Consider the following 56535-nt stretch of genomic DNA (forward strand, 5'->3'; position numbering starts at 1 on the left):
CGGCCCCGAGGTGCAGCGCCGCATCATGATCGGCACCTATGTGCTGTCGGCGGGCTTCTATGACGCCTATTACAACCGCGCACGTAAGGTCCGCGCCCTGATCAAATGCGACTTCGAGCAGGCATTTGCTGCTGGCATCGACGCCATTCTTGCCCCCGCGACGCCCTCTTCGGCCTTCGCCCTTGGCGAGATGAAGGATGCCGATCCGGTCAAGATGTATCTCAATGACGTGTTCACGGTCACCCTGAACCTTGCGGGCCTGCCCGGTGTCGCGGTACCCGTTGGCCTTGACAAACAAGGGCTTCCGTTGGGGCTGCAACTGATCGGGCGTCCGTGGGAAGAAGGCGAACTGCTGAACCACGCCCTTGTGCTTGAACGTGCGGCAGGCTTCAATGCCAAGCCGAACCAATGGTGGTAATGGAGTAAACACATGCGCGCGCCAGTTCTCGGACTTTCCCTGACCCTTTCGGTGCTGGCGCTGGCCGCCTGCCAACCCAGCGTGCCGAATTCGGCCGCTGGCGTCGGTGCGCCCGCAATCGCGGGCAACGAAAGCTATCGCGATTACATGGCGCAGCGCGAGGCGCAACTTCAGGGCGGCACAGCCGCCACCACCACCCCCGTCACCGGCGGGCAGCCGATGTCGGCGATGGGCGATGCGGCGGCCCCCGCCAGCAACGATCCCAATGCGCAGCTCGGGGCCGATACGCTTGCGGCGCTGAATGCGACAGCGGCGCAATCCAGCCCGCAGGAAGTCACCGATTACGCACCGGCCTCCTCGCCCTATTCCAGCACGGCCACAGCGGCAGAGCGGGCCGAGGACACGTTCCAGACGCCAGCACCGGCCCAGAAGACCTCGGGCGACACCTATAGCGCGGGCTCTGGTGCCAGCGGCCCCAATCTGGCCGCTTATGCGCTTTCGGTCAGCAACCAGCCGGGGCAAGCGACCTATCCGCGTGGCGGGATCAAATTCACCTCGACCACCAAAGCCTGCGCGAAATATGTCTCGCCCGATCAGGCCCAGATCGCCTTTCTGGCCAATGGCGGCCCCGAGAAAGATCCGGGCAATCTTGACCCCGATGGCGACGGTTTCGCCTGTGGTTGGGACCCCCGCCCCTTCCAGAACGCCCGCAACTGATGGCGGCGGCTTTCCCCTCGCCCAATCACGGGGAACGGCGCAATGGGGCAGAGCCTGACCATGTGGTTCTGCATTTCACCGCGATGCAGGACATGGCCTCGGCCCGCGACCGCCTGTGCGATCCGGCAGCCGAGGTTTCGGCGCATTGGCTGATCGGCAATGACGGCACGGCGGTGCAACTGGTCGATGAGGCGCGCCGCGCATGGCATGCCGGTGTCGGGCGGTGGGGCGCATGTAGCGACCTGAATTCACATTCCATCGGGATCGAGCTCGATAACCCGGGCGACAGGCCGTTTTCCAACCGGCAGATGGAGACGCTGGAAACGCTATTGCGGCGGATCCTCGACGATTGGCGGATCGCCCCGCAGAATGTGATCGCCCATTCCGACATGGCCCCGGCGCGTAAATTCGACCCCGGTCCGCGCTTCGACTGGGCGCGGCTTGCACGTCAGGGACTGGCTGTCCTGCCGCAGGCCCCGCTGCTACCACGGGCACCGGACAAGGCGCAGTTTCTGATCCTCGCGCAGCTTTTCGGCTATACCTCGCCGGATCACGAGCATGTTCTGTCGGCCTTCCGGCTGCGGTTCCGCCCCTTGCACACAGGCCCACTTGACCCGACCGACATGGCGCTGATCGCGGCACTTGCCCGTGATTACGGGCAAGACGGCGACCAATGGCGGGCATGTTAAGGGCCGCAGAAGCGGCCCTTTTTCGTTAGTCGCGCTGCGCTTCGAGGATCTGCAGGATCTCTTTCGCGGCCGTCGGGATATTGGTGCCCGGACCAAAAATAGCCTTCACACCGGCCTTTTTCAGGAAGTCATAATCCTGATGCGGGATCACGCCGCCGCAGATCACGATGATATCCTCTGCCCCTTTGGCTTTCAGCGCCTCGATCAACTGCGGCGCAAGGGTCTTGTGCCCTGCCGCCTGCGACGAGATGCCCACCACATGGACGTCGTTATCCACCGCATCCTGCGCCGCCTCGTCCGGCGTCTGGAACAGCGGCCCCACATCGACATCGAAACCGATATCGGCAAAGGCGGTCGCGATCACCTTGGCACCACGGTCATGGCCGTCCTGCCCCATCTTGACCACCAGCATACGCGGGCGACGGCCTTCCGCTTCGGCAAAGGCCTCGACATCGCGCTGGATCTGGGCAAAGCCCTCATCGCCCTCATAGGCCGAGCCATAGACCCCTGCCAAAGTCTTCACCTCGGCGCGGTGACGCCCGAATTCCTTCTCCATCGCCATCGAGATCTCCCCTACCGAGGCCCGCGCGCGCGCCGCTTCAACGGCAGCTTCCAGCAGGTTTCCGCCCTCTTTCGCGCGGCGGCCCAATTCGGCCAGCGCAGCCTGACAGGCGTCCTCATCACGCTCGGCCCGCATTTTCTCAAGCCGTGCGATTTGCGACAGGCGCACCTTGACGTTGTCGATATCGAGAATGTCGATCGGCTCTTCCTCGGCGAGGCGGTATTTATTGACCCCGACAATCACGTCTTCCCCACGGTCGATCAGCGCCTGACGACGGGCGGCGGTTTCCTCGATCCGCAGCTTGGGCATGCCGGAGGCCACGGCCTTGGTCATGCCGCCCATTTCCTCGACCTCTTCGATCAGCTTCCACGCTTCCTCGATCAGGTTCGCGGTCAGGCTTTCGACATAATAGCTGCCCGCCAGCGGGTCGACGACATTGGTGATGCCGGTTTCTTCCTGCAAGATCAGCTGGGTATTACGTGCAATTCGTGCCGAGAAATCGGTGGGCAGGGCAATCGCCTCGTCCAGCGCGTTGGTGTGCAGCGACTGCGTGCCGCCCAAAGCCGCCGCCATCGCCTCATAGGCGGTGCGGATGACGTTGTTATAGGGGTCTTGCTCCTGCAAGGACACGCCCGAGGTCTGGCAGTGGGTGCGCAGCATGCTGGATTTGGGGTTCTTCGGCTCGAATTCGGCCATGATCCGCGACCAGAGCGTGCGGGCGGCGCGCAGTTTGGCGGCCTCCATGAAGAAATTCATGCCGATAGCGAAGAAGAACGACAGACGCCCGGCGAATTTATCCACATCCATACCGGCGGCAATCGCGGTGCGCACATATTCGCGCCCGTCCGCCAGCGTGTAGGCCAGCTCCTGCACGAGATTCGCGCCCGCTTCCTGCATGTGATAGCCGGAGATCGAGATCGAGTTGAATTTCGGCATCTCGTTGGCGGTATATTCGATGATATCCGCGATGATCCGCATCGAGGGTTCGGGCGGATAGATATAGGTGTTCCGCACCATGAATTCTTTGAGAATATCGTTCTGGATGGTGCCCGACAGCACGGCGCGGTCATGGCCCTGCTCTTCCCCCACCACAATGAAATTCGCCAGAATCGGGATCACCGCACCATTCATGGTCATCGAGACGGAGACCTTATCCAGCGGGATGCCGTCAAAGAGGATCTTCATATCCTCGACCGAATCGATGGCAACGCCCGCCTTACCGACATCACCCACAACGCGGGGATGGTCGCTGTCATAGCCACGGTGGGTCGCAAGATCGAAGGCCACCGAAATCCCCTGCTGGCCCGCAGCCAGAGCGCGACGGTAAAACGCGTTCGATTCCTCGGCCGTCGAGAAGCCCGCATATTGGCGGATCGTCCACGGACGGCCCGCATACATTGTCGCCTTCGGACCACGGGTATAGGGCGCGATCCCCGGCATGGAGCCAAGATGGTCCAGCCCTGCCGTGTCTTCCGCCGTGTAAAGCGGCTTGACCTTGATCCCTTCCAATGTCTCCCAGGTCAGGCTGTCTAACGGCTTGCCACGCAGTTCTTTCGTGGCAAGCTCAGCCCATGCCGCTTGCTTGTCGGCCTCGGTGTTGCTGGTCATCGACCCATCCTTCCTCCGTGAGAGGGATGGCCGAATATCCTCCCGGCGCAGCCCCTCCCGTTTCCATGATTGCCAGATCCCGGTGCCCTTGGCGCAGCCGTTCCAGCTCGTTTTGATAGCGCGCAGTCATCTGACCACGTTGAGCAACGCTAAAAGGCATATAACCGCGACCAAGCTGCCCCTGCACGGCAGCGGCGGCGTTGAAACGCGCAACCGGCACCGTCTGGCCCGGATACAGCGCCGCGCGCGGTGCCAGACGCCGCAGCAGAACCTCGTGCCGACCGGCCATAGCCTCGTGGGTCCAGACATGCGGACGCTTCCCGAAGGCCTGTTCGACGGCCTCGATCACACAAGGCCAGCCACGACCGCTTTGCGCCAGCATCCGCAACCGCTGCGGGTTGACCATTTCGCCGCCCCGCGCCCGTTCAACCGCCAGCATCGATGCCCACCACGCGTCATAGCGCCGGATCCCCATCGCCACGCCCGTCAGATGCGGCCCCAGCACCATTGCGACCCGTTCCAACCTGCCCCGCGCGTCAGGGTAGAGAATTCCGTGCTGAAGACAATGTGGAATAGAACCGATCAGATTTTCTTCGCTGATAATCAGGGTGTGGAAGCCCTGATCTTCCAACAGATCGATTTCCATCCGGATACGTGTCGCAGAGCGTCGTGCCGAAAGGATATCCTGCGCCGAAACCAGATCGGCGCGTTTGATCAGCCCCGCAAACAACCCCGCACGCGTGCGCTCCGGCCCCCAGAAAGCGATACCCTGACGCGACAATATCTCGGAATTTGCCAGCATCCAGTTCTGAAACGATGTCGTGGCGGTGCGGTGCACCCCCAAATGTAGTATAACGTCCAAGAGAAAGCTCTTTCCGGAAAGCGCGTCTGGCATGATGCCATGACTCCACGCGAGGACCTGCCTCAGCGTCGAATATGCGCCGCGATCTCTGGAAAACTGCTTAACAGGAGGAATTGAATTGTATTTTACCCAAAACTCGGGGAGCGCAGGGGCGCGAGAACAAACTGTTCCATCAAAAGCAACAGTCCTCTCCCCCATCGGAGCTGCATTTTTATTTGCGATATCGGTCGGTTGCTGGGCGTCGGCAGGGCATACACAACCGCAGGGCGACCCCCCTGTTCCAGCGACTGAACCCGCCGAAGGCTTTGCGCCTTTGCCCGCAGATACAGCGAATTTGAATGATTTCGTCTGGAAAAAACGCCCGATCGTGGTTTTTGCCGAAAGCCCGGCCGATCCGTCCTTCGCGGACCAGATGGCCGCACTGGAAGAACGCTGGCCCGAGCTGGCCGCCCGCGACGTGGTGGTGATCACCGATACCGACCCCGCCACGCCAAGCGCCATCCGCCGCAAGCTGCGCCCATCGGGATTTTCGCTGGTGATCATTGCCAAGGACGGCACGGTGGCGCTGCGCAAACCGCTGCCCTGGAGCGGGCGTGAAATCATCCGCTCGATCGACAAGATGCCGCTGCGCCGCGAGGAACTCCGTCGCGGCGCAACCGTGCAGGGCAAAGCGCCCCGCACATTTGCCAAGTTATGATCGGCGCGGCCCGTCATGGGGTCATTCGAACTCCATGATGATGTCGTCCACCTTCAGCGACGCCCCGGCCTCGGCATTGATGGATTTCACAACGCCGCGACGCTCTGCCCGCAGGATGTTCTCCATCTTCATCGCCTCGACAGTGGCCAGCGCCTGCCCTTCCTGCACCTCGTCGCCTTCGGCCACGTTGATTTTCACCACCAGACCCGGCATCGGGCAGAGCAGGAATTTCGAGGTATCCGGCGGCAGCTTCTCGGGCATCAGCAGATGCAGCTCGTGTTGGCGCGGTGTTTGCACCAGCACTTTCAGATCCGCACCACGCAGGCGGATGCGATAGCCCATCGAGATCTTGCCGACCTTCAGCACCAGCGGCGCACCATCGATCAGCAGTTCCGCAAGCTGGTCGCCCGGCGTCCAGTCCGAGCTGACGCGATGCATCGTGCCATCGGAGAAGCTGACATCCGCGCCCGCCTTATCCGCCGAGATTTTCACCGGATAGGTCGTGCCCTGCAGGCTCACAACCCAGTCATCGCCCACCAGCCGCTCGTGATTGCCCAGCGTGCCGGAAATGCGCGTGCGCCGGATTTCGGCGACCCGCTCCATTGCCGCTACAGCCGCTGCCACACGCTTGAGCATCTCCGGCCCGAGCTCCACACCGTGGAACCCTTCGGGATATTCCTCGGCGATGAAAGCCGTTGTGATATTGCCCGAGGTAAAGCGCGCATGATCCATCACAGCCGCACAGAACGGCAGGTTATGGCCAATACCCTCGACCTCGAAACGGTCAAGCGCCACGCGCATTTCCTCGATGGCCGCGTCGCGGGTCTCTCCCCATGTGCAGAGCTTGGCGATCATCGGGTCATAGAACATGGAGATCTCGCCGCCCTCATAGACGCCGGTATCGTTGCGCACCACACCGCCGGAGGCGGTCGGGCCTTCGACCGGCGGACGATAGCGGGTCAGACGACCGATCGAGGGCAGGAAGTTGCGATAGGGGTCTTCGGCATAAAGACGGCTTTCCATCGCCCAGCCGTTGATCTTCACGTCGTCCTGGGTGATCGACAGCGGCTCGCCATTGGCGATACGGATCATCTGCTCGACCAGATCGATGCCGGTGATCATCTCGGTCACGGGATGCTCCACCTGAAGGCGGGTGTTCATCTCGAGGAAGTAGAAGTTCTTGTTGCCATCGACAATAAACTCCACCGTGCCAGCGCTGGTATAGCCCACCGCCTTGGCCAGAGCGACCGCCTGATCGCCCATCGCCTTACGGGTGGCCGCATCAAGGAAGGGCGAGGGGGCCTCTTCGATCACCTTCTGGTTCCGGCGCTGGATCGAGCATTCACGCTCGTTCAGCCAGACGCCATTGCCATGGGCGTCACACAGAACCTGAATTTCGATATGGCGCGGCTGCGTCACGAATTTCTCGATGAAGATGCGGTCATCCCCGAAGGAATTGGCCGCCTCGTTTTTCGACGACTGGAAACCCTCGCGCGCCTCGGTGGCGTTCCATGCAATCCGCATGCCTTTGCCGCCGCCGCCCGCAGAGGCCTTGATCATCACCGGATAGCCGATCTCTTCCGAGATCTTGACCGCCTCATCCGCATCCTCGATCAGCCCCATATAGCCGGGCACGGTGTTCACACCGGCCTCTTGGGCGATCTTTTTCGAGGTGATCTTGTCCCCCATCGCCTCGATGGCTTTGACGGGCGGTCCGATAAAGGCCACACCTGCCGCTTCCAGCGCCTCGGCAAATTTCGCGTTTTCCGACAGGAACCCATAGCCCGGATGCACCGCTTCGGCACCGGTTTTGGCAATCGCCTCCATGATCTTGTCGATCACGATATAGGATTGTTTGGCAGGCGGCGGCCCGATATGCACCGTCTCATCGGCCATCTGCACATGCAGCGCCTGCGCATCGGCATCGGAATAGACGGCCACCGTCTGGATACCCATCTCGCGTGCGGTCTTCATGACGCGGCACGCGATTTCCCCACGGTTGGCAATCAGGATCTTCTTGAACATCGGCTTTCCTCCACTTCCGGTGGAAGCAAGCCCGCGGGCCAGAAGGCTCTAGCCGCGGCTTGCCCTCCCCCCCAATATGTTCATGTTAACGTCCGGAAAAGAAAACGCCACCAAGGCAGAGCGCCCCGATGACGTTTCAATCGGCATACCTTCGGGCAGGCAAAAAGCGCCTGCCTTGCAGATCTTAGTAGCTACGCGAGCAGACACCTGCATCGTCGCACAGCGCGCCTGCGCCTGCGCCAATCGCAGCACCTGCAAGAACGTTGTTGTCAGTTGCGTCGGCAACCAGCGCGCCTGCGCCCGCGCCAACCAATGCGCGACCGCCATCGGTGCTGAGGAAGTTACCATTGCCAGAGTTCTGGCAGCCAGCAAGGGCCGTCGCACCGAGAATCGCGATGAGAAGTGCGGATTTACGCATGAGATTTCTACTCCGTGAGTATTAGTGTTCCTTTGTGAACCTAATACAGCCAGCGGGGAAGAAAAGCGGATTCTTGCACAAGAACGCATGTAACGCATTGCCTCGGCAAGCGTTTGCCGATCCTGCCCGTCCGCAACTGCGGAAGGCGTGAACATGGCGGGGATCATATCCCCGGAAAGATCCGGCCCGGTAGAGGCACTGCGCATAGCGACAGCCCGGAGCCGGCAAGTTCCAACAGGGAGTTCCCTCGCGGGAGAGATGCCGGAGCACCCGAAGGCGGGCCGACAGAAATCAACCTGCGCGCGAAACGCGCGGCTTGCAACCCCATTCGCGGGGAAAACAGCAAAGCCTTGCCGATTTCTGTCAAGCCGCATCCGCATCAGTCCCAGTCGTCCTCGTCTTCTTGGCCCCAATCGAACGCGTCGGGATCGGCAAATACCTCGGGGAACGACGCCTCGGCACGGCGACGGTCGATTTTCAGAAGGGCGTCGTAGGATTCGGGATCGAACGGGTCTTCGGCGGCAACCACCTCACGCCCGAACAGCCAGCTCAGGCGGCCGGCGTCCAGATTGCCCCGCTCAAAGGGCTCTTCGCCGAAATGGGTCCACAAAGCGGCCAGAAAGCCTTCATCCGCGCGGCGATCACCGGCGGCACGGTCCTTGAACCGTTCGCGGCGGATGATCTTGGTCGCGCCTTTCTTATTGGCGCGGCGGATGGTGAATTGGAAATCGGTGCTGGGCAAACGCCCGGGAAAACCGCGGTGTTTTAGCATGTGGCGCCTTTCTTCTCCGGAGCAATCCTCTCCGGTTTCGTGTTCGCAGCAGGGCAAGAGCGGGCTCGTGCCATGCTATGGGTCAGTGCCGGACGCAAATGCGCGGGCCTGTTCCTCATAAACACTATTGAAGGCGCTGTCCGTCCCAGTTTTCCGGCAAATGCCGAAAGCACCGGAAAAGGGGGGCAGGCAGGGGAAGGCCCCTGCCCGCCTGCAAGGTCAGAGCTTGCTGTGGTAGACCGGCTCCGTGGTGACGGGCTCTTGCATAACGGGCTGCGGCTCCGGCTTGGGGGCGCAGGCTGCCATGAAACCGACAAGACCGAGAGCGAGAATGAGTTTGGTCGACATGTTCTTCTCCTTTTCACGCCGAGGGAACGCATCCGCAACGGAGTGACGATGGCTGGGAAGGAGGCCGTGATATCAGACAGATAATCCTGTGCGATCAGTAGCCCCGAGCCGAAGCGGCCCGCGCAAAGCGTAGCAGATTCTATGCGCTTGCCCAGAGGCATCACAATCGCATCATCACTTTCCCGCCGATCAAGCATCAGAACATTTCTTCCACACAGTGAGGAGGCGAAATCGCATAGCCCGCGAAGAGCTGCGTTGCCTCGGGATCGCTATCACCAAAGGCAACAGGACGATCAGAAAGGGAGATGACGATCTGTTGGGGCTGGGGCCCGACAGACGACAGATGCGGCAGCGCAAACTGTTCGCAAAGCGCCTGCATATCCGTCAGAGCGACATCGGGATCTTCCCGCGCCAGATCCGGCGCGAGAAAGAAATGGCGAAGGGTCAGACCATCGGGGCCGCTGGCATCGGTCTGGCTTTGCAGCCATTCCACATGCGCCCCCGAAGGCACGGCGACAACCACGCCACGCGTGGCCCCGCCATCGGCCAGCGCGACAGGCCCGACACACAGCATCCCAAGACATACTGCAACAAGCCCGCCGCACCGGAACCGCATCATGCCCTCTTACAACGGAATATTGTCGTGTTTCTTCATGGGCATGCTGCGTTTTTTGGAACGTAGCGACGCGAAGGCACGGGCCACACGGCGGCGAGTAGACCGCGGCTGGATAACCTCGTCGATGAAGCCTTTCTCGGCGGCAACGAACGGATTGGCGAAACGGTCTTCGTAGTTCTTGACGCGATCGGCAATCTTCTCGGGCTCGCCCAGTTCCGAACGGTAAAGGATCTCGACCGCCCCTTTCGCTCCCATAACGGCGATCTCTGCCGTCGGCCAGGCGTAGTTGAAATCGCCCTTGAGGTGTTTCGAGCTCATCACGTCATAAGCCCCGCCATAGGCCTTACGGGTGATCACCGTCACTTTCGGCACGGTCGCTTCCCCATAAGCGAAAAGCAGCTTCGCGCCATGTTTGATCACGCCGTTATATTCCTGCGAGGTGCCCGGCAGGAAGCCCGGAACATCGACAAAGGTCAGGATCGGAATTTCGAAACAGTCACAGAAACGCACGAAACGCGCCGCCTTGCGCGAACTGTCGATGTCCAGACAGCCCGCCAGCACCATCGGCTGGTTCGCCACCACGCCCACGGTCTGACCTTCCAGACGGATGAAGCCGGTAATGATATTGCCCGCGTAATCCTTCTGGATCTCGTAGAAATCCCCCTCATCCGCGACCTTCAGGATCAGTTCCTTCATGTCATAGGGCATATTGGGGTTGGCAGGGATCAATGTGTCAAGGCTGTCCTCCACCCGCGCCACATCATCGAAGAAGGGCCGCACGGGCGCTTTCTCGCGGTTCGACAGCGGCAGGAAATCAACCAGACGGCGGACTTCGTAAAGCGCCTCGACATCATTCTCGAACGCCCCATCGGCCACCGAGGATTTCTTGGTATGGGTCAGCGCGCCGCCCAGTTCTTCGGCGGTCACCACCTCGTTGGTCACCGTCTTCACCACATCGGGGCCGGTCACGAACATATAAGAGCTGTCCTTCACCATGAAGATGAAGTCGGTCATGGCAGGGCTATAGACCGCGCCACCCGCACAGGGGCCCATGATCACGGAAATCTGCGGGATCACACCCGAGGCTTCGATATTGCGCTGGAACACATCGGCATAGCCCGCAAGCGAGGCGACCCCTTCCTGAATCCGCGCCCCGCCCGAGTCATTGAGCCCGATCACCGGCGCGCCATTCTGCATCGCCATATCCATGATCTTGCAGATCTTCTCGGCATGGGTTTCCGACAGCGAACCGCCAAAAACGGTAAAGTCCTGGCTGAAAACATAGACCATACGGCCATTGATCGTGCCCCAGCCGGTGACAACGCCATCGCCATAAGGCTTGTCCGACTGCATGTCGAAATCCACACAGCGGTGGGTTTTGAACATGTCGAATTCTTCGAAGGACCCTTCGTCGAGCAAGAGTTCGATCCGCTCCCGCGCGGTCAGCTTGCCCTTTTTGTGCTGTGCTGCAATCCGCCGCTCTCCTCCGCCCATACGGGCCTGTGCGCGACGATCTTCAAGCTCTTGCAGGATATCTCTCATGTGGCTCCCCTCATCCTCGTGGTCACCTTATGCAGCCCCATCACGAGTTGGAAGCAAAAATCAGAAAATTTGCAAAATCTTGACAAAAGGAATGTTGCGAATTGCAAATAATCCCATTTGACACTTTAAAACAACAAAAATCCTTGCAAACCACAGCCCCCTTGCCCGCGAAAACGCGTAGATGGTCCGTCGCCAGATCGGGCAAGACAATCCGCCCACGACCAAAGGCTTAGCTCTGACGTCACGTCTCTTACTGCAAAGTTTCAATCCAGCGGCGAGTCGCCCCTTGGGGCACCGGCGAAATCTGGTTGCCGCGCTTGAAGGCCTCGCGCTCAAGCGGGATCGCATAGGTCTTCAGCACCAGCGTCTGGGTCAGATAGGCGCGGGTAAACGCCTCCCGCCCGCCCAGACGTTCATATTGGCCCACATGCACCAGCTCATGGGCCAGAACCCAAGGCGCCTCCTTGCGCAGGGCAATCCCGTAGCCAAAGGTAATCGCGAAGGCCCCCTGCGGATGATAGACCTTGGCAAAGGCTTTATCCTCGGGCGGGCGGAACGCCTGCGGCCATGCCAGAACGCGCACCTTTTCAGGATGCGCCACACCGGCACGGCGGGCAAAGCCCATTTCAACGGGGGTCAGCGGGCGCCCCGCAGCCAGAATATGCGCCTCGATCGGGTCCAGTTCACGCATCGCCACCGGCAACAACTGCGCCACCTCGGCCTGCACCTGCGCCGAAGGGTGTGCCACCGCGGCCAGATCCCCTTCGGTCAGCGCAGCCGGTGCACATCCTGCAAGCCCGAACAGCGCAGCAAAACCAAGTGTCTGCAACAAAACCACAATACGCATAAGGCCTCCGACAAAGCTTCTCTCAAATAAGGTCAAAAATGCCGCAAAGGCAATTGACCAAATACAGTTTGCATATGTATCAGCGGGGTTTGCAAAGGAGAGTAGATCATGGCGACTCCAAAACTCTATGCGGGTATCAAGCTGCGGGAGACGCGCACAAGGCTCGGCCTGACGCAAAAGCTCTTTGCCGACCGGCTTGGCGTGTCGCTGCCCTATCTCAACCAGATGGAAAACAACCATCGCCCCGTGTCGGCGCAGGTGGTGCTGGCACTGGCCACGGAATTCGGACTGGATGTGACCGAGCTTTCGGCAGGCGATGCCGAACGGCTGGTCTCGGACATGCGCGAGGCGCTGGCCGATCCGATCTTCTCCGATGCCGCCACGCCGCTGGCCGATATCCGGCTGGCAGCCTCCAATGCCCCTGCCCTTGCGCGCTCTTTCCTCGAACTGCACAGCGCCTATCGCCGGACCCATGAACGGCTGGCCTCGCTGAATGCCGCGCTTGGTCATGATGCCAACACCACCGTGCAGAGCCCTTGGGAAGAGGTGCGCGATTTCTTCCATTACTGTGACAATTACATTGATGCGGTAGACCGCGCAGCCGAACATTTCGCCTGCCCCGATGGACCGCGCGTCGATGCCATTCCACGGGCGATTTCGGCGCTGGAGGCGCGCGGGATCACCGTGCAATTTGCCGATATCACCAGCGTGCGCGAGAAAGACGGGCGGGTGATCACCATCGCCACCCATGCGAAGAAATCCACGCAGGCTTTCCAGCTGATGCATCAGGTCGCGCTGATCACCCAGAACGAACTGCTCGAGGCAACGCTGGATCTGGCCCGCTTCCAGTCCAGCACCGCCCGCGCCATCGCCAAGATCGGTCTGGCCAACTATTTCGCGGGGGCCGCCGTGATGCCCTACAAGCAGTTTCTGGATGCGGCACAGGATAACCGCCATGATCTGGAGATACTGGCAGAGCTGTTCGGCGCCTCGATCGAGCAGGTCGCCCACCGGCTATCAACGCTGCAACGCCCCGGCGCCAAGGGTCTGCCCTTCTTCTTCATGCGGATCGATCAGGCGGGCACCATCACCAAACGCCACTCGGCCACGCGGCTGCAATTCGCCCGTTTCGGCGGCTCCTGCCCGCTATGGATCGCGCATCAGGCCTTTGAAACCCCCACCCGCTTCCTGCGCCAGCTGGCCGAGACCCCCGACGGGGCGCGCTATCTTTGCGTGGCCAAGGATGTTTCGAAACAGGGGGGCAGCTTCCATGCGCCGGTGCGCCGTTATGCGCTCTGTCTGGGCTGCGAGGTCAGCCATGCCAAGGATCTTGTCTATGCCGATGATATGGAGCTGGGCAACCCCCGCGCCTACGAGCCCATCGGCATCTCCTGCCGCATCTGCGAGCGCCGTAACTGCCACCAGAGATCGGTGCCGCCGCTGGAGCGCAAACTGACCGTCGACCTCGACCGTCGCGGCCTGCTGCCCTATGACATCGCCTGACCGGTCATGCGAAAGCCTCCGGCAGGACGCCGGAGGCCAACAAACCTCGCACTGACTAAAAACCGAACCCCTGATACGGTCCAAGAAACCTCAGGCGGCATTGACCTCTTCGGCCAGCGCCCGCGCGATCTGGTCTTTCAACTGGGCCCGTTTCTTACGCAGATCCACCTCGGCCAGAGCCTCCATCGGCTGCAACCCTTCCATCGCGCGCAGGACCTGCTCGTTGACCTCTTCATAATCGTCCATGAGACGCGCGGCATGGGGGTCGCTTGCCTTCAGCTCCCGCAGCTGCACCCGATAGGCAGGAAACTCGACATTCAGGGTATGAAGATGTTCAGACATGTGCGACCTCCGTTCTGTTGGTATCTGCCCCGATACTAACAGCCCGGAACATGCACCGCTTTGATAAGGATCAAAGCGGACCTATTTCGCCCGCACCCATCCGGCGGAACGCGCCTCTGCCTCCGTGCAGAACCAGCGCTCCCCCTTTGCGGTATCGATCTTGGTCGCGGCATAGGACGCCATGCCCGGCACATGGTACAAATGGCCGTTTTTCGAAATATTTCCCTTGATCTTACAACGGCCTTGCGGGTCGTTCACATGGGCGCGGTAATGCGCGGGTGTTTCCACCTGCCCCACCCAGATCCCGCGCTTGGCAATCATCGCGGATTTTTCCCGACTGACATAGGCCGTGGAATATTGCCGATAGGCAAGCGCATAACCCTGCGCCACCATCTGCGCCCCCAGATCCACACCATGCGCCTCGCATCGGGCAATCAGACGGCCATAGCGGTCGGCCTGCGTTCCGGTGCAGGCCACCCGCCCTGTGGCCAGCTTGCGCATCTGGGTCGTCGCGTCCTGCCCACACGGCCAGCTTTGGCCGTTGTCACGCAGACAGGTCTGCTTGCTTTCAGGCGCGTCGATTCCATAAATCCGGATCTTGCGGCCTGCGACGTCCAGCGTGTCGCCATCGACCACCCGTGCCTTGCCATACAGGGTCTCGGCATGCGCGGGCGCAGTCACCCCCAGCACAAGACACGCAAAAATCAGAACAGACCATAAACGAAACATGCCCCACATATCGCGGGGCATGGCTGATTTGTCCAGAGATATGGTGGTTACCACCGCTCATTACCGGCGAATTAACGCTGAGACGTTTCCCAGTCAGGGTGGAACCACGGCGCGACATTCTCGGCAGGCAGACGGCGGCCAAGGATATGATCGGCAATCTTCTCCCCCACCATGATCGAGGGCCCGTTGAGGTTCCCATTGGTCACCCGCGGGAAGATCGAGCTATCGGCCACGCGCAGCCCCTCGACCCCGATCACGCGGCCATCGGGGTCAACCACCGCATGGATGTCATCGGCACGCCCCATCCGCGCGGTGCCGCAGGGATGATAGGCGCTTTCCGCATGTTCGCGCACGAAATCATCCAGCGCCGCATCCGAGGTCACATCCGAACCGGGCTGGATCTCGCGCGCCACATGACGCGCCATCGAGGGCTGCTCGAAGATCTCGCGCGTCAGACGCAGGGTCTTGCGCCAATCCACCCAGTCCTGATCCTCGGTCATATAGTTGAACAGGATCTTCGGCTTGTCCTTGGCATCGCCCGAGCGCAGCGATACCCGCCCGCGCGAGGCCGCCCGCATCGGACCCACATGAACCTGGAACCCATGCCCCTCGGCCGAGGCCTTGCCATCATAGCGCACGGCCAGCGGCAGGAAATGGTACTGGATATCGGGGTAACGCACCCCCTTATCCGAACGGATAAAGCCGCAGGCCTCGAACTGGTTCGACGCGCCCAGACCGGTCTTGGTGAACAGCCACTGCGCCCCCACCCAAGCCTTCCCCCAAAGATTCCAGTATTTATAAAGCGTGATCGGCTCTTTCGCGGCATATTGGAAATAGACCTCAAGGTGGTCTTGCAGGTTGCCACCCACTCCGGGCCGATCCGCCAGAACCTCGATCCCATGCGCGCGCAGATGATCGGCAGGCCCCACGCCCGACAACATCAGGATCTTCGGCGTATTGATCGAACTCGCCGCCACGATCACCTCGGCCCGCGCCGCAATCACCTGCTTCTGCCCCGCCTTCTCGACCTCGACGCCAATCGCGCGCTTACCCTCAAAGACAACCCGCAGCGCCAAAGCCTTCACCACGGCCAGACGGTCCCCGAAGGCCTTCTGGCCGGGGCGCAGATAGGCATTGGCCACAGACCAGCGACGGCCCTTGTAAATGGTGGCCTCCATCGGGCCAAAGCCCTCCTGACGCTCGCCATTGTAATCGGCGGTATAGCCATAACCCGCCTCTTGGCCAGCCTGCACAAAAGCGTCAAACAGCGGGTTCTTGCGCGGGCCACGGCTGACATGCAAAGGCCCCGACTGGCCGCGCCAATCGGCATCCGCCCCATCCTGCGCCCCGTGCCATGTCTCCTGCCGCTTGAAATAGGGCAGCACATCGGCATAGTTCCAGCCTTCCGCGCCCTGCTCGGCCCAATGCTCGTAATCGCCCGCATGGCCGCGCACATAGACCATCCCGTTGATCGAAGACGACCCCCCGATCACCTTGCCCCGCGGCGTCGCCAAAACACGCCCGCCCAGCCCCGGCTCGGGCTCCGACTGGAAACCCCAATCGTAAATCCCCATATTCATCGGATAGGACAGCGCCCCGGGCATCTGGATGAAGGGGCCAGCATCCGACCCCCCATGCTCGATAATCACCACGCGCTTACCGGCCTCGGCCAGACGGTAGGCCAGCGCCGTACCACCCGATCCGGCGCCAATCACAACATAATCAGCTTCCACGCCCATTTTCCATTTGCTCCAAATATCCTCGGGGGGTGTAGGCGCCTTGGCGCCTGAGGGGGGCAGACAGCCCCCCTTGCCCGTGTGTCACCAAGGGCTGTCGACAGGGTTCAACCCGACATAGACACCTTTGACCTGCGTATAGGCCTCGATCGCATGACGCGAATTCTCGCGCCCGAAGCCCGAAGCCTTCACCGGACCAAAGGGCATCTCCACCGGCGTCAGGTTATAGGCGTTGATCCAGGTGGTGCCTGCCTCAAGCCCCGCCACAACCCGATGGGCCCGCGCCAGATCACGGGTAAACACACCCGCCGCCAGACCGAACTGCGTGTCATTGGCGCGCGCCATGACCTCGTCCTCGGTCTCGAACTCCAGCACCGACATCACGGGGCCAAAGATCTCCTCGCGGGCGATGATCATATCGTCCTTCACATCGGCAAAGACGGTCGGCTCGACGAATTGCCCGTCCAGAGCATTGCCGCCACAGACCAGACGCGCACCCTCGGCCTTGGCCTTCTCCAGATAGCCCGCCACCTGATCATATTGGCGCTTGGTGATCAGCGGCCCGAAATCGGTCGCCATATCCATCGGGTCACCCATACGGATCTTGGCGGTGCGCTCGGCCAGCTCCTTCAAGAACTGCGCCTTGATCGACTTATGCACAAAGACGCGGGTCCCGTTCGAGCAGATCTGGCCCGAGGAATAGAAATTCCCCAGCATCGCCGCCCCAACGGCATCCTTGATCGAGGCATCCTCGAAAACGATCAGCGGCGATTTCCCGCCCAGCTCCATCGTCACATGCTTCATATGCGGAGCAGCCGCCTCATAGACCTTGGCCCCCGTCGGCACCGACCCCGTCAGCGACACTTTGGCAATCCGCGGATCGGTCGCAAGCTGCGCGCCCACCGCGCCATAGCCCTGTACGACGTTATAGACGCCCGCAGGCACACCGGCCTCGATGAAGATCTCGGCCAGCTTCAGCGCACCAAGCGGCGTCACCTCGGAGGGTTTGAACACCATCGCATTGCCGGTCGATAGCGCGGGCGCGGCCTTCCAGCAGGCGATCTGGCTGGGGTAGTTCCACGCGCCAATGCCGCCGCAAACGCCCAGAGGCTCACGCAGGGTATAGGCGAAATCCCCGCCTAAAGGCATGGTCTCACCGGTCAGCGTTGCCGCCAGACCCGCGAAATATTCCAACGAATCCGCCCCCGACGGCCAATCCGCTACCAGCGTTTCCTGCAAGGGCTTGCCGGTATCCAGCGTCTCAAGCGCTGCCAGCTCGTCATTGCGTTCGCGGATGATCGCCACGGCACGGTTGAGAATGCGCCCACGTTCGGCCGGAGCCAGTGCCGCCCATTCCTTCTGCGCCCGTACCGCCGAAGTAATCGCCTTTTCCATCACCGCAGGCGTTGCCGCATGCAATTTCGCGATGGTCTCGCCGGTATAGGCATAAGTGACCTCGATCACCTCGCCTGCGGTATCCTCGATATAGTCGCCATCAACAAAATGGCTTGCTTTGGGTTGTGCCTTCACCGGTGGCCCTCCAACTCTCTATCCAGATATTCCATGATAATTCCGACCGCCCGCTTGGGGTCGGCAGGGCCATCAACCAAAGCGGCGCGGATATAGACGCCATCGATCAGCGCCCCCAGCCCCTCGGCCACAGCCAGCGCATGCGCCCCCACCAAGGGACGGAGCGCAAAAAGAAGATTCGACCGCAGCCGCCGCTGGTAAATCGACAACAGCCGCCGCGCATTCGCGTTTTTCTGAGCCAGAACGTAGAAATTCAGCCATGCCGAGATCGTCGCCTGCTGGAAACTGGCCTCGGCGAAGTTCCCACGCACGATGGCGCGCAGTCGCTCTTCGGGATCGGTCTTGCCGCGCAGCGCCCCGCGCACCTCCTGCCCGTAGGTCGCCAGAATATGCTGCATCGCCGCCAGAAAGATCTGGTCTTTTGACCCGAAGTAGTGATGCGCCAAGGCCGAGGACATGCCCGCCCGCTTGGCGATCTGCGCCACCGTCACCTCAAGCGAACGGGCCTCGCCGACACAGGCGATGGTCGCGTCGATTAACGCTGCTTTTCTAATCGGTTCGGCGCCAACTCTGGGCATTTGCTTTATTCCTGACTCAGAAATGACTTGCATTCCTTGGCTACAAGATAGTTTATTGACTCGTCAATCAAGAAAAAACATGGCAAAATTCTGGAGTACTGTATGACCTATCGTTCCTTTCTTCTCGCGGCTGCTGCCTCGATGACCCTTGCGGTTTCGGCACAGGCGAAAGGATGCAACGACGTGGTATTTTCCGATGTTGGCTGGACCGACATCACCGCGACAACCGCTGTAACGACGAAACTTCTCGAAATACTGGGCTACAAGACCGAAACGCGTGTTCTATCCGTGCCCGTCACCTATTCTGCCCTTGCAAGTGGCGATGTTGATGTTTTCTTGGGCAACTGGATGCCCACGATGCAGGCCGATATCGCCCCCTATATCAAGGCTGGCACTGTGGACACGGTCCGCACGAATCTGACCGGTGCCAAATATACCCTGGCCACCAACGCCGCCGGAGCCGCCCTCGGAATCAAGGATTTCGCGGACATCGCCAAACATGCCAAAGAGCTGCGCCACCAGATCTATGGTATCGAGCCGGGCAATGACGGAAACAGGCTTATTGAAGACATGATTGACGCAAACGCGTTCAATCTTGCCGATTTTGACGTAGTCGAAAGCTCGGAACAAGGGATGCTTGCACAGGTTGGCCGTGCGGTCGACCGCGAGAAACCGATTGTCTTTCTGGGCTGGGCACCACATCCGATGAACACCAATTACGACCTGACCTACCTCTCCGGAGGGGATGACTGGTTCGGTCCGGATTTTGGTGGGGCCGAAGTGCGCACCAACACGACCGCAGGCTATGTCGATGCCTGCCCCAATGTTGGCAAGCTGCTGGAAAATCTCGAATTCTCGCTTGAGGCTGAAAACGAATTGATGGGGGCGATCCTGGATGATGGTCAAGACCCCGACAAGGCTGCCCAAGCTTGGCTGAAGGCGCATATTGCGGCCGTCTCTCCTTGGCTCGAAGGGGTAACCACCCGTGACGGCCAGAACGCATATGCGGCCTTTCAGGCGGCAATGAAGTGATAACAGAGAGCGGTAGAACCTCTGCCGCTCCGCCTCGCTCCGGATACCGGAGCGGGAACACAGGGAATGACGGAGTAAACGCATTATGGAATGGTTCCACAGGATCATAGCCTATTTTGTCGATGACGACGGAAAGATCCGCATAGGCGATGGTGCCGAGGCAACGGTCGACTGGCTGAAGACCCATGCCGCCGGTTTCTTCGACTGGCTGTCGATGGTTATGGAAACCCTGATTGACGCGGTATTGTGGCTGCTGCAGACCCCGCCACCGCTGGTATTGATCCTAATTTTTGTCGCCCTGACATGGGGCCTCCAGCGCAGCTGGAAGAAATGCCTGATTGTGGCGCTGGGGATGCTGTTCATCCTCAATCAGGATTATTGGGAAGACACCACCGAGACGCTGTCGCTTATTCTTGTAAGCTGTATCGTCTGTATGGGGATCGGGGTGCCGCTGGGGATTCTGGCCGCGCGCAAACGCTGGATCTATTCCGGTATGGAGCCGGTGCTGGACCTGATGCAGACGCTGCCGACCTTTGTCTATCTGATCCCCGCCGTGATCTTCTTCGGCCTCGGCATGGTTCCGGGCCTGATTGCCACGGTGATCTTCGCATTGCCCGCCTCGATCCGGCTGACCTATCTGGGGATCTCCTCGACCCCCACCGCGCTGACCGAAGCCGCTGAGGCTTTTGGCGCGACCTCTTTCCAGAAGCTGTGGAAGGTCGAGCTGCCCGCTGCCTTCCCGCAGATCATGGTTGGCCTGAACCAGACCATCATGCTGTCGCTGTCGATGGTGGTGATCGCGACCCTCGTGGGCGCAGGGGGCCTTGGCACGCCGGTGATGAACGGGCTCAACCGGATGAAACCCGATCTGGGCTTTGAATCGGGCTTTGTCATTGTGGCGCTGGCGACCGTGCTGCGCCTGATGCTCGAAGTGCGCAAGGAGAATTAAGATGGCCAAAACCGCAATCGAATTCGCCAATGTCTCCATCGTCTTCGGCGACGAGCCCCTTTCGGCCCTGCCCCATATGGATGCGGGCAAGACCCGTGCCGAGGTCAAGGAGGCCACCGGTCAGGTGCTGGGCGTGCATAACTGCTCGCTCAAGGTGGCCGAGGGCGAAATCCTTGTGCTGATGGGGCTTTCGGGCTCGGGCAAATCGACGCTCTTGCGCGCGGTCAACGCGCTCAATCCCGTCTGCCGTGGCTCGGTGCTGGTGAACACGCCCAAGGGCCGTGTCGATGTCAGCCATGCCAAAGGGGCAGAGCTGCTGAATGTGCGCCGCCACCAGATCGCGATGGTCTTCCAGCAATTCGGCCTGTTTCCGTGGCGCTCGGTGCGCGAGAATGTGGGGCTTGGTCTGGAACTGGGGGGCATGTCCAAAGCCGCACGCCGCGCCAAGGTCGAAGAGCAGCTTGAACTGGTAGGCCTTGCGCAATGGGCCGATGTGCGCGTGGGCGAGCTGTCGGGCGGCATGCAGCAGCGCGTGGGTCTGGCCCGCGCCTTTGCCACCGACGCGCCGATCCTGCTGATGGACGAGCCCTTCTCGGCGCTGGACCCGCTGATCCGCGCCAAGCTGCAGGACGAACTGCTAGAGCTGCAGGCCAAGCTGAAGCGCACGATCATCTTCGTCAGCCACGATCTGGACGAGGCCTTCAAGCTGGGCAACCGCATCGCGCTGATGGAAGGCGGACGGATCATTCAGGTGGGCACCGCCCGCGAGATCATCGCCAATCCGATCGACGAATATGTGCAGGACTTTGTCGCGCATATGAACCCGATGGGCGTGCTGACCGCTGAAGATCTGGCCGAAGATCCCGCCGACGTGCCTCCTGCAAACGGGGCGGCAGGCGTTGCCGCAGCGCCGGTCCTGAATGCCCATACGCCGGTCAAGGAGGTCATGCATCTTTTGCGCACCCATCCGATGGTGGCGCTTGAGGATGGCCGCAAGATTACCCGTGAAGGTGTGATCGGCAAGCTGATCGACCCGCAGGGCTCGGCTGCCTGACCTGCCAGAGGCCCCCAAAAACAGCTCCCGAAACGCGCGCCCTTGCGGCGCGCGTTGTCATATCTGCTTGGTGGCCCCGCTCAGGGGGGTGACACGGCGGCGCAATCGGGCCTCGCGCCAAGCCATATAGCTGACCGAAAGCACGATGATCCCGCCGCCCAAAAGGACATAGGGATCAATCGCCTCGCCAAAAACAAACCAGCCCGCAAGCGCCGCCCAAACAAGCTGTAGGAACACGACAGGCTGCGTCGCACTGACAGGTGCCGCCGCAAAGGCCCGCGTCATCGCATAATGGGCCGAGGTCGCCAGCACGGCAACCAGCCCCAGAAGCCCCACCTGCGTTCCTGATACCGGCTGCCATTGCGCCATCGCCAGCGGCGCCAGACAAAGCGCGACCACCAGCGTCAGCATCCCCACAATCTCGGTGGGCGCCGCCAGCCCCGTCAGCCGCTTGGCCAGAAGATAGGAGCCGCCAAACATCACCGCCGCCGCCAGTTGCGACCAGTGGCCGGGGGTGATCTCGCGCAGGCCCGGACGCAGGATGATCAGCGCCCCCAGAAGCGCCACGACAATCGCCATGATCCGCCGCCATGCCAGCCCCTCGCCCAGCAAAAGCGCCCCACCCAAAGTGACCACAATGGGATTGAGATAGCCGATGGCCGTCACATCCGCGATCGGAATGCGCGCCATCGCATAGAACCACAGCACCACCCCCGCCGCATTGAACGCCCCTCTCAGCCCGAAGAGCGCCCAGATTTTCGGGGCATAGCCACGCCGCCCGATCCGCACCAGCACCGGTGCCATGAACAGTATCCCCCAGGCGTAGCGGATGAACGATGCCTGTGCCGCAGGCAGGCCGGTTCCGAGATGGTGCACGATGACATTGACCAGTGCAAAGCACAGTGTCATTGCCAGCATCCACAGGATGGCACGCAAGGGCGCATGGCCCGATGCCGGCGCAAAGGCGGGGCCACAGGCCTGGCGGGCGGAGGGAGACGTCTTTTCCATGACCGGATCATTGGCAGGCCCCGTGCGGAAGGCAAGCACTCAGATGTATGCTTACATTTCCATCAGGGCCAAACGCCCCGCCACCGATAGCAGCAGACAGCCCACGCCGAAATCCAGAACCTGCCACGCGCGGGGATAGGCAAAGAGCGGCGCGATCAGCCGCGCCCCATAGGCCAGCGCGAAGAAAAACGTGAAAGAGGCCGCCCCCGCCCCCAGCCCGAATTCCAGCCCCTGCGCCGGAAACTGCGCCGAGACCGCCCCCAACAACAGCACCGTATCAATCCAGACATGCGGATTGGCCCATGTCAGCACCACCAGCACGGCCAGCACTTTGCGCAAAGGCTCGGAGGTCGCGGTCGCAGGGTCCAGATGCGCCCCGCCCCGCCATGCCGCCCGAAAGGCGCGCAAAGCGTAATAGGTCAGAAACACCACCCCCAGCCAGCGCAGCACCTCCCCGAGCCATGGCACAGAGCCCGTCAGCGCGCCAAAGCCCGACACCCCCAGCGCAATCAGCACCGCATCCGAGACCGCACAGAAAAGCGCCACCGCAAAGACATGCTCGCGCCGCAGACCCTGGCGCAGAACATAGGCATTCTGCGCGCCAATCGCCACAATCAGACCAAGCCCGATCAGGAACCCTGCAAAAGCTGCCTCCATCTGCCTTCCTTTCGTTTTGCGCCCTATCGCATGGGGCGGGCTTCAGTCATACTGAAATGGACTAACTCAGATTAAGGCAGGCTAATGTTGGACTATCCCGCGCTACAGGCTCTGGCCGCTGTGATCGAGACCGGAAGCTTTGAGGCAGCCGCCCATGCGCTGCGGGTCACGCCCTCAGCGGTGTCGCAGCGGATCAAGACGCTGGAAGACCGCATGGGCACGGTTCTGGTGGTGCGCGGCCAGCCATGTTTGGGCACCGCGCAGGGGCTGCGTCTGACGCAGCATCTGGCACAGGTGCAACTGTTGGAACATAGCCTGAGGGCGCAAGGCGAGGCGCGGCTGCGGGTGGCGATCAATGCCGACAGTCTGGCGACTTGGGCGCTTCCGGCGCTGGCAGGGCTTGAGGCGCTGTTTGATCTAGTGATCGAGGATGAGACCCAATCCGAAGGCTGGCTGAAACGCGGCGAGGTCATGGGCGCGGTCACCACCAATGCCCAAGCCGTGGCGGGCTGCGACATCGTGGCTTTGGGCCGGATGCGCTATATCCCCTGCGCGACGCCTGATTTTATCGCGCGCCATTTCCCGCAAGGTATCACGGCGCAGGCACTGGCCGAGGCGCCCGCGCTGGTGTTTTCCGCCAAAGACGGGCTGCAGGCCGCTTGGGCGCGGCAGCACTATGGGGTGACCCGCCCGCTGAAGCGCCATCAGATTGGCGCGACCCATGATTTCCTGCGCGCGGGGCTGTTGGGGATGGGCTGGGCGTTGCACCCCGAGATGCTGGCGCGGGACCATCTGGCCTCTGGCGGGCTGGTGGCGCTGGATGAAACTCAGGCCGAGGTGCCGCTTTACTGGCAATTCCTGCGCAACCTCAAAGAGCCGCTGGCGCCCTTGTCGCGCGCCTTGCAGCAGGCGGCCAAAGCGCAGATGGTTTCGCTGGCCTCAGGCGCCCACCCGCGTTAGGGAACGCCCATGAAGACGGCGCCCAAGCAAAAGGAGAACGCCATGAGCTGGCAGATCACAGGCGGGCAGATCCTGCATGATACCCTGAGCGAAGGCGCGCTGACGCTGGCCTCGGGCGTGATTGGCACGGGCACGGCGCGTCACCAGCTGGATGCGCGGGGCTTCTGGATCCTGCCGGGGATCGTGGATCTGCATGGCGATGCGTTTGAACGTCACTTGGCGCCGCGCCGTGGGATGGTCTCGGATCTGGGGGCCAATCTGGGCTTTGTCGAGGGCGAACTGGCGGCCTGTGGCATCACCACCGCTTGGCTGGCGCAATTCTGGTCATGGGAGGGCGGCATGCGCGGCCCCGAGTTTGCCACGCGGCTGGCCCATGCGCTGAAGGCGACCGATCTGCGGCTGGATATGCGGATGCAGCTGCGGCTGGAAACCCATATGATCGATGATCTCAAGGCGGTGGTGGATCTAGCCAAAGAGACGGGGCTGGATTATCTGCTGTTCAACGATCACCTGCCGCATAAGGCCTTGGAGTCTGGCAAGAAACCGCCTCGGCTGAACGGATCGGCGCTGAAGGCGGGGCGCTCGCCCGAGGCCCATCACGCGATGATGCACGCGCTGAAGGCCCGTGATGCAGAGGTCGAGGGCTTTGTGCGCGCGGTGATGCAGGCCCTGCCCGATCTGCGTTTCGGCTCGCATGATGATGACGCGGGACTGCGGGCTCTTTGGGCCGCCCGTGGCGTGGGGATTGCGGAATTTCCGGTCTCGCGCGAGGCGGCCGTGGCGGCCCGCGCACAGGGCCATGCGGTGATCATGGGCGCGCCCAATGTGCTGCGAGGGGGGTCGCATAATCGCGGCTCGGTCTCGGCAGGCGATCTGGTGGCGGAAGGTCTGGTGGATGCGCTGGCCTCGGATTACCACTATCCGGCGATGATCGGCGCGGTCTTTGCGCTGGTGGATCGCGGGATCTGCGATCTGGCGCAGGCATGGCGGCTGGTATCAGAAGGGCCTGCGCAGGTCATGGGGCTGACGGATCGCGGCACCCTTGAGGCAGGCAAGCGCGGGGATCTGGTGATCCTCTGCCCCGAGCGCCGCCGCGTTATGGGCTGTTTTGCCGCCGGTCGTCCGGTGTTTCTATCGGGCGAGCTGGCCGAGCGGCTGGGGTAAGAGGGGCGGGGAAAGCCCCCGCCCCACCCTTCAGGCTTTCAGATTCGGGATGATCTGTTTCTTGCGCGACATGATGCCGGGCAGAACGACCGTATCGCCCGAAACCGAGCAGTCGAAAGAGGCTTCGGCGATCTGCTTCACGGTGTCATTGGGCACCAAAAGCGTGGCCTCTTCGTTCAGAATGTCGATGATGAACAAAAGCACCTCATCGGCGCCATCTTCCTTGGCTACGGCGGGCATTGCGCCCATCAGCGCATCCTTACGGTCCAGAAGAAGCTGCGGCGCGGTGGTTTCCAGAACCGAGACGCGCAGGCCCGTCGTGCCCACGGTATATTCCTTGGAGTCCATGCGCAGAAGCTCGGCATCCGAGAACTCCGAAACATCGGATTTCGCCTCGAACATCTTGGTCGCCAGATCATTGATCTCGATGCCCAGATCCGCGGCCAGTTTCTCGCAAACGGCTTTGTCGTGATCGGTGGTGGTGGGCGAGCGGAATTCCAGCGTATCCGACAGGATACAGGCCAGCATCGCACCCTTGATCCCCGCAGGTGCCTTGGCCAGATCATCGCCGATCAGGTCATGCATGATGGTCGCGGTGCAGGCCAGCGGGCGGATGGTGATATCGATCGGGCCTTTGGTCTCGAGACCGCCGACCAGCTTGTGGTGGTCGATGATCGCGGTGATATCGGCCGTATTGATGCCCTCGGGCAGCTCGGCGGGGTTATTGGTGTCAACGATGACAACCTTCTCATCCGCCTCGACGCCCGAAATGATCTCGGGCTTGTCCAGACCGAAATGCTCCAGCACGAAGGCCGCTTCGGTATTGGGTTCGCCCAAGAGGCAGGGCTTGGCGTCGATGCCTTTGATCTCGTTGAGATACCACGCCCAGATGATGGGCGAGCCGGTCGAGTCGGTGTCGGGAGATTTATGGCCAAAAACCTTGGTGGTCATCGGATTCCTCGGATTTGAATGACTTTGGGCAATGTCTTAGACGCTGGATTAACACTTGTCACCTAGCAGCGATGGCTTATGGCACCTATCGGCAGGCGGCGCTAGAAGCCCAGCTTCCGCATTTGCGGCGAAACCTTCCAGCCATCGCGCTCCAGAAGTGCCAGCACCCCGTCCTCGCCCACCATATGCAGCGCACCGGCAGCAACCATGATCGGGCCTTTCGCAGCCGCCTCTTCGATCTCGGGCACCCATGACCGATTGCGCCCGGCAATCAAAAGCGAATGGGTCAGCGCCAGTTGCCGCTCGACCTCTGCCGGTGGATCACCGCGCTCCAAGGCCTGCTGGCGTTCGAATTCCCAGATCAGCTGCACTTCGCCGCGCGCGTAAAGATCGGCCATCGTGGCCATCGTGGCATCACCATCCTCGGTGGCCGCCAAAGTCGATTGCAACATGGCAATGGCGTCTTCTTGCGACAGCCCGTCCATCACCCGAAACAGGGTATCATAAGGCTCAAGCGCCACAATCGGCACGTGCTGTCTGGTCGCTTCGGCGATCAGCCGCTTGTCCACCCCGCCTTGGCCCGTCTGCAATGCCTCGATCATACAGCGTGGCATCGCCAGTGTGATCATGACGAATGCCGGTTGCATCTTGGCCAGAAGTGGCCCCGGAATACCGCGGTCTTTCCCCGCCTTGCGCAGGGCCTGCCAATCGGCCTCCGGCAGGATGTCGGGCAGGGTCTTGTCTGTCATGAACATCAGATCGGTCCGCTCGGCCATAGCCTTCTGCAAGGCCGCCTCTTCGTCAGGCCCCGCCTCGACATAAAGCGCCTTCACCCGACCGAATTCGGCCTGCACCTCCTGCAACAAGGCGATGTGACGCGAATCCGGCACGTGATTGGTGCCGATCAGCAAAATGGACTGCCGCCCCTTGGTGGCGCGCCACACAAGCCCCTGACCATGCGTCACGGCATGCGCCCGTTCCAGCATCGTGGCACGGACTTCGCGGGGCAGCGCGTCAAAAAGATTTGCGCCAGAACAGGCCGCATGTGACGCGACCGGCCCGAAGAGACTGCCCAGAAGCATGGCCGAGCGCAGGATTTTACGTAGCATCTTCAAACTCTTCCCCAGTTGCGACACCAGTGTATCGCAGCGCGCGGCCAATACCAGCCCGAAGATCGACCATCCGGCCAGACAAGAGCCAACGCTCGGTTTTAAAGATTGACGCAAAAAATTCCGCGACGGGGTGTTGACATGTTCGGGGGGCAATGCCTAACTCCGGCATCGTTAGCACTCACCAACAGCGAGTGCTAAAAGCAACAACACAGATTTTGGGAGTGACCCAGATGGCATTCAAACCGCTTCATGACCGTGTTCTGGTCAAGCGCGTCGAGAGCGAAGAAAAGACCAAAGGCGGCCTGATCATCCCCGACAGCGCAAAAGAGAAGCCGGCAGAAGGCGAAATCGTTTCCGTGGGCGAAGGCGCACGTAAGGATTCGGGCGAGCTGATCGCACCCTCCGTCAAAGCAGGCGATCGCGTCCTGTTCGGCAAATGGTCGGGCACCGAGATCACGCTGGAAGGCGTTGAGTACCTGATCATGAAAGAATCCGACATCATGGGCATCATCGCGTAAGTCCAAGGACTTACCTGAACCCTGATTTCAAGAAATTCCAGTCAAGGAGCCAAAGAATATGGCAGCCAAGGACGTAAAATTCGGCACCGACGCACGCAATCGCATGCTCAAGGGTGTCAACATCCTCGCAGACGCAGTCAAAGTGACGCTGGGCCCGAAAGGCCGTAACGTCGTTCTCGACAAATCCTTCGGCGCACCGCGCATCACCAAAGACGGTGTTTCGGTCGCAAAAGAGATCGAACTCGAAGACAAGTTCGAGAACATGGGCGCGCAAATGGTGAAGGAAGTCGCTTCCCGCACCAATGACGAAGCAGGCGACGGCACCACCACCGCGACCGTTCTCGCACAAGCCATCGTTCGCGAAGGCATGAAAGCTGTCGCAGCGGGCATGAACCCGATGGACCTCAAGCGCGGGATCGACCAAGCGACCTCCAAGGTTGTCGAAGCGATCAAAGCCGCGTCGCGTCCGGTTGCGGATTCCGACGAGGTTGCACAGGTTGGCACCATCTCGGCCAATAACGAAGCCACCATCGGCCGCTTCATTGCAGACGCAATGCAGAAAGTCGGCAATGACGGCGTGATCACCGTCGAAGAAAACAAAGGTATGGAGACCGAGGTCGAAGTCGTCGAAGGTATGCAATTCGACCGCGGCTACCTGTCCCCCTACTTCGCGACCAATGGCGACAAAATGGTTGCCGAGCTGGAAGACTGCCTCATCCTGCTTCACGAGAAAAAACTCTCGTCGCTGCAGCCGATGGTCCCGCTGCTGGAGCAAGTCATCCAGTCGCAAAAACCGCTGCTCATCATCGCAGAAGACGTCGAAGGCGAAGCACTGGCGACCCTCGTGGTCAACAAGCTGCGCGGCGGCCTGAAAATTGCGGCTGTCAAAGCTCCTGGCTTCGGTGATCGCCGTAAGGCCATGCTACAGGACATCGCGATCCTGACCGGCGGTCAGGTGATCTCGGAAGATCTGGGCATGAAGCTGGAAAGCGTCGGCATGGACATGCTGGGCACCGCGAAAAAAGTCACGATCACCAAAGACAACACCACCATCGTGGACGGTGCTGGCGACAAGGCGGAGATCGAGGCACGCGTTGGCCAGATCCGCACGCAAATCGAGGAAACCACCTCGGATTACGACCGCGAGAAGCTGCAAGAGCGTGTTGCGAAACTCGCAGGCGGTGTGGCAGTGATCCGCGTTGGCGGCCTGACCGAAGTCGAAGTGAAAGAGCGCAAAGACCGCGTTGATGACGCACTGAACGCAACCCGCGCCGCTGTCCAAGAGGGCATCGTTGTGGGGGGTGGTGTTGCTCTGATCCAAGGCGCGAAATCGCTTGAAGGCGTGACCGGCGCGAATGCCGATGTCGATGCGGGTATCGCAATCGTCCGTCGCGCACTGGAAGCTCCGCTGCGTCAGATCGCTGAAAACGCAGGTGTTGACGGCGCGGTTGTCGCTGGCAAGATCCGTGAATCGAGCGACCTCAAGTTCGGCTTCAACGCACAGACCGAAGAATATGGCGACATGTTCTCCTTCGGCGTTATCGATCCGGCAAAGGTCACCCGCACCGCGCTGGAAGACGCAGCCTCGATCGCAGGCCTGCTGATCACCACCGAAGCAATGGTTGCCGACAAGCCCGCAAAAGAAGGCGCAGGCGCGCCGGATATGGGCGGCATGGGTGGCATGGGCGGCATGATGTAATCATCCGCTTTCCATCCTTGGAAACGAAAAGGGTGCCTTCGGGCACCCTTTTTGCATTCATGCGATGCGGCAGGCCGCTTTTCCCCGAGGACGGGCGGCGCGTGCAACGAAGAGGCGAACAGACGCAGAACATTTCACCCGAAACAGGCCTTTGTGCAACGTCTTCACAAATTCAGATAATTCGAAACGAAAATTCACAATCAGCGGTTGCTCGCCCATCATTCCTCTATTACGAATCGGTTAATAGGGAATTGTTTACCTTATAGAGTAACTGGTGGGCTCCGATGCAGGGTCTGATATGAATGCTGATTTCACCTCGGTATTGAACCGATCGAAACATCAAACGATCCGCGAAGCCGTCGTGGACACGCTCAAAGAATCGTTAAGCGCGTTACGCGACTATCTTGGCATGGAAACCATCTTCGTGTCGGAAATTGAGGACGGGCGCTTGTGGTTTCTGACCGTTGATGAAGCCACCCCGTTTCTGAAGCCGCTGATCCCCGGTAATGGCCTGCCCCTCAACGACACGCTTTGCTATTGGGTCTGCAACGACATCCTGCCGCATATCATCCAGTCCCGCGATCCGATCATGGAGACCGTGCGCCATCTCCGCGACGACGAGAACTTCGATATCGGGATCCATGTCTCTTTTCCGATCCACATCCACCCGGGTCTGCCCTTCGGCACCATCTGCTGTTTCTCCAGAAAGGAACGCCCGCCGCTGACCGATGTAGAGCTGAGAATGTTCCGCACGATGGCCGAAATGATTTCCGCCAATCTGCGCTTGCATGCGAAGATCTCCGGACTTGACGAGCCGCTCTGCGAGGATCTGGCGCAAACCCTCCGCAAGCCTGCAATCAGCCCTGTCTTCCAGCCCATAAAGCGGTTCGAGGACGGGCATATCATCGGCTATGAGGGGCTGTCGCGTTTTCAGGAAATGCCGCAGCACAGCCCGCAAGACATGTTCGCTTTGGCGCAGAATTACGGCATGGGACCAAAGCTGGAACTGAACGCCGCAAACTGCATCCTTGACGAGGCCGAGCGTCTGAACCTCACCAGCCTGATCAGCATCAACCATTCGCCGGACAGCCTTCTGGCCCCGTCACTGCAAAGCCGCTTCGAAGCCTATCTGGAAGGAAATGCCCAGCGTGCACTTGCTGTAGAGATTTCGGAACAAGCGGTCATTCAGGATTTCGCACGGCTTGGACGGCGGTTGGATGCCTTACGGGCGCTCGGCGTCAAGATCGCGCTTGATGATGTCGGACAAGGCAATGCAGGGCTGGCCCATATCCTTGCGCTGAAACCCGATCTGATCAAGCTCGATCGTGTGATCGTCGCCGAGCTGGCCAATCGAAAGGAAAACCGCGCGATGGTCAGTGCGCTATTGCAGTTTTCGAAAGAGACCGGTTGCGAGCTGATTGCGGAAGGGATCGAGACCGAAGACGAGAAAGCGATCCTGATGGATCTTGGTGTGAAATACGGTCAGGGCTTCTATCTGGGACGCCCGGCCCCACTGCCCCGCCAGCATTAAGCACGACGCCTCAATAAACATCCCAGTCGTCATCATGACGCACAGGACCGATGGCAAGCCAGTCGGCGCGCACCCGTGCCACCTTGCTATCCCCCCATGTCCGGAACACGATCACAAAGCCTTCGGTGGTGATCATATCCGCCGAGATATCCATACGCGGATTATGCTGCTGATCGATATCCCACATCGAAAGCGTGACCTGAACTTTGGGAGGCATCGCATAGGCCTCGTCAAAATTCACCACGCGGCGCAATTCGCGCGGGCCGGTGCCCGTCCACATCTTGCCGCCATCCTGATAGTCCGAAAAAAGCACCAAGGTCCCTTGGCCGATGCCAACCTGTTGTGCGTCAATTTTCAGCATCAAGCCGCTCCATCCGTCTTTCAACCCGACCATATACCGATAAAGTAAAAAAAAGCCCCACAAATTTGTGGGGCTCTTTCTGTGATGTGTCCGGAATTAACCGAGCATATGTGCCCCGAGGGCTTCCATGTCGGCAAGCATCTTCGCGGTCATCTCGGCAACCGAAGGAGTTGCCTCCGCATGTGCCTTGCGCGCTTCGTCAACGAGTTGCGCGGCAATCTCTGCCGTGAACTCTGCCGCAGGAAGGGCACGCTCGGCCAGAACGGCAATACCGTCTTGCGAGATCTCGGCAAAGCCGCCGGTGACGGCATAGCTTTCTTCCCCCGCTTCAGACACGATCGTCAGCTTGCCGGGGCGCAGCGAGGTAATGACGGGCGCGTGGCCCGGCATGACCGTCATGTCGCCTTCGGCACCCGGAACGAGAACCTGCGTGGCTTGAACGGAAGCGAGCTTCCGTTCGGGGGCCACGAGATCGGCTTGCATCGTATTGGCCATGAGCCGCCTCCTTACGCGTTCGCCGCGAGTTTCTCGGCTTTGGCTTTCACTTCCTCGATGCCGCCAACCATGTAGAAGGCTGCTTCCGGCAGGTGGTCATATTCGCCAGCGACAACGGCCTTGAAGGACGAAATCGTGTCTTCCAGCGGAACCTGAACACCGTCCGAGCCGGTGAAGACTTTTGCCACGTCGAACGGCTGCGAGAGGAAGCGCTGGATCTTACGTGCGCGTTGCACGGTGATCTTATCTTCTTCCGACAGTTCGTCCATACCGAGGATCGCGATGATATCTTGCAGCGATTTGTAGCGTTGCAAGATGTTTTGCACGTCGCGCGCCACTTTATAGTGCTCTTCGCCGAGGATCTGCGGATCCATCATACGCGAGGAGCTGTCGAGCGGGTCAACGGCGGGGTAGATCCCCAGTTCCGAGATCGCACGCGACAGAACGGTGGTTGCGTCGAGGTGGGCGAAGGTAGTTGCCGGCGCGGGGTCGGTCAAGTCGTCCGCAGGAACGTAGACGGCCTGGATCGAGGTGATCGAGCCCTTCTTCGTCGAGGTGATGCGTTCCTGCATCGCGCCCATATCGGTGGCCAGCGTCGGCTGGTAGCCCACGGCCGAAGGGATACGACCCAGAAGGGCCGACACTTCCGAACCGGCTTGGGTGAAGCGGAAGATGTTGTCCACGAAGAACAGAACGTCCGAACCCGAGCTGTCGCGGAATTGCTCTGCGATGGTCAGACCGGTCAGGGCGATGCGCGAACGTGCCCCCGGAGGCTCGTTCATCTGGCCGTAGACCAGTGCCACTTTCGATTCCGACAGGTTATCGGGAACGATAACGCCGGATTCGATCATTTCGTGATAGAGGTCGTTCCCTTCACGGGTCCGCTCGCCAACACCTGCAAACACCGAGAAGCCCGAGTGCACTTTTGCGATGTTGTTGATCAGTTCCATGATCAGAACGGTTTTACCCACGCCTGCACCACCGAACAGACCGATCTTACCACCCTTTGCGTAGGGCGCGAGAAGGTCGATCACCTTGATGCCGGTCACAAGAACGGCACTCTCGGTCGATTGCTCGGAGAATTCCGGAGCGGGCTGGTGGATCGCGCGGACTTCGTCTTTCGCGACTTCGCCTTTTTCATCAACCGGCTCGCCGATGACGTTCAGGATACGGCCGAGGGTCGGCGCGCCAACCGGCACCGAGATCGGTGCGCCGGTATCGGTCACGCCCGCGCCGCGGACCAGACCTTCGGTCGAGTCCATCGCGATGGTGCGAACGGTGCCCTGACCGAGGTGCTGCGCAACCTCCAGAACGAGGCGGTTGCCGTTGTTGGTGGTCTCGAGCGCATTGAGGATTTCGGGCAGGCCGTCTTCGAACTGAACGTCCACGACGGCGCCGATGACCTGCGTCACTTTGCCATGCTTTGCCATTGGTGTGTTTTCTCCGGTTCGGTCAGAGCGCCTCAGCGCCCGAAATAATTTCCGTAAGCTCGGTGGTGATTGCGGCCTGGCGGGAACGGTTGAATTCCACGGTCAGGTCGTCGATCATATCGCCGGCGTTGCGCGTTGCGTTGTCCATTGCGGACATACGTGCGCCTTGCTCCGATGCAGCATTTTCCAGAAGCGCCGTGAAGATCTGCGTTGCCACACCACGCGGCAGCAGGTCATGCAGGATCGCTTCTTCGCTGGGCTCGTAGTCATAGACTGCCGAAGCGCCAGTTGCATCTTCCGGTGCGTCGAAGGTTGCGGGGATGATCTGATGCGCCGTCGGGATCTGGGCGATCACCGACTGGAAGCGCGAATAGAAGATCGTCGCAACATCGAACTCGCCTGCGTCAAAGCGGGCAAGCACGTTCTTCGCAATGGATTGCGCGTCGACATAACGCAGGTTCTTCACCCCCGACAGATCGACGTGATCGATGAACAGGTCACCAAGCTCGCGGCGCATCGAATCGCGGCCTTTCTTGCCGACGGTGATGATTTTCACCGTCTTGCCTTCGGCCTTGAGCTTATGCGCTGCTTGCTTTGCCTTCTTGGCGATATTGACGTTGAAGCCGCCACACAGGCCGCGTTCCGCCGTCATCACCACCAGAAGATGTACCTGCTGCGAACCCGTCCCGGCCAGAAGCCGGGGCGCGCTATCAGAGCCGCCCACCGAGGCGGCCAGCGATGACATCACAGCGTTCATACGCTCGGCGAAGGGCCGTGCGCTTTCGGCTGCTTCTTGGGCGCGGCGCAATTTTGCTGCCGCGACCATTTGCATCGCCTTCGTGATCTTACGAGTGTTCTTGACACTCGCGATCCGGTTTTTGAGGTCCTTAAGGCTGGGCATATCCCTATCCTTCCGGGCCGCTTACGCGAACGTCTTTGCGTATGCTTCGATGGCTGCTTTCAGCTTGTCAGCTGCTTCGCCCTTGATCTTGGGATCTTCGTTGGTGATCCAGTCAAGCACGTCTTTCTTGGACGAACGCAGGAAGGTCACCAGACCGGCTTCCCAGCGGGTCACATCCTTCACGTCGACCTTGTCGAGGAACCCGTGGGTCCCTGCGAAGATCACAGCAACGATCTCAGCATTGGTCAGCGGCGAATATTGCGGCTGTTTCATCAGCTCGGTCAGACGCGCACCACGGTTCAGAAGCTTCTGGGTCGCAGCGTCGAGGTCGGAACCGAACTGGGCGAAGGCGGCCATCTCGCGGTATTGCGCGAGTTCCAGCTTCACGGCACCAGCCACCGATTTCATCGAGTTGGTCTGAGCGGACGACCCCACACGCGACACCGACAGACCGGTGTTCACAGCAGGGCGGATGCCTTGGTAGAACAGGTCGGTTTCAAGGAAGATCTGACCGTCGGTGATCGAGATCACGTTGGTCGGGATGTAGGCCCCCACGTCACCCGCTTGGGTTTCGATCACCGGCAGAGCGGTCAGCGAACCAAGACCGAACTCTTCGTTCATCTTGGCCGAACGCTCCAGCAGGCGCGAGTGAAGATAGAACACGTCGCCCGGGAAGGCTTCACGCCCCGGCGGACGACGCAGCAGCAGCGACATCTGACGGTAGGCCACAGCCTGCTTGGTGAGGTCATCATAGATGATCAGCGCGTGCTTGCCGTTGTCGCGGTAGTATTCGGCCATTGCGGTTGCCGCATAGGGAGCCAGATACTGCATCGGCGCGGGGTCCGAAGCGGTTGCCGCGATCACGGTAGTGTAAGCCATCGCGCCCGCTTCTTCGAGCTTTTTCACCAGCTGGGCAACGGTCGAACGCTTCTGACCGATAGCCACATAGAAGCAGTGCAGCGCGTTTGCCGGATCTGCGTCATTGTAGACTTTCTGGTTCAGGATGGTGTCGAGCGCGATTGCGGTCTTACCGGTCTGACGGTCGCCGATGATAAGTTCACGCTGGCCACGGCCGATCGGGATCATCGCGTCGACCGACTTGATGCCGGTTGCCATCGGCTCGTGAACCGATTTACGCGGGATGATGCCCGGCGCTTTAACGTCGGCCACACGGCGCTCGGTCGCCTCGATCGGGCCTTTGCCGTCGAGCGGGTTGCCGAGGGCGTCCACAACGCGACCCAGAAGCGCGTCACCTGCAGGCACGTCAACGATGGCGTTGGTGCGCTTGACGGTGTCACCTTCCTTGATGTCACGGTCGGAGCCGAAGATAACGATACCGACATTGTCGGTTTCGAGGTTGAGCGCCATGCCACGGATGCCGCCCGGGAATTCGACCATCTCACCGGCTTGGACGTTGTCCAGACCATAAACGCGGGCAATGCCGTCGCCTACGGAAAGAACACGGCCGACTTCGGCGACCTGGGCATCCTGCCCGAAATTCTTGATCTGCTCCTTGAGGATCGCAGAGATCTCAGATGCCTGGATACCCATTATCCAACCTCTTTCATGCTATTCTGGAGGGAAGCGAGCTGCGAGCGGATCGAGGTATCGACCATGCGCGAGCCCAGCTTGACGATCATGCCACCGATGAGGGTCTCATCGACTGCAATGTTCAGCTTAACGGTTTTACCCGTCTTTGCCGCAAGGGCGTCGGCCAGTTTGGCTTGCTGCTCTTGGGACAGTTCGGTTGCAGAGGTCACATCTGCGGTGACCTCGCCTTTTGCTTCCGCGATCATCGCGCTCAGAGCGCGCAGCAATGCGGGCAGAATGAACAGGCGGCGCTTTTGTGCCATGAGACCCAGCGTGTGGATCATCGTCGCGCTCAGCCCCATCGACTTACCGATGGCCTCGATCGCGGCGTCCTGCTGGTCACGCGTATAGATCGGGCTGTTGATCAGGTCTTGCAGATCGGCGCTCTCAGCAAGCGCGGCCTCCAAGGCATCGACCTCAGCCTTCAGCGTATCAAGCTGACCGGAGTCTTTGTAAATCTCAAAAACCGCCGTTGCATAACGGTCGGCAATGCCTGCGGAAATTGAAGCTGGTTCGGACACGGCCACCCTTCCGATGTTAATCCTCCACCCGTAGCCCCCCGCCCCTAAACGGACCGGAAGGCAACAACCGGAGATCTCCTCAGGGCGCGCCCACGCTCGCCCTCGTTTCGGTAGCAGGATGTAACAGAGCCGCCCCCCACCCGCAACCTTCTTGCGCACTAAGCCGTGAACATCGCCGACAGATTTCGCCTGTTTTTTTGGCTGAGGGCGCTACCATTAACAAGTTCGGCCAAGTCAAGACGCCTATTCGTCATATTTTAATACCAAATACACAAATAGCGGGCCGAATCTGCGTCAATTTGCCCCAGCCCCTAGTGATCCGTCAGACGATGATGTGTAACATTGCCGCCGCGCCCGTGGTTGATCCGCCATGACGGCTCTGTCGCGGGCTTGGCTGCGCCTTCCAGAATGGAGAGCGGCCGCCGCACCCTTGCGCCCAAGCCCGGCTTGCGTGGCTGGGTGACCTGTTTGGACACCTCCAGCATCACGACCCCCGCCGCGAGCAGGCCGGAAATCTTCTGCCCGACCCCTTCCCACATCTGCGCCGAACGCAGCCAGAATCGCCGGTGCGATGGCGGGATATAAAGCGCCGCAGTGTGGCGTTCAGGGACAAACCCGTTGCGCCGCGCCAGATTATCAAGTTGCGACAGGGTATAGGGTTTTCCGAACCCGAACGGCGTTGTCTCGCGCGGGGCCCAAAGCCCCGCACGGTTGGGCACAATCAGCAGCGCCCGCCCTCCGGGCCCCATGACACGCCAGCATTCCTCCAACAGGTCATTGGCATTGTCGGACTGCTCGATGGCATGCATGACCACCAGACGGTCCACCAGACCGGTCTCCAGCGGCCATTGCAGTTCTTCGGTCAGCACCGAGACATTCGGCTCGCCTGCGGGCCACGGCATCACCCCCTGCGGCGCAGGCATCAGCGAAATCACCCGCCGCGCATTCTCCAGATAGGGACGCAGAAGCGGAGCGGTAAAGCCGAAGCCCGCAACCGTGCGCCCGGTAGCCCCTGCCCCGTCGGCAGGCCAGATCGCCAGCACCTGATCGCGCAGCGCCCGTTGTGCCACACGTCCCAACTGGGTCCGGTAATAGAAATTTCGCAGATCAAGCACATCTACATGCATTGCAGCTTTTGTCCTATTCGGCTTAGCCTGCCCTAAACATAGTGAAGGTTCTCGAAAACGCCATGACCATCGAACTGTCGATCATCCCCTGCCGTAGCGACAATTACGCCTATATCGTCAAAGACGCGCCAACCGGTGCCGTGACGCTGGTCGATGCGCCCGAGGCCGCGCCGATCCTCGAAGCTCTCAAGGTTGCGGGGGTAAAACTGGATGGAATCCTGTTGACCCACCACCATGAGGATCACATCGCGGGCGTGACTGAAATTCGCGCCCGCACCGGTGCCAAGGTCATCGGAGCGGCCGCCGATGCCCATCGCCTGCCGCCGCTGGATGTGGCGCTTGAACCGGGCAACCAGATCCAGATCGGATCGGACGCGGTGCAGGTGCTGGATGTGCCGGGCCATACCGTCGGGCATCTGGCCTATTATTTTCCGCAATCCGGCATGGTATTCACCGGAGACAGCCTGATGAGCTGGGGCTGCGGACGCCTGTTCGAAGGCTCGCCCGAGCAGATGCTGGCCAGCCTGCGCCGCCTCGCGGCCCTGCCCGATGGCATCATCGTCTGTTCGGGGCATGAATATACCGAAGCCAATGGACGCTTCGCCCTGCATCTCGAACCCGACAACCCCGCGCTGAAGTCCCGCATGCGCGAGACCCTGACCCGCCGCAATCGGGGCGAGCCAAGCGTGCCCTCGACCCTTGCGCTGGAAAAAGCCACCAACCCGTTCCTGCGCGCCGATGATCCGGATCTGAAGGCCGCCCTCGGACTTCCGTCAACGGCCTCCGCGCTTGATGTCTTTACCAAGGCGCGGCAGGCCAAAGACCAGTTCTAAGCTTTTGCGGCGCCTTCGGGGGCCGCATCGGTATCGGTCTCGCGCGCGGCCTGCGCCTTGGCGCGCCGCAGACGCAACGCATCCGCAATGAAAAACCGTGCCAAGGTACCATAAAGCGGTTCTGGCGACACAAAGCGCGCGGTCCCGTAGCCGATCATCGACGCTGCCATGACCGGCACGATATTGCTATGGCTGCCCGTCATTTCGACGATAATCACGAAAGCCGTCATCGGGGATTGCACAACCCCCGCAAAATACCCTGCCATCCCGAGGATCGATGCAAGTCCGACATTTGTCCCCATAATCAAGGCAATAGAAGACCCAAGCCCGGCACCGACAGCGAGAGACGGTGCAAAAAGACCGCCCGGAATCCCCGAAACGGTGGCCGCGACGGTGGCAATCAGCTTGGCAAAGAAGAACGTCAGCGGCAGGGCTTCGCCCTCGATCGAGGCCCGCGCCTCGCCATAGCCAGTCCCGAAGGTCGAGCCCGCATAAACATAGCCGATCACCGCCGTGATAATCCCGCAGATCAACGCCTGCAGAAGCGAGCGGCGAAAGGCGTTGCCATTGGCTTTCCAGCGACGGATACGCCGCGTGATATTGATCACCAGACGCGAGAAGAGTGCGCCGAACAACCCGCCGGTCACGCCACAAACGAGCACCAGACCGAGATCGCGCGGCAATTCGCCAATCGAGTCAGAAATCCCGAAATAGGTATAGTTTCCCAGCAGACTGAGGGAGGCGATACCGGCGATGATCACCGCCGACAACACCACACCATTCGTACGCGACTGGTAGCTGCGGCTCATCTCTTCGATCGCGAACACGATGCCCGCCAGCGGCGTGTTGAACGCAGCCGCGATCCCCGCAGCCGACCCCGCCAGAATCAGACCACGTGAATGGGCCATCCCGCCCAGACTGGCCGATTGCAACATGATGGCCGAACCGATCTGCACCGTTGGCCCCTCACGGCCAATGGACCCGCCCGAGAAGAGCCCCAGAATGGTCAATAGAATCTTCCCGAACACCATCTTCAACGACAAGAGCTTCGCGCGCTCTCCCGGTTCGGTAAGGGTCTGGGCGGCGATCGCCTGCGGAATGCCCGACCCGGACGTGCCCGGAAAAAGGGTCAGGGCCAGATAGGCACATAACAGAAACCCAAGCGGGGTGATGATCAGGGGCAACCAGTTCCGGCCCGCATCGACCGTAAGCCCGCGAAACAGCTCTTGGGCGTAATCGGCAGCGGTCGCAAAACCCACCGAAATCACACCAATCGCGATAGCCCCGAGCCAGAAAATCAAGCGCGATTTCCACAATCTGCGCGAGGACACCATAGCCCGTGACCGCCGCAACATTGCATTTCGAGAAATTTTATATCTGCGCATATTTTAAACCTTTGGGCTCCCCCGCCTCCCTAGTGCCGCAGCCTCTCCGGTTTCAAGTCTCAATCTCTTCGAAAAGCCGGTACGAATTGTCGCAATCAAGCTTATTTTTAGCTGACTTCCGGAAAAACGAGAAACTCCGCCGGTTTTGCCGTTCCGTCAGAAAATCCGAATCTCGCAACCGCGCGGCCCCGATCTTGTATCTGCCTATTTTTTTAGCAGAACTTGTCGTAATTTTGTCGCAAATTTTCGACAGCGGATTGAAATCGCTGGCGCAAAAGGCCAGTTTGCAAGGCAAGCCACGTGAAAGATCTTTCTGGTTACCTTCTGTTTACTTTTCCAGCGGAGCCTGAAACTTAACTGGAATTTGCACCAAAGGTCTTGAACAGCGCGAATTTCCACCGAAGTTTAATACTATGAGGCCAGGTTGGTGATCGGGTCGCTTTGATACCGCCGCCAACATAGGAAAGGAGCACCACATGCCTTCGTTCTCGACCACTTTGGAACAAGCAATTCATGGTGCGCTGGCACTGGCCAACGCGCGCCGGCACGAACTGGCGACGCTTGAGCACCTGCTGCTGGCGCTGATCGACGAGCCCGACGCAAATCGCGTCATGCGGGCCTGCTCGGTCGATCTGGATGAACTTCGTCAAACCCTAACCGACTTCATCGATGATGACCTCTCGACCCTGATTACCGAGGTTGAAGGCTCCGAAGCGGTGCCCACGGCTGCTTTCCAGCGCGTGATCCAACGCGCGGCCATTCATGTGCAATCTTCGGGTCGCTCCGAGGTGACGGGGGCCAATGTACTGGTCGCGATCTTCGCAGAGCGGGAATCCAATGCGGCCTTCTTCCTGCAAGAGCAGGAAATGACCCGCTATGATGCGGTGAACTTTATCGCGCATGGTGTCGCGAAAGATCCGGAATTCGGCGAAAACCGGTCTGTCACCGGTGCCGATGAGGAAGAGACCAACAAGGCCGACACCACCAACCATCAGTCCGAGCGCGAGGGCAAGGAGTCGGCGCTGGCCAAATATTGCGTCGATCTCAACAAGAAATCCAAGAAAGGCGATATCGACCCGCTGATCGGGCGCCATGAAGAGGTGGAACGCTGCGTGCAGGTGCTATGCCGCCGTCGCAAGAACAACCCGCTTCTGGTGGGCGATCCGGGCGTGGGGAAAACCGCAATCGCGGAAGGTCTTGCGCTGAAAATCACCCGTGGCGAGACGCCCGAGATCCTTAAAGGCTCGACGATCTATTCGCTCGACATGGGCGCGCTTCTGGCGGGCACCCGTTACCGTGGTGACTTCGAGGAACGTCTGAAAGCGGTTGTGAAAGAGCTTGAAGACCATCCCGATGCGATCCTGTTTATCGACGAGATCCACACCGTGATCGGTGCGGGGGCCACTTCGGGCGGCGCGATGGATGCCTCGAACCTGCTGAAACCGGCGCTGGCTGGCGGAAAGCTGCGCTGCATGGGGTCGACCACCTATAAGGAATTCCGTCAACATTTCGAGAAAGACCGCGCCCTGTCGCGGCGCTTCCAGAAGATCGATGTGAACGAGCCCTCGACCGCAGATGCCGTGAAAATCCTCATGGGTCTCAAGCCCTACTTCGAGGAGCATCACGACATCCGCTTCACCAATGATGCGATCAAGACTGCGGTAGAGCTGTCGGCGCGCTATATCCACGACCGTAAGCTGCCCGATAAGGCGATCGATGTGATCGACGAGGCAGGTGCCGCCCAGCATCTGCTACCCGACAGCAAGCGTCGCAAGACGATCACACCGAAAGAAATCGAGAATGTCGTGGCCAAGATTGCCCGCATCCCCCCGAAAAACGTCTCGAAAGACGATGCCGAGGTGCTGCGCGATCTGGAGAAAACGCTGAAACGCGTGGTCTTCGGTCAGGACAAGGCCATCGAAGTGCTGGCCGCCTCGATCAAGCTGGCCCGTGCCGGTCTGCGCGAGCCCGAGAAGCCCATCGGCAACTACCTCTTTGCCGGTCCGACCGGTGTGGGTAAGACCGAAGTGGCCAAACAGCTTGCCAGCTCACTCGGCGTCGAGATGCTGCGGTTCGACATGTCGGAATATATGGAGAAACATGCGGTCTCGCGCCTGATCGGCGCCCCTCCGGGCTATGTCGGCTTTGATCAGGGTGGCCTTCTGACCGATGGCGTCGACCAGCATCCGCATTGCGTGTTGCTGCTGGACGAGATCGAGAAAGCACATCCCGATGTCTACAACATCCTGCTGCAGGTGATGGATAACGGCAAACTGACCGACCATAACGGTCGTCAGGTCGATTTCCGCAACGTGATCCTGATCATGACCTCGAATGCGGGTGCCTCCGATATGGCAAAAGCCGCAATCGGTTTCGGTCGGGATCGCCGCGAGGGCGAAGACACGGCCGCGATCGAACGGACCTTCACGCCGGAATTCCGCAACCGTCTGGATGCGGTGGTCAGCTTCGCCCCGCTACCGCGCGAGACCATTATCCAAGTGGTCGATAAATTCGTGCTGCAGCTTGAAGCCCAGCTGATCGATCGCAACGTTCATATCGAGCTGACACCGGAAGCTGCAAACTGGCTGGCCGAGAAAGGTTATGACGAGCGGATGGGGGCCCGTCCCTTGGGCCGCGTGATCCAAGAGCATATCAAGAAGCCGCTTGCCGAAGAACTGCTATTCGGCAAGCTGACCAAAGGCGGTCTGGCCAAGGTCTCGGTGAAGGACGACGAAATCGTTATCGAGGTCGAAGAGCCTGGCAAACCGCGGATCACCGGCTCGAAACCACCGCTGCTGACAGCCGATTGATGCGGCCTTTTCTTCTTCTACTTGTTTCGGCCCTGCCTTGCGGGGCCGAAACTTTATCCGAGCCGCGATTTGCCTTTCCGGTCGACTGCACCTTGGGAAAAACCTGCTATATCCAGAACTATGTCGATCACGATCCCGGCCCCGGGGCCACCGATAGCGCCTGCGGGGATCTGACATATGACGGCCATGACGGCACCGATATCGCAGTCCCTACCCGCGCAGATATGCGCAAGACTATCGCAGTCTACGCGGCGCTTGATGGAACAGTGCGCGCCACCCGTGATGGAGAACCCGATTCCGCCTTTGCTGACGGTGCCTCGGTCAAAGATAAAGAATGCGGCAACGGGGTTATCATTGATCATGCCTCAGGCTGGCAAACCCAATATTGCCATCTGAAAAACGGCTCTATTCTGGTCCAGCCGGGGCAGAAAGTGGCCACCGGCACCACATTGGGAGAAATCGGACAATCCGGACTGGCGGCCTTTCCTCATGTGCATTTCGAAATCCGGCATAACGGGCAATCGCTTGACCCGTTCACCGCAGGCGACAGCGCCTGCACCCTTGCCGCCGATCACGCCCAGCTTTGGACGACGCCCATTACCTATGACGGGGGCGGCGTGCTTCTGGCAGGGCTCACCAGTGAGATCCCCGATTATGATGCCATCAAACAGGGCCGTTTGCCCGCATTGCCGCAAGAGGGCGCGGGCCGTCTGATCCTGTGGATTTACGGCTTTGGCGGACAGCCCGAAGCTGATCTACATGCAACCCTTTCTGGGGCCGGCCAGAACCTGAGCCAGAACATCGCCTTTGAAAAGCCGCAGGCGCTTTATCTACGCTACATCGGGCGCAATGTAAAAACCGGCCTGAAACCGGGCACCTATACTTTTACCGTCACGGACACCACGGGGCATATCACCGCCGGAGAGGTGACCGTGCCCTAGCGTTCGGTCAGTTTCAATTCGATCCGGCGGTTGGCGGCACGCGCCTCTGGACTATCGCCTTTGGCAACCGGACGATATTGCCCGAAACCTGTCGCCGCCAGACGGTTGGGCGGGAATTTCAGACTGTCGATCATATAGCGCACGACAGAAAGCGCGCGCGCCTGACTGAGCTCCCAGTTGTCGCGATATTGCCCCGTCCCCGAAAGCGGCACGTCATCGGTATGGCCATCAACACGAATGATCCAGTCAAGCTGCGGCGGGATCTCGGCAGATAACTCGTCCAGCAAGCGGGTCACCTGCGCGATTTGCGCCTTACCCTCATCGGACAGGGTGGCAGACCCCTGCGGGAACAGCACTTCAGAGGAGAAGACGAAGCGGTCGCCGACCACTTTTACCCCCTCGCGCCCCTGCAGAATTTTCGACAGGCGGCCGAAAAACTCCGAACGGTAGCTTGCCAGATCCTGCGCCTCGGCTTCCGCCTTCTTGCGCGCGGCTTCTTCCAGAGAGGCGCGGCGTTTCTGCTCGGCGGCAAGCTGCGCAAGCGCCGAGTTGAGTTGCGTGCCAAGCGATTCGATCTGGCTTTTGGAAGCCGCGGATCGCGTCTGGCTATCATCCAGAACGGCCTGTAATTGCCCCAGCTGGCCACGTAGGGCCGCAATCTGCTGGTTCAGCAATTCGACCTTGCGGGCCGCGTCTTGCGAGATATCTTTCTGCTCGGCCAGCGCCTTTTCGGCTACCGCCTGCAACGCCGCCTGCCGTTCGGCCTCGGTCAGTTGACTGTCCAGCCTGCCCTGCAGGTCATCGCGCGCGGCCTGCGCGGCTGCCAGTTTGGTCAGCGTGTCTTCGGCCTGACGGCGGGCCTCCTCCAGTGCGAGGGTCATCGTGGAAATCTCTTCCCCCGACACCTGCAGCTTGGTGCGAAGGTCATCAATCGTCGCTTGCGAGACGCGCAGCTTCTGGTCAGACGCCTGCATCTGCGCCTTTTGCGCTGCCAGAAGATGCGCCACCTGTGCTTCAAAAGCGGTGATTTTCGAATCTGCTGCGGCCAAATCGGACTGGCGATCCCGAAGCTGGCCCGTGAGATTGGCGATCAGGGTCGCCTGCCGCTGCGCCTCGGTTTCGGCATCGGTCAGCTTGGTTTCCAGCGACCCCACCTTCTGACGCGACAGCGACAGCGCCTGCGCCAGCCCGTCCACCGTATCATTCAACGAGGCCAGTTCATTTTCCTGCGTATTCACCTGCTGGCGCAGCACCGATTGCACCACCATGAAGATCGACAGCACAAAGATGACCACCAACAGAAGCGCGGTCATCGCATCCACGAAACCGGGCCAGATATTGGTGGAAAACCGCTGCCGTCCGCGCCGCGCCAGTGCCATCTCAGCTCTCCCGCGGGCGGGCGAGAATGGCGCGGGTCATCGCGGCGAAATCATTGCGCAGCTCGGCCATGCTTTCCTGACGGCCCGCCGACATCTCTTCGAGGATACGCGCCATCTGCCCATCCATCGACCGCAGGCGCATCCGCATCTCGGCATCATTTTCCGCCGAGAGATCCGAGGCATAATAGGCCGCCATCGTCTCGAGCGCCATCACCAGCCGCTCTTGGCCGTCGGCCATGCGCTGAAGGCTTTCGGCCTGCGCACTGCGCGCGGCGATCTCGCTATCAAGGCGGTCGGACAGCCCCTCCATCACATGCGCAAGCTGACCCAGACGCACATCCACCTGACGGCGCGAGCCCTCGCTCTCGGCAAAGAGCCCGTTCAGCTGGTTCATCTGCTCGGCCATATGGTCAAGGATCTCGATCACCGCCGATTCCTCGCCATCACCGCCGGCAAAGCTGAGCCGGCTGATCGAGCTGATCCATTCCTCAAGCTCGCGGTAGAACCGGTTCTGGCCATGCGTCACGAACAGTTCCAGCAATCCGACGATCAGCGACCCCGCAAGCCCCAGAAGCGAGGAGGAAAACGCCGTGCCCATCCCCCCCAGCTGTCCCTCAAGGCCGGTCATCAGGTTGTCAAAGACGCTTAGCCCCGACTGCCCCTCCTGCGGTGCCAGCGCGCGGATGGTGTCAACCACCGCAGGCACTGTTGTCGCCAGCCCGTAGAAAGTGCCCAGAAGCCCCAGAAAGATCAGCAACCCCGTGATATAACGGGTAATATCGCGGCCTTCATCAATCCGCTCGGCCACCGACTCCAGAATCGAGCGCCCCGCAGAGGTGGCAATATCGGCGCGTTGGCGCGTCCCCAGAAGGGCCGCCAGCGGTGCCAGCATCACGGGCGCCCGCACATCGGGCCGGCCCGGACGGTCCGCCGCAAAGCTTTCCAGCCAGCTAACCGCCTTGATCAACTGCACCACCTGCCAGAAACAGGCCAGCACCCCCAGCACGAAGGTCACCACAATCACGCCGTTCAGCCAAGGGTTGGACAGGAAAATCGGGAAAATCCGCGCATAGGCGAAAACTGCACCGGTGGCGACCAGCCCCAGCACCACCAGCATCATAAAGATCTGCCGCACGGGCTGGGAGAATTGCGGTTCAAGCTTCAGCTTCGACATGGATGGCCTAGATTATCTGTTTCCGGCCCGACCCTAATCGTCACAGGCGGTTTCTCCAAGGGCTATCCGCGCGCCTCCTCGGCAAGATGGCGCACCCGTGCCGCGAGCCAGTCCAGATCGGGATCCGCGATACCCAGCCTGCCCAGATGCTGGGCAGTATTATAGAGATATTCGCAATTCGGCCCCATCTTGCCGCAGGAGCGGGCGATAATCTGCGCCTGATCCTCTAGCGGGTGGTGACAATACTGGGTGTTCGCCGGATCGATGACATAGGTCACCGCCTCGACCACGCGCCCGTCCGCCAGCGCCACCGGAAGGAGACGCTCCTCATAGGCATCCGAGACCAGCTCGCGGGCGCGCAGATAGGACAGCACCTGCGCCTCTTCCCCCGCTTTGGCCCGCAGTGCCACCCCCGCGCAAACCGCGTTTTCCTGCGCGTCGAGCGCCAGCACCAAGCCCGGGTTCCGCATAGTGCCGCGATAGTGAATGGACGTCATGCAGAAAGAGCGATGCCACCCTTTCAAACGACCAAGTGCCTGTTCTTCCGGTACAAATCCCGGATTCCAGATCAGCGAACCATAGCCGAAAACCCATAACGTCTTGTTCATGTCTCTGGTCCTTTTCTCTTGTGCCGAATAGATAAGATATCAAGAGGCGTGAAGAGGTATATAATGCGAAAATTAGTGGGTCTCATCATCATATTGGGTGTCATTTTCGGCACTTATTGGGTGCTGATGTCACGCGCGATCGAAAGCCGTGCAAAAACGTTGATCGCCAGCGCCGAAGCCGGTGGCTGGGGGTCGGCACAGGCAGTGGCTGTCAGTGGCTTTCCCACGAAATTCACTGCCAATTTCGAATCTCCCGAGCTGACCCAGCCCGATGGCGGCTTTAACTGGGCTGCCGAATATGCCCAGCTCAATGCCGGTGTGTTCAGCCCGACCTCGATCACCATGACCCTGCCCGAAGAAGCCGATCTGGGTTGGGCGGGGCATCAGTTCACGCTGTCAAACATCTCCAACCAGCTTCATGTCGATCTGGGGCTGAGCAGTTCGCTACCGCTGAACGCGGCCAAGCTTGTGCTCGACCAGCCCGAGATCAGCGGTGAAAAGATCGATTTTGGCGCGAACCAGATCAGCGTAACGCTGAACGAAGCCAAAAGCGGTGCGGCCTCGATCGTGGACCCGTCAGATGCGCAATCCACATTGACCCCTGCCCATGCCTATCAGGTCACAGCCAATATGGACGAGGTGCAGATCCCGCTGGATGCGCTGCGCAAGCTTCTGCCCGACGGCGCGGCAACCGACACGCCGCTGGCGGACAAAATCGACCAGATCCATCTGAATGCCGCCATCGGCACGGCCACACCGCTGGACAATAGCAGCCTTGCCCGCATGCCCGCGCTGCAAACGCTGCGGATTGATAATTTCACGCTGGATTGGGACGCCAAGCTGGTCAGCGCGCAAGGGGCCCTGACCATCACCGAAACCGGCCAGCCCGAAGGCGAGATCCTGCTGAGCACGCCGGATTGGGAAGCTTGGCTGGAGGTGGCTGTCGATGCGGGGCTGATCGCGCGGAACCGCGTGGATATGGTCAAGCTTCTGGCGGGGCAGATGGTCGACAAATCCGGCCTGCTGACATTGCCGCTGACCTTCCGCGCTGGCCAGATGAAGCTCGGGCCGCTGCCGCTGGGCAAAGCTCCGGTGATCCAGATCCCTGAATCGGCCGAAGGGTAAACACAAAAAACGGGCCCCGCGCGGGGCCCGTTACGGTTGCGGCCTCTACTCGCCCGCCTGCTTGGGCACCCGCCCGAAATCGGGGGCATCGGTATCCTGCCCCGCATCAATGATCCCGCGCCGGATCGCACGGGTGCGGGTGAAATAGTCGTGCAGCATCTCGCCGTCGCCAGTGCGGATCGCACGTTGCAGCACGAACAACTCCTCGGCAAAGCGCCCCAGAATATCCAGCGTGGCCTCTTTGTTGGTCAGGAAGACATCGCGCCACATCGTCGGGTCCGACGCTGCGATACGGGTGAAATCCCGAAAACCCGAGGCGGAGTATTTGATGATCTCCTGATGGCTGACGCGGCGCACATGATCGGCCACACCCACCATCGTATAGGCAATCAGATGCGGGCAATGCGAGGTCACCGCCAGAGTGATATCGTGATGGGGCGCATCCATCGTGTCGACATTCGCCTCCAGCCCCTCGAGATAGGCGCGCAGCTTGGCCAGTGCCTGCGGGTCGGTCGTCTCGGAGGGGGTCAGCAACCACCAGCGGTTGACAAACAGCGTGGCAAAGCCCGAGCGCGGCCCCGATTGCTCGGTCCCTGCCAGCGGGTGGCCGGGGATGAAATGCACGCCCTGCGGCACATGGGGCGCGACAGCCTCCACCACGGCCTGTTTCACCGAGCCCGTATCACTGAGAATGGCCCCCTGTTTGAGATGCGGCGCGATCTCGGCGGCGACCGCCCCCATCACGCCCACCGGCACGCAAAGCATGACCAGATCGGCATCACGCACGACATCGGACAGGCTGTCACAGACAGTATCGACCAGCCCGATCTCGGCGGCGATACGACGCACTTCGGGGTCGCGGTCATAGCCCGCCACCTCGCCCGCAAGCCCTTTCCATTTCGTCGCATGAGCAAGGGACGAGGCAATCAGCCCCATCCCGATCAGCGCCACTTTCCCGAAGATCATGCCAGATCACCGGCCATGAACTGCGCTTTGAACTGACCGATCAAATGGGCCACACGACGGCAGGACGGCTCGTCCCCCACGGTAATACGCAGGCAATGCGGCAGGTTATAGCCCGCCACACGGCGCACGATAATGCCCTCGGATTTAAGATACTCGTCACAGGCTTCCGCCTCGGCGGTCGAGGTAAAGCGCGCCAGAATGAAATTGGCGGTGGAGGTATCGGAGGGCACACCCTTCTCAGCCAGCGCCTCGGCCAGCCAGGCCCGCAGGCGGGTGTTGTCATTGCGGCAGCGTTCCAGCCAGTCCTGATCGCGCACGGCAGCCTCGGCGGTCTCAAGCTGCGCAGTGGACATATTGAACGGCCCGCGCACGCGGTTGAGCACATCAATGATCGCCTTCGGACCATAGCACCAGCCCACGCGCAATCCGCCCAAGCCGTAGATCTTGGAGAAGGTGCGCGTCATCACGACATTCTCCAGACGGGTGGCGATATCGGCGCCGCCATCATAACCCTCGACATATTCCGAATAGGCGGCGTCGATCACCAAGATCGCCTGCGGCGGCAGACCACGGGCCAGACGTTCCAGCTCGGCGGGCGCGATCATCGTGCCGGTCGGATTATTGGGGTTGGCGATGAACACCAGCTTGGTGTTCTCGTTGCAGGCGGCCAGAATCGCATCCACATCGGTGGTGCGGTCGCGCTCTTTGACCTCGACCGGCGTGCCACCGGCCGCCATCGTCGAGATGCGATACATCAGGAAGCCGTGCTCGGTGAAGACCACCTCGGACCCCGCGCCCACATAGGCCTGACAGAGCATGTGGATGATCTCGTCCGAACCGACACCGATAATGATCTTATCGGCATCCAGTTTATAGACATCACCGATGGCCCCGCGCAGGCCCGCATGATCGGTCGAAGGGTAGCGATGCATCGAATGCGCACAGCGCGCAAAGGCTTCTTTCGCCTTGTCGGACGGCCCGAACGGGTTCTCGTTCGAGCTGAGCTTCACCGCATCCGTGCGGCCTGCCACTTTGGACGCGCCGCCTTCATAAAGCGCGATATCCATAATTCCGGGTTGCGGTTGAATTTGGTCATTCATGATGCATCTACCCTCATCTTGCGCCGCCTCTTTATCTGCGAGGCGGGAGTTTTTCCAGCAATCTTTGGTCGCTGCAAAGATTTGCCGCAGAGGGCGTGGGAGATGCCCCACATATTTAGAAAAAACTTACGTAAATTTTAAAATCTTACCCGTTTATGGACCGCTCTCCGGACAGATTTACGCCTCATTTAGATTTCACAACTTAAGCGTTACATAGTCCAAAGGAATGTTCTCAATGTCCCAAATACCTGCATATGCGGCCCCTCCTCTGGCATTTGCCACGACCTTCCTATGTGCCTTGGGATTACCTGCCACTGTCCGCGCGGACAGCCTGCAGGATGTGTTCATGTCCCTACCGAAGGCCAAGCGCATTGCCGTCAAACAGACATTGTCGCGCTATCAGCTTTTCGTCGGTCGCGTCGATGAAAACTGGAGCCCCGGAACCGAGCGCGCCTTGCGACGCGGGGCCGAAGAGGTGGCGAAACGCTCGCAACTGATGTACCGCCCGCGCCTTGTTTCCCAACGCGAAGCGCAGGTCTATATCGCCAAACTCGAATCCGGCGAATTCGGGGATTACTTCCAGAAGGAATCCGACGCCCAGCTCTGGTCCTTCCTGAACGTCTTCAAGGGCGGATGAGCCGGCAGAATGACAGAATGTCATGCCCCTCCACAGCGTTACACGACAAGACTGACCAAAACGTAAAAAGCCGCAGCACCAAGCTGCGGCTTTTGTATTTTGCGGAGTTCGGCAAAGAACCGGTGGGGCCCGAAGGCCCGCCACCTTAGTTCTTTGCGTAGAATTCGACGACCAGATTCGGTTCCATGACGACCGGATAGGGCACGTCGGACAGGGTCGGGGTACGGGTGAAGGTCACGGTCAGCTTCGAACCGTCGACTTCCAGATAGTCCGGAATATCGCGCTCTGCCGAGGCTTGTGCTTCGATGACCAGCGCCATTTGCTTGGACTTCTCACGCACTTGGATCACGTCACCCTCTTTCACGCGGTAGGAGGGGATGTTCACGCGCTTGCCGTTCACCAGAACGTGGCCGTGGTTGACGAACTGGCGTGCTGCGAAGACGGTCGGGACCAACTTGGCGCGGTACACAACGGCGTCGAGGCGGCGCTCGAGCAGACCGATCAGGTTTTCACCGGTATCGCCCTTGACGCGCTCTGCTTCACCGTAGATGCGGCGGAATTGCTTTTCGGTCAGGTCGCCGTAGTAGCCTTTCAGCTTCTGCTTGGCGCGCAGCTGGATACCGAAGTCCGACAGTTTTGCCTTGCGGCGCTGACCGTGCTGACCCGGGCCATATTCACGACGGTTGACCGGGGACTTTGCGCGGCCCCAGATGTTTTCGCCCATGCGGCGGTCGATTTTGTACTTGGCAGACGTGCGTTTGGTCACGGCTGATCTCCTTCATCAAAGTTTCGAAGGGCGTTGTCCTCCTCCGGCCTTGCGACCGGCGACAGGTTTTCTCTTGCGAGATCCACCAACACCAAAGAAAAACCGGCAGCCTGCGCCACCGATCCGCGCGCTTATACAGGGACCAGCCCTGCTGTCAACGCCTAAGACCGCAGGCCGCTCAGAAACGGATATCCACGCGCAGATCTCCCACCACCTGCCCCTCCGGCTGGGTGGTGAATTCCTTCGACAGCCATGTTGCCCCATAGCTGATATGCCCCCAGCCCCATCCGTGGCTGATAAAGGCCCGCAAACGATAGCGCGTCTCTTCCGCCGCAATAGTCTCGCCGGGAAACAGGTCGCTATGGCCGACATGGCTCACATCCGCCCCGAGGCCGAAACGCGTGGCCCGCGCATATGTGTCGCCCAGCCCCAGATAGAGCCGCCCCAGCACATCATCGCGCAACCACAGCTCTCCATGCCCCGCATTGAAAACCAGATCGGCGCCTGCGGTCAGAAGATCCTCGTCGCCGCTTTTGCCCGCAACAAAGGGAATCAGTTGCGTCCGCTCGGACAGCTCCACCGGATAGCGCAATTCGGCCACAACCATCGGCCAGACCTTATTGCCAAGCTGCTGGTCCTGCGCGGCCTGCGGATCGGGCTGGTCCAGAATGTCATGCAGCGCATCCTGCACCTTGCCCGGCAAACGGTCCGGCCCGATCCCCACCACGCCAAAGCCCACCATAGCCTGCCAGCCCGCCTGCTCGAAATAGCTGCGCGCGCTCAGTTCCGTGCGGCTGACATAACGGCGGTCATCGGCGGCCGGATGCTCGAGCGACTGGGGCGCGATGACCGACCCGCCCAACCGGAATTCCCAAAGCGAGAAAGGCGCCACAGGTGCCCGCCCCGTCCAGTCCGCCCCCGCAAGAACGGACAGGCTCAGACCGCCGGTCTGCCAGCGGTCATGACCGTCACCGATCAGGTCATTATAATGGAACCGCGACCAGCCCAGATAATGGAACCCCTGCGCGGGCAGCGTCTCGACCACAGCGGCGGTCTCCGCCCGAAGCGGTGCCGCAGCCCCCAGCATCAGCGCCAATGCCCCGATCACCCCATAGCTCTGCCTGTGCATCCTACGCTCCCTCAGCGGTCTTTCTGCGACCCTGCCACAGCCGCAATGCGCCGCAAACGCCTTGTGCACCGCCAGCCGCTCATCCCTGCGCGGCGTTGCAAGCAGATCACGCGCGCGCTGCGGCAAGTGGCCCCAAGACCACAATCACGCGCAAACGCCTTGCTCCCATCCGCAGTTGGTGATTGATGGATCCTGTTCCGACAGCCAAAGGCGAATCCACCACCGGCCTAATCCCCGCGTGATGCCGGATACCCGATGGCGAGTAACGGACACTCAGCCCCGCCGCTGCCACGGGGGGCCTTTGGGTGCCACCCTTAGCTGCTCGCGGGGGTGGCACCTCTCCTCGCGAAACTTTCTTTCGCGGAGTCCCTGCAGAACGAGGCATTACAAAAGCGGATGGCTGTTTTGCCTGTTCTTCCGTTGCCGGTTGCGCTAAAGCTGCGCTCCGAAAGCAGGGGCGCATGCGCCCTCGAAGCCATTGCCCAAAGAAAGGGAGCAGCCAATGCCCTATTATCGTTCCCGCAGATCGACCCATGGCCGCAATATGGCGGGCGCGCGCGGATTGTGGCGCGCAACCGGCATGACCGATAGCGACTTCGGCAAGCCGATCATTGCGGTCGTCAACTCCTTCACGCAATTCGTCCCCGGCCACGTCCACCTGAAGGATCTGGGTCAGATGGTGGCCCGCGAGATCGAGAAAGCCGGCGGCGTGGCAAAGGAATTCAACACCATTGCGGTCGATGACGGGATCGCCATGGGCCATGACGGCATGCTCTATTCGCTCCCCTCGCGCGAGATCATCGCGGATTCGGTGGAATATATGGTCAATGCCCATTGCGCCGATGCGATGGTCTGTATCTCCAACTGCGACAAGATCACCCCCGGTATGCTGATGGCCGCAATGCGCCTGAACATTCCCGTGGTCTTCGTCTCGGGCGGTCCGATGGAAGCGGGCAAGGTCACCATCAATGACCTCGAAAAGGCCGTCGACCTTGTCGATGCGATGGTCGTGGCGGCGGATGACAAATATACCGATGAACAGGTTGACGAGTTCGAAAAGAACGCCTGCCCCACCTGTGGCTCCTGCTCGGGCATGTTCACCGCCAACTCGATGAACTGTCTGGCCGAGGCGCTGGGTCTGGCGCTGCCGGGCAATGGCTCGATGCTGGCCACCCATGCCGACCGTAAGGAGCTGTTCCTTGAGGCCGGTCGCAAAATCGTCGAGATCACCAAGGCGCATTACGAGGACGAGAAGCCCGGCTTGCTGCCGCGCGACATCGCGACCTTCGAGGCGTTCGAAAATGCCATGTCGCTCGATATCGCGATGGGCGGCTCTACCAATACCGTGCTGCACCTGCTGGCGATCGCACATGAGGGCAAGGTCGATTTCACGATGGATGATATCGACCGTCTCTCGCGCAAGGTGCCGGTGCTGTGCAAGGTCGCGCCCGCCAAGGCCGACGTGCATATGGAAGACGTGCACCGCGCAGGCGGCATCATGGGCATTCTGGGCGAAATGAACCGCGCGGGTCTGATCCATGCCGATTGCCGCACCGTGCATTCGGAAAGCATGGCAGAGGCGCTGGTCAAATGGGATATCGTCACCTCGAATTCCGATACGGTCGACGCGTTCTACCGTGCCGCCCCGGGCGGCGTCCGCACAACCCAGGCCTTCAGCCAGTCGAACCGCTATAAGGAGCTCGACCGGGATCGCGAAAACGGCGTGATCCGCTCGGGCGAGCATGCCTTCTCCAAGGATGGCGGCCTCGCCGTGCTCTTCGGCAATATCGCCCTGAATGGCTGTATCGTGAAAACCGCAGGGGTGGATGATTCCATCCTGAAATTCTCCGGTCCGGCCCGTGTGTTCGAAAGCCAGGACGACTCGGTCTCGGCCATCCTCACCGGCAAGGTCAAAGAGGGCGAAGTGGTGATCATCCGCTTCGAGGGGCCGCGTGGCGGACCGGGCATGCAGGAAATGCTCTACCCCACCTCCTACCTCAAATCCAAAGGTCTGGGCGCGAAATGTGCGCTGCTGACCGACGGGCGCTTCTCGGGGGGCACTTCGGGCCTGTCCATCGGCCACGTCTCGCCGGAAGCCGAAGAAGGCGGTACGATCGGTCTGGTGCAGGATGGCGACCTGATCGAGATCGACATCCCCAACCGCACCATCAACCTCGCCGTGGCCGAAAGCGAACTGGCCGCCCGCCGCGAGGCAATGGGGCCGCTGCCGTGGAAACCCAAAGGGCCGCGCAAACGGGCGGTCTCCACCGCGCTCAAAGCCTATGCAATGCTCGCCTCCTCGGCGGCCAAAGGCGGCGTGCGTATTCTTCCGGAAGACCAGTAACCACAGGCGCCCGCAGGAGGATCGGCCAAAAGGCCGATCCGACATATCGCGCAAAACCCGCCCCTCGGGCGGGTTTTTCCGTTTAACAGAACGACCGCATCCTATTCGGCGGGGCTATGCAGTTCTGCATGGTCGCCCTCCCCCGCTGGCTGGTCCACCCTGTGCTCGGGCAGGATCAGGGACAGCAGGATGGCGCTCAGCCCCGACAGGGTGATCGGCGTGGCCACAACCTGTTTCAACAAGACCGGAAGATGCTGCGTCGCCTCCGGCACCAATGTCACCCCGAGCCCCAACCCAAAGCTGACCGCCATGATATAGACCTGACGCTGATCCATCGGCTGGCTCGCCAGAATACGGATACCCGCCACAGCAATCGTGCCAAACAGCACAAGCGTCGCCCCGCCAAGAACCGGCTTCGGGATCAGCGTGAACACCGCCCCCAGAATGGGAAAGAACCCGAGGATCACCAGAATAGCGGCGGCATAAAGCCCGACATACCGCGAAGCCACGCCCGTCATCTGGATCACCCCGTTATTCTGGCTGAAGGTCGTATTGGGGAACGTATTGAAAATCGCCGCCAAACCGGAATTCACCCCATCGCCCAGCACCCCGCCCTTGATGCGTTTCAGATACAGCGGCCCCGCGACAGGTTGACCCGAAATCACCGAACTTGCCGTCAGATCGCCCGAGGTTTCGATCGCCGTCACCAGATAGAGAAAGGCCACCGGAACGAACAAACCGAAATCGAAATCCAGCCCGTAGCGGAACGGAATCGGCAGGGCAAAAACCGGCGCTTTCGCCAAAGGCGCCAAGCTGACCATTCCCAGCCCCGCTGCAACAAGCGTCCCCACGACGAGCCCGATCATGATCGCGCCAATCCGCAACATCGGCTTGCCAGTGAAGGTGCAGATCAAGACCACCGCCGTCACAATCGCCCCCAACAGAAGATTGACCAGTTGCCCCAGATCCTCGCCCGCCATCGCCCCGCCCGCAAAGTCGGTAAAACCAACCTTCACGAGGCTCAGCCCGATAATGGTGATGACGATGCCGGTGACCGTGGGGTTAATAATCCGCTTCAGCCGGTCCATGAATTGCGACAGCACGATTTCGACCAGACAGCCGACAAGGCACAGGCCGAAAATCATCGCCAGAATATCCTCGGGCGTGCCACCACGGGCCTTCACACTCATCCCTGCAGCAAGGATCGCCCCGAGAAAGGCAAAAGACGTGCCCTGCAGGCTCAGAAGCCCCGATCCAACCGGCCCGATCCGTCGGCATTGGATAAAGGTCGCGACCCCCGAGACGAAAATCGCCATCGAGATCAGGTAGGGCACCTGCTCCCCCAACCCCAGAACGCCACCAATCACCAAAGTCGGCGAGACGATCCCGACAATCGCCGCAAGGATGTGCTGGAAGGCGGCCAGAGCTGCGCGCGCCGGCGGAGGACGGTCCTCGAGCTTGTAGATCAGGGAGACATGGTCGGCCATCTTGCGCTCCTTTCGAGGGATAGTTTCCCCGATTGGGCGCCGCAGACCGGTCAAAGGGAAGTAAAGCCGCCACAACCCTTACGCGCATCGCGAAAAGACCCGAAAACTTGCAAATAAAATAGGCGGACCGCTCGGGCCCGCCCAAAAACAGATCGCCTCGGAAAGGCTCAGGCAAGGCGGCGTTCGATCGCCATGCCGGCAAACATCGCGACCACAAAGACCAGCCCGCCCCAGCCGCCATAGCTGAGCGAG

Annotated in this window: 55 protein-coding genes (2 of these 55 cut by a window edge); 20 read left to right on the forward strand and 35 right to left on the reverse strand. The window is 60.7% G+C overall.

All coding sequences use genetic code 11. The annotated features are described in order from the left end of the window. The 3 genes in view from gatA to WDB86_RS06090 are tightly spaced (at most 12 nt apart) and all read left to right on the forward strand, a layout consistent with a single transcriptional unit that may run on beyond the window. Positions 1-418: the 3' end of an Asp-tRNA(Asn)/Glu-tRNA(Gln) amidotransferase subunit GatA gene (gene gatA, locus WDB86_RS06080; protein ID WP_406736888.1), read on the forward strand. It extends 1061 nt beyond the left edge of the window; only the last 418 of its 1479 coding nucleotides appear in the window; the start codon falls outside the window, past its left edge; its stop codon occupies positions 416-418. A 12-nt stretch (positions 419-430) separates the two neighbouring features. Further along, the gene (locus tag WDB86_RS06085) at positions 431-1135 is read left to right on the forward strand and encodes a hypothetical protein (RefSeq protein WP_339109342.1); all 705 of its coding nucleotides are present in this window, start codon (positions 431-433) and stop codon (positions 1133-1135) included. Next, the gene (locus tag WDB86_RS06090; RefSeq protein WP_406736889.1) at positions 1135-1824 is read left to right on the forward strand and encodes an N-acetylmuramoyl-L-alanine amidase; all 690 of its coding nucleotides are present in this window, start codon (positions 1135-1137) and stop codon (positions 1822-1824) included. Before WDB86_RS06085 ends, WDB86_RS06090 begins: the two co-directional genes overlap by 1 nt. Before the next feature lie 25 nt (positions 1825-1849). Here the strand turns inward: WDB86_RS06090 and scpA are convergent, their stop codons facing one another. After that, the gene (gene scpA, locus WDB86_RS06095; protein WP_339109340.1) at positions 1850-3994 is read right to left on the reverse strand and encodes a methylmalonyl-CoA mutase; all 2145 of its coding nucleotides are present in this window, start codon (positions 3992-3994) and stop codon (positions 1850-1852) included. After that, positions 3951-4856 carry a hypothetical protein gene (locus WDB86_RS06100; protein WP_339109339.1) on the reverse strand — a complete coding sequence of 302 codons (906 nt, stop codon included), beginning with the start codon at positions 4854-4856 and terminating at the stop codon, positions 3951-3953. Before WDB86_RS06100 ends, scpA begins: the two co-directional genes overlap by 44 nt. A 313-nt stretch (positions 4857-5169) precedes the next feature. Here WDB86_RS06100 and WDB86_RS06105 point away from each other — a divergent pair, with 313 nt between their 5' ends. Then, the gene (locus WDB86_RS06105; protein ID WP_406736890.1) at positions 5170-5553 is read left to right on the forward strand and encodes a DUF4174 domain-containing protein; all 384 of its coding nucleotides are present in this window, start codon (positions 5170-5172) and stop codon (positions 5551-5553) included. A gap of 21 nt (positions 5554-5574) precedes the next feature. Here WDB86_RS06105 and WDB86_RS06110 read toward each other — a convergent pair whose 3' ends face one another. The 7 genes from WDB86_RS06110 to WDB86_RS06140 all read right to left on the reverse strand — a co-directional run bounded on the left by WDB86_RS06110 (position 5575) and on the right by WDB86_RS06140 (position 12121). Beyond that, the gene (locus WDB86_RS06110) at positions 5575-7578 is read right to left on the reverse strand and encodes an acetyl-CoA carboxylase biotin carboxylase subunit (protein WP_406736891.1); all 2004 of its coding nucleotides are present in this window, start codon (positions 7576-7578) and stop codon (positions 5575-5577) included. A 184-nt stretch (positions 7579-7762) separates the two neighbouring features. Continuing rightward, entirely contained in the window at positions 7763-7996 is a 234-nt protein-coding gene (locus tag WDB86_RS06115) for a hypothetical protein (RefSeq protein WP_339109336.1), read from the reverse strand. Between the two features lie 379 nt (positions 7997-8375). Continuing rightward, positions 8376-8768, reverse strand: a complete 393-nt coding sequence (locus tag WDB86_RS06120) for a hypothetical protein (RefSeq protein WP_406736892.1) — start codon at positions 8766-8768, stop codon at positions 8376-8378. 219 nt (positions 8769-8987) lie between these two features. Further along, complete coding sequence (locus WDB86_RS06125; protein WP_339109334.1) at positions 8988-9116, reverse strand: hypothetical protein; 129 nt, start codon at positions 9114-9116, stop codon at positions 8988-8990. Positions 9117-9312: 196 nt separating this feature from the next. Continuing rightward, positions 9313-9735: a DUF6497 family protein gene (locus WDB86_RS06130; protein WP_339109333.1), complete on the reverse strand. Its 423-nt coding sequence runs from the start codon at positions 9733-9735 to the stop codon at positions 9313-9315. A 6-nt stretch (positions 9736-9741) separates the two neighbouring features. Beyond that, positions 9742-11274: an acyl-CoA carboxylase subunit beta gene (locus tag WDB86_RS06135; protein WP_339109332.1), complete on the reverse strand. Its 1533-nt coding sequence runs from the start codon at positions 11272-11274 to the stop codon at positions 9742-9744. A 250-nt stretch (positions 11275-11524) separates the two neighbouring features. Beyond that, a complete protein-coding gene (locus tag WDB86_RS06140; protein ID WP_406736893.1) occupies positions 11525-12121 on the reverse strand; it encodes a hypothetical protein in 597 nt (198 codons plus the stop codon). A 108-nt stretch (positions 12122-12229) separates the two neighbouring features. Here WDB86_RS06140 and WDB86_RS06145 point away from each other — a divergent pair, with 108 nt between their 5' ends. Next, complete coding sequence (locus tag WDB86_RS06145; protein WP_339109330.1) at positions 12230-13624, forward strand: short-chain fatty acyl-CoA regulator family protein; 1395 nt, start codon at positions 12230-12232, stop codon at positions 13622-13624. A gap of 90 nt (positions 13625-13714) precedes the next feature. Here WDB86_RS06145 and WDB86_RS06150 read toward each other — a convergent pair whose 3' ends face one another. The 5 genes from WDB86_RS06150 to betI all read right to left on the reverse strand — a co-directional run bounded on the left by WDB86_RS06150 (position 13715) and on the right by betI (position 18539). Continuing rightward, on the reverse strand, positions 13715-13966 hold the full coding sequence (locus tag WDB86_RS06150; protein WP_406720470.1) for a YdcH family protein: 252 nt from the start codon (positions 13964-13966) through the stop codon (positions 13715-13717). A gap of 81 nt (positions 13967-14047) precedes the next feature. Beyond that, positions 14048-14716, reverse strand: a complete 669-nt coding sequence (locus WDB86_RS06155; protein WP_406736894.1) for a thermonuclease family protein — start codon at positions 14714-14716, stop codon at positions 14048-14050. Between the two features lie 50 nt (positions 14717-14766). Then, the gene (betA, locus tag WDB86_RS06160) at positions 14767-16428 is read right to left on the reverse strand and encodes a choline dehydrogenase (protein ID WP_339109327.1); all 1662 of its coding nucleotides are present in this window, start codon (positions 16426-16428) and stop codon (positions 14767-14769) included. Between the two features lie 87 nt (positions 16429-16515). Further along, the gene (gene betB, locus WDB86_RS06165; RefSeq protein ID WP_406736895.1) at positions 16516-17961 is read right to left on the reverse strand and encodes a betaine-aldehyde dehydrogenase; all 1446 of its coding nucleotides are present in this window, start codon (positions 17959-17961) and stop codon (positions 16516-16518) included. Then, on the reverse strand, positions 17958-18539 hold the full coding sequence (gene betI / locus WDB86_RS06170) for a transcriptional regulator BetI (RefSeq protein ID WP_339109325.1): 582 nt from the start codon (positions 18537-18539) through the stop codon (positions 17958-17960). The genes betB and betI overlap by 4 nt, the downstream gene beginning before the upstream one ends. A gap of 102 nt (positions 18540-18641) precedes the next feature. On the opposite strand from betI, the gene choX reads away from it, so the two are divergent. The 3 genes from choX to choV all read left to right on the forward strand — a co-directional run bounded on the left by choX (position 18642) and on the right by choV (position 21574). After that, positions 18642-19571, forward strand: coding sequence for a choline ABC transporter substrate-binding protein (gene choX, locus WDB86_RS06175; RefSeq protein ID WP_406720466.1), 930 nt, complete (start codon positions 18642-18644; stop codon positions 19569-19571). A gap of 85 nt (positions 19572-19656) precedes the next feature. Further along, a complete protein-coding gene (choW, locus tag WDB86_RS06180) occupies positions 19657-20520 on the forward strand; it encodes a choline ABC transporter permease subunit (RefSeq protein WP_406720465.1) in 864 nt (287 codons plus the stop codon). Between the two features lies 1 nt (position 20521). Then, positions 20522-21574, forward strand: coding sequence for a choline ABC transporter ATP-binding protein (gene choV, locus WDB86_RS06185; RefSeq protein WP_406736896.1), 1053 nt, complete (start codon positions 20522-20524; stop codon positions 21572-21574). A 57-nt stretch (positions 21575-21631) separates the two neighbouring features. On the opposite strand, the gene WDB86_RS06190 is transcribed toward choV, so the two are convergent. Beyond that, positions 21632-22582, reverse strand: a complete 951-nt coding sequence (locus WDB86_RS06190) for a DMT family transporter (RefSeq protein ID WP_406720463.1) — start codon at positions 22580-22582, stop codon at positions 21632-21634. A gap of 51 nt (positions 22583-22633) precedes the next feature. Beyond that, the gene (locus tag WDB86_RS06195; RefSeq protein WP_406736897.1) at positions 22634-23239 is read right to left on the reverse strand and encodes a LysE/ArgO family amino acid transporter; all 606 of its coding nucleotides are present in this window, start codon (positions 23237-23239) and stop codon (positions 22634-22636) included. Between the two features lie 84 nt (positions 23240-23323). Here WDB86_RS06195 and WDB86_RS06200 point away from each other — a divergent pair, with 84 nt between their 5' ends. Next, a complete protein-coding gene (locus WDB86_RS06200) occupies positions 23324-24199 on the forward strand; it encodes a LysR family transcriptional regulator ArgP (protein ID WP_406736898.1) in 876 nt (291 codons plus the stop codon). 42 nt (positions 24200-24241) lie between these two features. Next, complete coding sequence (locus WDB86_RS06205) at positions 24242-25363, forward strand: alpha-D-ribose 1-methylphosphonate 5-triphosphate diphosphatase (protein WP_406736899.1); 1122 nt, start codon at positions 24242-24244, stop codon at positions 25361-25363. Between the two features lie 30 nt (positions 25364-25393). Here the strand turns inward: WDB86_RS06205 and WDB86_RS06210 are convergent, their stop codons facing one another. Both WDB86_RS06210 and WDB86_RS06215 read right to left on the reverse strand, forming a co-directional pair. Continuing rightward, positions 25394-26314, reverse strand: a complete 921-nt coding sequence (locus WDB86_RS06210) for a manganese-dependent inorganic pyrophosphatase (RefSeq protein ID WP_406736900.1) — start codon at positions 26312-26314, stop codon at positions 25394-25396. Positions 26315-26415: 101 nt separating this feature from the next. Beyond that, the gene (locus tag WDB86_RS06215) at positions 26416-27423 is read right to left on the reverse strand and encodes a TraB/GumN family protein (protein WP_406736901.1); all 1008 of its coding nucleotides are present in this window, start codon (positions 27421-27423) and stop codon (positions 26416-26418) included. A gap of 233 nt (positions 27424-27656) precedes the next feature. On the opposite strand from WDB86_RS06215, the gene groES reads away from it, so the two are divergent. From groES to WDB86_RS06230, 3 genes are all read left to right on the forward strand, one after another. Beyond that, positions 27657-27944 carry a co-chaperone GroES gene (groES, locus tag WDB86_RS06220; protein ID WP_339109315.1) on the forward strand — a complete coding sequence of 96 codons (288 nt, stop codon included), beginning with the start codon at positions 27657-27659 and terminating at the stop codon, positions 27942-27944. Between the two features lie 58 nt (positions 27945-28002). Continuing rightward, complete coding sequence (gene groL, locus WDB86_RS06225; RefSeq protein ID WP_406736902.1) at positions 28003-29643, forward strand: chaperonin GroEL; 1641 nt, start codon at positions 28003-28005, stop codon at positions 29641-29643. A gap of 298 nt (positions 29644-29941) precedes the next feature. Continuing rightward, a complete protein-coding gene (locus WDB86_RS06230; RefSeq protein WP_406720457.1) occupies positions 29942-31174 on the forward strand; it encodes an EAL domain-containing protein in 1233 nt (410 codons plus the stop codon). A gap of 10 nt (positions 31175-31184) precedes the next feature. Here the strand turns inward: WDB86_RS06230 and WDB86_RS06235 are convergent, their stop codons facing one another. The 7 genes from WDB86_RS06235 to WDB86_RS06265 form a co-directional block, all read right to left on the reverse strand. Next, on the reverse strand, positions 31185-31535 hold the full coding sequence (locus WDB86_RS06235) for an H-type lectin domain-containing protein (RefSeq protein ID WP_339109312.1): 351 nt from the start codon (positions 31533-31535) through the stop codon (positions 31185-31187). A gap of 96 nt (positions 31536-31631) precedes the next feature. Continuing rightward, on the reverse strand, positions 31632-32030 hold the full coding sequence (locus tag WDB86_RS06240; RefSeq protein ID WP_339109311.1) for a F0F1 ATP synthase subunit epsilon: 399 nt from the start codon (positions 32028-32030) through the stop codon (positions 31632-31634). Positions 32031-32041: 11 nt separating this feature from the next. After that, the gene (gene atpD / locus WDB86_RS06245; RefSeq protein WP_339109310.1) at positions 32042-33460 is read right to left on the reverse strand and encodes a F0F1 ATP synthase subunit beta; all 1419 of its coding nucleotides are present in this window, start codon (positions 33458-33460) and stop codon (positions 32042-32044) included. A gap of 22 nt (positions 33461-33482) precedes the next feature. After that, positions 33483-34361, reverse strand: a complete 879-nt coding sequence (locus WDB86_RS06250; protein WP_339109309.1) for a F0F1 ATP synthase subunit gamma — start codon at positions 34359-34361, stop codon at positions 33483-33485. Between the two features lie 21 nt (positions 34362-34382). After that, positions 34383-35912, reverse strand: coding sequence for a F0F1 ATP synthase subunit alpha (gene atpA, locus WDB86_RS06255; RefSeq protein WP_339109308.1), 1530 nt, complete (start codon positions 35910-35912; stop codon positions 34383-34385). Beyond that, a complete protein-coding gene (locus WDB86_RS06260) occupies positions 35912-36472 on the reverse strand; it encodes a F0F1 ATP synthase subunit delta (protein WP_406737025.1) in 561 nt (186 codons plus the stop codon). The genes atpA and WDB86_RS06260 overlap by 1 nt, the downstream gene beginning before the upstream one ends. Positions 36473-36783: 311 nt before the next feature. Next, positions 36784-37599: a hypothetical protein gene (locus WDB86_RS06265; RefSeq protein WP_339109306.1), complete on the reverse strand. Its 816-nt coding sequence runs from the start codon at positions 37597-37599 to the stop codon at positions 36784-36786. Positions 37600-37661: 62 nt separating this feature from the next. Between WDB86_RS06265 and gloB the strand changes: the two genes are divergently transcribed. Further along, complete coding sequence (gene gloB, locus WDB86_RS06270) at positions 37662-38432, forward strand: hydroxyacylglutathione hydrolase (protein WP_406736903.1); 771 nt, start codon at positions 37662-37664, stop codon at positions 38430-38432. Here the strand turns inward: gloB and WDB86_RS06275 are convergent. Continuing rightward, entirely contained in the window at positions 38429-39733 is a 1305-nt protein-coding gene (locus tag WDB86_RS06275; RefSeq protein ID WP_406720454.1) for a chloride channel protein, read from the reverse strand. The genes gloB and WDB86_RS06275 overlap by 4 nt on opposite strands. Positions 39734-39771: 38 nt before the next feature. Between WDB86_RS06275 and WDB86_RS06280 the strand changes: the two genes are divergently transcribed. The 3 genes from WDB86_RS06280 to WDB86_RS06290 all read left to right on the forward strand — a co-directional run bounded on the left by WDB86_RS06280 (position 39772) and on the right by WDB86_RS06290 (position 43568). Continuing rightward, positions 39772-40167 carry a hypothetical protein gene (locus WDB86_RS06280; RefSeq protein WP_406736904.1) on the forward strand — a complete coding sequence of 132 codons (396 nt, stop codon included), beginning with the start codon at positions 39772-39774 and terminating at the stop codon, positions 40165-40167. A 126-nt stretch (positions 40168-40293) separates the two neighbouring features. Next, positions 40294-42627 carry an ATP-dependent Clp protease ATP-binding subunit ClpA gene (gene clpA / locus WDB86_RS06285; protein WP_406736905.1) on the forward strand — a complete coding sequence of 778 codons (2334 nt, stop codon included), beginning with the start codon at positions 40294-40296 and terminating at the stop codon, positions 42625-42627. 92 nt (positions 42628-42719) lie between these two features. Continuing rightward, positions 42720-43568: a M23 family metallopeptidase gene (locus tag WDB86_RS06290; RefSeq protein WP_406736906.1), complete on the forward strand. Its 849-nt coding sequence runs from the start codon at positions 42720-42722 to the stop codon at positions 43566-43568. Here WDB86_RS06290 and WDB86_RS06295 read toward each other — a convergent pair. From WDB86_RS06295 to WDB86_RS06305, 3 genes are all read right to left on the reverse strand, one after another. Beyond that, on the reverse strand, positions 43565-44947 hold the full coding sequence (locus WDB86_RS06295; RefSeq protein ID WP_406736907.1) for a peptidoglycan -binding protein: 1383 nt from the start codon (positions 44945-44947) through the stop codon (positions 43565-43567). The genes WDB86_RS06290 and WDB86_RS06295 overlap by 4 nt on opposite strands. A gap of 1 nt (position 44948) precedes the next feature. Beyond that, a complete protein-coding gene (locus WDB86_RS06300; RefSeq protein ID WP_339109299.1) occupies positions 44949-46121 on the reverse strand; it encodes a biopolymer transporter ExbB in 1173 nt (390 codons plus the stop codon). A 62-nt stretch (positions 46122-46183) separates the two neighbouring features. Further along, on the reverse strand, positions 46184-46729 hold the full coding sequence (locus WDB86_RS06305) for a gamma-glutamylcyclotransferase (protein WP_339109298.1): 546 nt from the start codon (positions 46727-46729) through the stop codon (positions 46184-46186). 63 nt (positions 46730-46792) lie between these two features. Here WDB86_RS06305 and WDB86_RS06310 point away from each other — a divergent pair, with 63 nt between their 5' ends. Next, on the forward strand, positions 46793-47854 hold the full coding sequence (locus WDB86_RS06310; protein ID WP_339109297.1) for a DUF2125 domain-containing protein: 1062 nt from the start codon (positions 46793-46795) through the stop codon (positions 47852-47854). Positions 47855-47899: 45 nt separating this feature from the next. On the opposite strand, the gene WDB86_RS06315 is transcribed toward WDB86_RS06310, so the two are convergent. Both WDB86_RS06315 and hisC read right to left on the reverse strand, forming a co-directional pair. Beyond that, positions 47900-48820 (reverse strand): prephenate/arogenate dehydrogenase family protein, encoded by a 921-nt coding sequence (locus tag WDB86_RS06315; RefSeq protein ID WP_339109296.1) that lies wholly within the window; start codon positions 48818-48820, stop codon positions 47900-47902. Further along, positions 48817-49920: a histidinol-phosphate transaminase gene (hisC, locus tag WDB86_RS06320; RefSeq protein WP_406736908.1), complete on the reverse strand. Its 1104-nt coding sequence runs from the start codon at positions 49918-49920 to the stop codon at positions 48817-48819. The genes WDB86_RS06315 and hisC overlap by 4 nt, the downstream gene beginning before the upstream one ends. A gap of 235 nt (positions 49921-50155) precedes the next feature. On the opposite strand from hisC, the gene WDB86_RS06325 reads away from it, so the two are divergent. Beyond that, positions 50156-50557 carry a hypothetical protein gene (locus WDB86_RS06325; protein ID WP_406720449.1) on the forward strand — a complete coding sequence of 134 codons (402 nt, stop codon included), beginning with the start codon at positions 50156-50158 and terminating at the stop codon, positions 50555-50557. Between the two features lie 145 nt (positions 50558-50702). Here the strand turns inward: WDB86_RS06325 and rpsD are convergent, their stop codons facing one another. Next, entirely contained in the window at positions 50703-51323 is a 621-nt protein-coding gene (rpsD, locus tag WDB86_RS06330) for a 30S ribosomal protein S4 (RefSeq protein ID WP_339109293.1), read from the reverse strand. A 178-nt stretch (positions 51324-51501) separates the two neighbouring features. Continuing rightward, positions 51502-52452: a lipid A-modifier LpxR family protein gene (locus tag WDB86_RS06335; RefSeq protein WP_406736909.1), complete on the reverse strand. Its 951-nt coding sequence runs from the start codon at positions 52450-52452 to the stop codon at positions 51502-51504. Positions 52453-52954: 502 nt separating this feature from the next. Here WDB86_RS06335 and ilvD point away from each other — a divergent pair. Beyond that, positions 52955-54796, forward strand: coding sequence for a dihydroxy-acid dehydratase (gene ilvD, locus WDB86_RS06340; RefSeq protein ID WP_406736910.1), 1842 nt, complete (start codon positions 52955-52957; stop codon positions 54794-54796). 101 nt (positions 54797-54897) lie between these two features. On the opposite strand, the gene WDB86_RS06345 is transcribed toward ilvD, so the two are convergent. Further along, positions 54898-56283 carry a nucleobase:cation symporter-2 family protein gene (locus WDB86_RS06345; protein WP_406736911.1) on the reverse strand — a complete coding sequence of 462 codons (1386 nt, stop codon included), beginning with the start codon at positions 56281-56283 and terminating at the stop codon, positions 54898-54900. Positions 56284-56450: 167 nt separating this feature from the next. Further along, a protein-coding gene (locus WDB86_RS06350) for a DUF6691 family protein (RefSeq protein ID WP_406736912.1) crosses the window boundary here: on the reverse strand, positions 56451-56535 show its 3' end. The gene runs 320 nt beyond the window's last position; only the last 85 of its 405 coding nucleotides appear in the window; its start codon lies beyond the right edge, outside the window; it ends in the stop codon at positions 56451-56453.

Origin of the sequence: Thioclava sp. GXIMD4215 (assembly GCF_045291555.1) — a bacterium.
GTDB lineage: Bacteria > Pseudomonadota > Alphaproteobacteria > Rhodobacterales > Rhodobacteraceae > Thioclava > Thioclava litoralis.

Excerpts from the sequence above, each read along its gene's own strand:
- WDB86_RS06345 (WP_406736911.1), bottom strand. The coding sequence starts at position 56,283 with ATGGCCGACCATGTCTCCCTGATCTACAAGCTCGAGGACCGTCCTCCG.
- WDB86_RS06135 (WP_339109332.1), bottom strand. The coding sequence starts at position 11,274 with ATGAGAGATATCCTGCAAGAGCTTGAAGATCGTCGCGCACAGGCCCGT.
- WDB86_RS06120 (WP_406736892.1), bottom strand. The coding sequence starts at position 8,768 with ATGCTAAAACACCGCGGTTTTCCCGGGCGTTTGCCCAGCACCGATTTC.
- WDB86_RS06210 (WP_406736900.1), bottom strand. The coding sequence starts at position 26,314 with ATGACCACCAAGGTTTTTGGCCATAAATCTCCCGACACCGACTCGACC.
- WDB86_RS06195 (WP_406736897.1), bottom strand. The coding sequence starts at position 23,239 with ATGGAGGCAGCTTTTGCAGGGTTCCTGATCGGGCTTGGTCTGATTGTG.
- WDB86_RS06230 (WP_406720457.1), top strand. The coding sequence starts at position 29,942 with ATGAATGCTGATTTCACCTCGGTATTGAACCGATCGAAACATCAAACG.
- WDB86_RS06235 (WP_339109312.1), bottom strand. The coding sequence starts at position 31,535 with ATGCTGAAAATTGACGCACAACAGGTTGGCATCGGCCAAGGGACCTTG.
- WDB86_RS06335 (WP_406736909.1), bottom strand. The coding sequence starts at position 52,452 with ATGCACAGGCAGAGCTATGGGGTGATCGGGGCATTGGCGCTGATGCTG.
- WDB86_RS06150 (WP_406720470.1), bottom strand. The coding sequence starts at position 13,966 with ATGTCTGAACATCTTCATACCCTGAATGTCGAGTTTCCTGCCTATCGG.
- WDB86_RS06130 (WP_339109333.1), bottom strand. The coding sequence starts at position 9,735 with ATGATGCGGTTCCGGTGCGGCGGGCTTGTTGCAGTATGTCTTGGGATG.
- WDB86_RS06125 (WP_339109334.1), bottom strand. The coding sequence starts at position 9,116 with ATGTCGACCAAACTCATTCTCGCTCTCGGTCTTGTCGGTTTCATGGCA.
- WDB86_RS06140 (WP_406736893.1), bottom strand. The coding sequence starts at position 12,121 with ATGCGTATTGTGGTTTTGTTGCAGACACTTGGTTTTGCTGCGCTGTTC.
- WDB86_RS06325 (WP_406720449.1), top strand. The coding sequence starts at position 50,156 with ATGTCCCAAATACCTGCATATGCGGCCCCTCCTCTGGCATTTGCCACG.
- WDB86_RS06315 (WP_339109296.1), bottom strand. The coding sequence starts at position 48,820 with ATGATCTTCGGGAAAGTGGCGCTGATCGGGATGGGGCTGATTGCCTCG.
- choX (WP_406720466.1), top strand. The coding sequence starts at position 18,642 with ATGACCTATCGTTCCTTTCTTCTCGCGGCTGCTGCCTCGATGACCCTT.
- atpD (WP_339109310.1), bottom strand. The coding sequence starts at position 33,460 with ATGGCAAAGCATGGCAAAGTGACGCAGGTCATCGGCGCCGTCGTGGAC.
- groES (WP_339109315.1), top strand. The coding sequence starts at position 27,657 with ATGGCATTCAAACCGCTTCATGACCGTGTTCTGGTCAAGCGCGTCGAG.
- WDB86_RS06265 (WP_339109306.1), bottom strand. The coding sequence starts at position 37,599 with ATGCATGTAGATGTGCTTGATCTGCGAAATTTCTATTACCGGACCCAG.
- gloB (WP_406736903.1), top strand. The coding sequence starts at position 37,662 with ATGACCATCGAACTGTCGATCATCCCCTGCCGTAGCGACAATTACGCC.
- WDB86_RS06115 (WP_339109336.1), bottom strand. The coding sequence starts at position 7,996 with ATGCGTAAATCCGCACTTCTCATCGCGATTCTCGGTGCGACGGCCCTT.
- WDB86_RS06215 (WP_406736901.1), bottom strand. The coding sequence starts at position 27,423 with ATGCTACGTAAAATCCTGCGCTCGGCCATGCTTCTGGGCAGTCTCTTC.
- groL (WP_406736902.1), top strand. The coding sequence starts at position 28,003 with ATGGCAGCCAAGGACGTAAAATTCGGCACCGACGCACGCAATCGCATG.
- choV (WP_406736896.1), top strand. The coding sequence starts at position 20,522 with ATGGCCAAAACCGCAATCGAATTCGCCAATGTCTCCATCGTCTTCGGC.
- WDB86_RS06190 (WP_406720463.1), bottom strand. The coding sequence starts at position 22,582 with ATGGAAAAGACGTCTCCCTCCGCCCGCCAGGCCTGTGGCCCCGCCTTT.
- choW (WP_406720465.1), top strand. The coding sequence starts at position 19,657 with ATGGAATGGTTCCACAGGATCATAGCCTATTTTGTCGATGACGACGGA.
- WDB86_RS06090 (WP_406736889.1), top strand. The coding sequence starts at position 1,135 with ATGGCGGCGGCTTTCCCCTCGCCCAATCACGGGGAACGGCGCAATGGG.
- atpA (WP_339109308.1), bottom strand. The coding sequence starts at position 35,912 with ATGGGTATCCAGGCATCTGAGATCTCTGCGATCCTCAAGGAGCAGATC.
- betI (WP_339109325.1), bottom strand. The coding sequence starts at position 18,539 with ATGCCCAGAGTTGGCGCCGAACCGATTAGAAAAGCAGCGTTAATCGAC.
- scpA (WP_339109340.1), bottom strand. The coding sequence starts at position 3,994 with ATGACCAGCAACACCGAGGCCGACAAGCAAGCGGCATGGGCTGAGCTT.
- WDB86_RS06110 (WP_406736891.1), bottom strand. The coding sequence starts at position 7,578 with ATGTTCAAGAAGATCCTGATTGCCAACCGTGGGGAAATCGCGTGCCGC.
- WDB86_RS06300 (WP_339109299.1), bottom strand. The coding sequence starts at position 46,121 with ATGTCGAAGCTGAAGCTTGAACCGCAATTCTCCCAGCCCGTGCGGCAG.
- WDB86_RS06305 (WP_339109298.1), bottom strand. The coding sequence starts at position 46,729 with ATGAACAAGACGTTATGGGTTTTCGGCTATGGTTCGCTGATCTGGAAT.
- WDB86_RS06295 (WP_406736907.1), bottom strand. The coding sequence starts at position 44,947 with ATGGCACTGGCGCGGCGCGGACGGCAGCGGTTTTCCACCAATATCTGG.
- WDB86_RS06205 (WP_406736899.1), top strand. The coding sequence starts at position 24,242 with ATGAGCTGGCAGATCACAGGCGGGCAGATCCTGCATGATACCCTGAGC.
- WDB86_RS06085 (WP_339109342.1), top strand. The coding sequence starts at position 431 with ATGCGCGCGCCAGTTCTCGGACTTTCCCTGACCCTTTCGGTGCTGGCG.
- WDB86_RS06240 (WP_339109311.1), bottom strand. The coding sequence starts at position 32,030 with ATGGCCAATACGATGCAAGCCGATCTCGTGGCCCCCGAACGGAAGCTC.
- WDB86_RS06310 (WP_339109297.1), top strand. The coding sequence starts at position 46,793 with ATGCGAAAATTAGTGGGTCTCATCATCATATTGGGTGTCATTTTCGGC.
- WDB86_RS06155 (WP_406736894.1), bottom strand. The coding sequence starts at position 14,716 with ATGCCCCGCGATATGTGGGGCATGTTTCGTTTATGGTCTGTTCTGATT.
- WDB86_RS06250 (WP_339109309.1), bottom strand. The coding sequence starts at position 34,361 with ATGCCCAGCCTTAAGGACCTCAAAAACCGGATCGCGAGTGTCAAGAAC.
- hisC (WP_406736908.1), bottom strand. The coding sequence starts at position 49,920 with ATGAATGACCAAATTCAACCGCAACCCGGAATTATGGATATCGCGCTT.
- clpA (WP_406736905.1), top strand. The coding sequence starts at position 40,294 with ATGCCTTCGTTCTCGACCACTTTGGAACAAGCAATTCATGGTGCGCTG.
- WDB86_RS06200 (WP_406736898.1), top strand. The coding sequence starts at position 23,324 with ATGTTGGACTATCCCGCGCTACAGGCTCTGGCCGCTGTGATCGAGACC.
- WDB86_RS06145 (WP_339109330.1), top strand. The coding sequence starts at position 12,230 with ATGGCGACTCCAAAACTCTATGCGGGTATCAAGCTGCGGGAGACGCGC.
- ilvD (WP_406736910.1), top strand. The coding sequence starts at position 52,955 with ATGCCCTATTATCGTTCCCGCAGATCGACCCATGGCCGCAATATGGCG.